The sequence below is a fragment of the Streptomyces sp. AC602_WCS936 genome (assembly GCF_019049125.1).
In the GTDB taxonomy this organism is placed as follows: domain Bacteria; phylum Actinomycetota; class Actinomycetes; order Streptomycetales; family Streptomycetaceae; genus Streptomyces.
In genome coordinates, this window is sequence record NZ_JAGMUF010000054.1 from 167,491 (window position 1) to 222,956 (window position 55,466).

Consider the following 55,466-nt stretch of genomic DNA (forward strand, 5'->3'; position numbering starts at 1 on the left):
ATGCGTTCGGCGACCAGTTCGTAATGGGTGCAGCCCAGGACGACGGTCGTTACGTCGTCGGGCGTCAGGGCGGCCGCTGCGGCGACGGTCGCGTCGATCGCCGTCTCGTCCGCCTGCTCGACGGCGTCGGCGAGCCCCGGGCACGGCACCTCCGTGACCTTCGCCTCCCCGGCGAACTCCTCGATCAGGTTCCGCTGGTAGGCGCTGCCGGTGGTGGCGGGTGTCGCCCAGATCGCCACGGGGCCGCCGCCGGACGCCGCGGGCTTGATCGCCGGGACGGTGCCGATGACCGGCAGGGCGGGCTCGAGGCGGGCGCGCAGCGCGGGCAGCGCGTGCACGGTGGCGGTGTTGCAGCCGACGATGAGGGCGTCCGGGCGGTGCGCGGCGGCCGCCTCGGCGACAGCGAGGGCCCGTCCGGTGAGGTCTTCGGGGGTGCGCGGGCCCCAGGGCATGCCGTCGGGGTCCAGGGAGAGGATGAGATCGGCGTCCGGCCGCAGGCGCCGTACCGCGGCGGTGGCCGCCAGCAGACCGATTCCGGAGTCCATGAGCGCGATCTTCACCCGGCCACCATAGTCGATGCGCCGTCGCGGGCCCGTGCCGTGGGGCAGACTGCGCACGTGAGCGCCGATGTGTGGACTGCCGTCGTGACCGTCGTATCCGCCCTCTCGTTCGCCGCCTGGCTGTGGCTGCTTCTCGCACGGGGTTTCTTCTGGCGTACGGACGTCCGGCTGCCGGCCCAGGAGGAACCGGACGTGTGGCCCTCCGTCTGCGTCGTCGTCCCGGCGCGCGACGAGGCGGCCGTCTTGCCCGCGAGCCTGCCGTCCCTGCTCGCCCAGGACTATCCGGGGCGGGCGGAGGTCTTCCTGGTCGACGACGGCAGCACGGACGGTACGGCGGACCTGGCGTGCGAGCTGGCCCGGCGGCAGGAGGGGCTGCCGCTCACCGTGGCCTCGCCGGGGGAGCCGCCGGCCGGGTGGACCGGCAAGCTGTGGGCGGTGCGGCACGGCATCGGCCTGGCTCGGGCGCGGGAGCCCGAGTACCTGCTGCTGACGGACGCCGACATCGCCCACGCGCCGGACAGCCTGCGCCGGCTGGTGGCGGCGGCCCGCACCGGCGGTTTCGACGTCGTCTCGCAGATGGCCCGACTGCGGGTGGAGAGCGTGTGGGAGCGGCTGGTCGTGCCGGCCTTCGTCTACTTCTTCGCGCAGCTGTACCCGTTCCGGTGGATCGGCGGGAGCGGGGCCGGGAGCGAGAGGACGGACGGGAAGAGGGGGACGCGTACGGCGGCCGCGGCGGGCGGCTGTGTGCTGCTGCGCGCGGACGCCGCCGAGCGGGCCCGGATCCCGGACGCCATCCGGCACGCCGTCATCGACGACGTGGCCCTCGCCCGGGCGGTCAAGGGCGTCGGCGGGCGGGTCTGGCTGGGTCTGGCGGACGGAGTGGACAGCGTCCGTCCCTATCCGCGGCTGCACGACCTGTGGCGGATGGTCTCGCGCAGCGCGTACGCGCAGCTGCGGCACCACCCGTTGGTGCTCGCCGGGACGGTGGCCGGGCTGGCGCTGGTGTACCTGGTGCCGCCGATGGCGGTGGTCGTCGGCGCGGCGACGGGCGGCACGGCGGCGCTCGTCCCGGGCGCCGCCGCGTGGCTCGTGATGGCGGGGACGTACGCGCCGATGCTGCGGTACTACCGGCAGCCGCTGTGGCTCGCCCCGCTGCTGCCGTTCACCGCGTTCCTCTATCTCCTGATGACGGTCGATTCCGCGGTGCAGCACTACCGGGGGCGCGGCGCGGCCTGGAAGGGCCGGACCTACGCCCGTCCGGACGCCGTGGCCGACGAGGGCTGAGCGTCCGGGCGGTGCGGGCCGAACGTCCGCCCGGGGAGCGTCATTTCCGGCCGGGGGTCCAGTTCATGCCCCACCCGTAGGCGTGGTCGACGGTCCGCTGCGGGCTCACTCCGCGCTCCGGCACGAGGTAGCGGGCCTCACGCTGGACGACCAGGTCGTTGCCGTCGGCGGTGATCAGCGCGAGGGCGCACACCGTCGAGGGGACCGTGCACTCGTCGAGCGAGAAGTCGATCGGGGCACCGTACTGCGGCTGGAGGGTCACCGTGGCGTGCAGGTCGGCGAAGGAGCGGGCGCCTTCGTAGATGGTGACGAAGACGAGGACGCGCCGGAAGTACTGCTTGTGGTCGAGGTTGATCGTGAGGTTCTCTCCGGTCGCCACGGCCCCGGTGCGGTCGTCGCCGTCGAGGTGGATGAACGGCGGCCGGTCGAGGGCACCGTAGGCGTTGCCGAGTGCCTGGACGACGCCCTTGCTGCCGTCGGTGAGTTCGTACAGGCAGCACAGGTCGAGGTCGAGGTCGTCGTGCATGGCGACCGGGCGGCCGAGTTTGCGGGCCCATCCGGAGAACTGCTTGCGCACCTCCCAGTTGAGGTTGACGCGCATGGCGCCCGAGGTGCCTCCCTGCTTGGTCAGCGAGACGGAGGGAGCGGCCTTGGTGAGCGTGACCTTGGTCAGGCGGACCGGCTCGGCGGGGGGCGCCGTCGGCGGGGGCGGCGGGGTGGTGGCCGGCCGGGTGGCGGGCGGGGCCGGAGGCGTCTGCGGTGCGGCCGGAGGCGCCACCGGGGCGGCCGAGGAGGCCTGTTGCGGCTCGTCCACCGAGATGCCGTAGTCCGTGGCCAGTCCTTCGAGCCCGCTGTCGTAGCCCTGGCCGACGGCACGGAACTTCCAGGCACCCTGGCGGCGGTAGAACTCGCCGAGCACGAAGGCCGTTTCCACGGTCGCGCCGGGATTGTCGAAGCGGGCGGCCACGGTGTTCCCGGCGGCCTCACGGACCTCGATGTACAGGTCGGGGATCTGCCCGAACGCCCCGCCGTCCGCGGAGGCGGCGAGGATCACCGTCTCGATCGTGGGCTCCACGCGCGCGAGGTCGACGACCAGACTGTCGGTGACCCGGCCGCCGGCGTCCCTCTTCCCCTCGTGGCGGACCGCGCCGGAGGAGTGCGCCGGCTGGTTGTAGAAGACGAAGTCCGCGTCGGAGCGGACCTTCCCGCCCACCAGGAGCAGCGCCGAGGCGTCCGCGTCGGGTACTCCGGGGCCGGTCCGCCAGCCCACTTCGACCCGGAGCGCCGTCGTGGGCACCGGGGTGTTCGAGCCTTTCGACATTGACATGTCCGCCCCCATCGCGTGTCACCGAGCCGGGCCGAGTCCCGGCGGTTCGCCTTTTTTCCGCGCCCAACCTATTCCCCGGCCGCCCGTCCTTCACGAGGGGTACGGGAAGACGTCGGGACAACCGCCGGTAACCCGCCCGGAACTCGCCCTTTACCCCAAGATCGCGCGGCGTGTCGCCCCCTTTTCGCCGAATTCGCTCACATTGGGGATGCCGGGTCACTGCGGACACGGAAAACAACCCTCTTATCGGTCTCCCCAACCAGCACATCGTGGGCTTAACTTATGTGCCATGACCTCCCCCCGCTCCACTTATGGTGGCGGCTACTACTCCGCCTCCTTCCCGGACACCCCGATCTACGACTCGCTCGTGGCCGAGCGGGGCACCCCGCAGATCGCCCCGATCCGGGTCCCCGCCGCGTACGACGCGCCGGGCAGCCACCTGCCCGCGCTCCCGTCGGCCCTGCCCGCCCTCCCGGCCGGCCCTTCCCAGCCCTCCTACGGATACCCGCAGCAGGCGCCGCAGCCCGCCCCGCTGCAGCAGGCGCCCGCCGCGTACATCCCGCACCAGGCGACCGCGCCGCGCGGGTACCCCGGGCCCCAGCAGCCTCAGCCTCCCCGCCCGGCCGCGCCCGGCCCGGCGGGGTACGAGGCGATGCGCCCCGCGGCTCCCCGGCCGGCCCCGGCGCCGTACCAGGACCCGTACAACCAGCAGCAGTACCGCGGCTACTGAGCCGTCCCCGGGACTGTCGGTGCCACCTGGCACGATGGCTCCATGGGGAACGCGCGACTGCAGTCGATTCACGTCCATCCGGTCAAGGCGTCCCGGAGCCTGTCGCTCCGGGAGGCCGTCGTGGAGCCCTGGGGGCTGGCCGGAGACCGCCGCTGGATGATGGTCGACGACGGGGGAAAGGTCGTCACACAACGCGGGCGGCCGCGCATCGCCCTGGCCGCCGCCGAGCCACTGCCCGGCGGCGGCGTCCGGCTGTCCGCGCCCGGCCGGGAACCGCTGACGGTGCCGGTGCCGCGGGCGGGGGTCACCGTGCCGGTGCAGATCTTCCGGGACAAGGTGGAGGCGGTTCCCGCCGAGGACGAGGCGGTACACGCCTGGTGCAGCGACTTCCTGGAAGCGGACGTCCGGCTGGTGTACCTGGACGACCCGGCCACGCGCCGTCCCGTCGACCCGCGGTACGCCCTGCCGGGCGAGACCGTCACCTTCGCCGACGGCTTTCCGCTGCTGCTCACCACGACGGCCTCCCTCGAAGCCCTCAACGCCCTGATCGCGCGGGGCGAGCACGCGGACGAGGGCCCGCTGCCCATGGACCGCTTCCGGCCCAACGTGGTCGTCGCCGGCACCGAGGCCTGGGCCGAGGACGGCTGGTCCCGCGTCACCGTGGGCGACGTGGCCTTCCGGGTCGCCAAACCGTGCGGACGCTGCGTGGTGACGACCACCGACCAGGGCACCGCGGAGCGCGGCAGGGAGCCCCTGCACAGCCTCGGACGGCACCGCCGCGTGGACGGCAAGCTGGTCTTCGGGCAGAACCTGGTCCCGCTCGGCCGGGGCACGATCCGGGTGGGCGACCCGGTGCGGATCTCCGGATGACGTTCCGTTCGTCCGACGACCGGTTCCGGTCACCGGCCGGAGAGGGGGAACCCGGTCCGCGGCCCGCGCGTTGGGCTGTGTGAGAGGTTCGTGAGAGAAACCCGGCGGGGAGCGGGAAGGGGGCGCGGATCATGCGGGCGATCGCAGGGCTCTGGCGCTGGCGGCACAATCCGCTGTGCCGTCCGACGGACCTGGCCGAGGGGTGGGCGGCCCTGGCGGGCCTGCTGCTGATCCTGACCGCGGCTCCCCTGGTCGGGGTCCTGGTGGGCGGTTCGGCGCAGGAGTCCCTGCAGCGGTCGGTGCGCGAACAGCACGAGTCCCGGCACCGGGTGACGGCCACCGTGGTCCGTCCCCTGGAGCGTCCACCGCTGACCGTCGACCCGGAGGGTGTCTCCGGCGGGGATCTGCGCACCCGGGTGCTCGCCGACTGGACCGCGCCGGACGGCTCGCGGCACGAGGCCCCCCTCACGGCGGGCCTCGACGATCCGGCCCCCGGCGACCACTTCGCGATATGGACCGACGGGCAGGGCCGGACAGTGCCCCGCCCGCTGGACGCCGCGACCGCGACGACGCACGCCGCGCTCGCCGGAATCGGCGCCGCACTGGTGGCCGCGGCCCTGGTCGAGGCGGGCCGGCGGATCGCCGTCCGCCGCATGGTCCACCGCCGCCACGCCCGCCTGGAGCACGAGTGGGAGCGGGTCGGTCCGGACTGGGGCAGGACCGGCGCGGACAGCTGACGGGCTTCCGCCTCCGGTCAACTCACCACCTGCGCGCACGCTACGGTGGACCGGCCGAACCGAATCGGCGACGACCCGCGTACGACGAGGTGGGGGCACAGCAACGCCATGGCACAGGGCACGGTCCAGGTGACGCACACCGGCACCTCGCGGTGGCGGCGCCGCACGGGTGAGTACGCATCGCTCGCCGCCGCCCTGGAGGCCGCGGCCGACGGTGACGTCCTCACCGTCGCCCCCGGGACCTACCGGGAGAATCTCGTCGTCCACCGGGCGGTGACCCTGCGCGGGCCCGAGGGCGGGCAGGGTTCGGTCCGGATCGCCCCCGTGGACGGCGTCCCGCTGACCGTGCGCGCCTCGGCGGTGATCCAGGACCTGCACGTGGAGGGCCAGGACGCGGCGGCACCCGCGGTCCTCGTCGAGGACGGTGTGCCGGAGCTGCTGGGGCTGAGGGTGGTCGCGCGTTCCGCCTCGGGGATAGAGGTGCGCGGTGGCGCGCGGCCCACGGTGCGGCGCTGCGTCGTCGACAACCCGGCCGGTGCCGGCGTCGCCGTCCTGGACGGCGGGGGCGGCGTGTTCGAGGAGTGCGAGATCGTCTCCGCGGGGCAGGCGGGTGTCGCGGTGCGCTCCGGCGCGCACCCCCGGCTCGACCGCTGCCGGGTGCACCACGCCTCGGGTTCGGGCCTCACGGTGACGGGCGAGGGCTCCTCGCTGGAGGCCGTGGGCTGCGAGGTCTACGAGGTGCGGGGCAGCGGCGTACAGGTGACGAACCGGGCCACCGCGCACCTGACCGACTGCGACGTGCACCGCACCACCGGCGACGGCGTCACCCTGGACACGGACGCGGTACTCACCCTCGCCGACTGCCGTATCCACGACGTCCCGGAGAACGCGGTCGACCTGCGCTCCCGCTCCGTCCTCACCCTGACCCGCACCAGCGTGCGGCAGTTCGGGCGCAACGGACTGTCGGTGTGGGACCCGGGCACCCGCGTGGACGCCAACCAGTGCGAGATCTTCGACAGCACCGGTGACTACCCGGCGGTCTGGGTGAGCGACGGCGCCACCGCGGTGCTCGACTCCTGCCGGGTGCACGACGTGCCGGACGCGTTGTTCGTCCTGGACCGCGGCTCGCGCGCGGACGTCGTGGACAGCGACCTGTCCCAGGTGCGCAACACGGCCGTGTCGGTGAGCGACGGCGCCACCGCCCAGCTCGACGACTGCCGCATCCGGGACGCCGCGACGGGCGCCTGGTTCCGCGACCACGGCAGCGGCGGCACTCTGAACAACTGCACCCTGGACGGGAATCGCACGGGTGTGATCGTCACCAAGGGCGCCGACCCCACCATCGAGCGCTGCACGGTCGACTCCCCCTCGGAGGCCGGCGTCTACGTGTCGGCCGGGGGCCGCGGGAGTTTCCTGAACTGCCGCGTGACCGGCAGCGCCGGGTACGGCTTCCACGTGATCGACGGCTGCCGCACGACGCTGAGGAAGTGCCGCACGGAGCGGTGCGCGCGGGGCGGGTACGAGTTCGCGGACGGCGGCGCTGAGGCCGGCCGCGATGCCGGTCCGCTCGTCGAGGACTGCACCAGCGACGAGAGCGCCGGCCTGACCGCGCCCGCCGCGCCGGAGCCTGCCGTGCAGACGGTGAGCCAGTCCCCCGGTCTGCTGGGCTCCATCCCCGGGCAGCGCAGCACCGAGCAGGAACCCCTGATCGCCGGTACCGAACCGCGGGAACCGGCGCGGACCTCGAAGGCCGTACTGGGTGAACTGGACGCCCTCGTCGGCCTGGAGAGCGTCAAGCGCGAGGTGCGGGCGCTGACCGACATGATCGAGGTGGGCCGGCGGCGGCAGCAGGCCGGCCTGAAGGCCGCCTCCGTCAAGCGCCACCTGGTGTTCACGGGCTCCCCCGGCACCGGCAAGACGACGGTCGCCCGGCTGTACGGCGAGATCCTCGCCTCCCTCGGGGTGCTGGAGAAGGGGCATCTCGTCGAGGTGTCCCGGGTGGACCTGGTCGGTGAGCACATCGGCTCCACGGCGATCCGCACCCAGGAGGCGTTCCAGCGGGCGCACGGCGGTGTGCTGTTCATCGACGAGGCGTACGCGCTCTCCCCCGAGGACGCCGGCCGGGACTTCGGCAAGGAGGCCATCGACACGCTGGTGAAACTGATGGAGGACCAGCGGGACGCGGTCGTGGTGATCGTCGCCGGATACACGGCGGAGATGGAACGCTTCCTGTCCGTCAACCCGGGTGTCGCCTCCCGCTTCTCACGGACCATCACCTTCGGCGACTACGGCCCGGAGGAGCTGCTGCGGATCGTGGAGCAGCAGGCCGACGAGCACGAGTACCGGCTGGCGCCGGGCACGGCCGAGGCGCTGACCAAGTACTTCACGGCGCTCCCGAAGGGCCCGGCCTTCGGCAACGGCCGTACCGCCCGCCAGACGTTCGAGGCGATGGTGGAGCGGCACGCGAGCCGGGTCGCCCAGCTCGCCGACCCGAGCAAGGACGACCTGACCCTGCTCTACGCCGAGGACCTGCCGGAACCGCGGCCCTAGCAGTCCTCCGTCCCGCCGTCCGCCGCCGGGACGGAGGAGGGGCGGCCGGTGTGGCGGGGTGCCGGTACCTCCGGGCGCAGACGGGCGAGCAGCCGCTGCCGTTCCTCGGCGAAGGCCGGGTCGGCCTGGTAGTCGGAGTGGCCGAGGATCGGCGCGGGCAGCGGGTGGAGTTCCGTGCGGCCGTACGTCAGCGGGTCCTTGAGCGGTGGGCGGTCCACCGAGGGGCCCGAGTCGCCGGGCAGGCGCATCGGGCCGCCGATGGGGTCGGTGCGCCGGTGCAGGTTGCGCCAGCAGTCGACCTCCTCGTGCAGGGAGCCGAGCGCGGCCGGTCCGAAGTGGGCCGGGAACCAGCGGCCGTACAGGCGCTCCAGCGGGGAGCCGTAGGTGAGCAGGGCGACCCGTTTGCGGGCGGGCGGCTCCAGTTGCCAGGCGGCCGAGGCGGCGAGGACGCTGCCCTGCGAATGCCCGGAGATGACCAGCCGCCCGCCGGTGGCCCGGGTCCAGGTCGCCATCCGCCAGGTGAGGTCGGGCACCGCGCGCTCCGCGTAGCAGGGCGGCGCGAAGGGGTGGGCGGCGCGCGGCCAGAAGGTGCCGACGTCCCACAGGATGCCGATGGTGCGCCGCGCGGAGGCGTCCTTGTAGGCGCGCCTGCCCCAGGTGACGAACAGTATGAAGCCGAGGCCGATGAGCCAGGAGCCCAGTGCCTGCGCGGTCTGGACGGCGCCGTGCACGACGGCGTACGTCCCACGCGCGGCGTCGGCGGGCACCTGGTCGGTCACCAGGGCGCCGGCCAGGGCCGCGGCGCCGAGCAGCAGTGTGGTCGCGGAGACGATGGCGACCAGGAGGGGCGCCCGGTCGGTGAGGGTGGCCAGGGCGCGGGTGAGCGCGATGCGCCGGGTGCGCCCCGGGTCCCCGGCCTCGCCGGGGTGGTCGTCCTCGATGTCGGCCCGTTCGGCGCGGGCCAGGCGCCAGGTGTGGCGGGCGAGCGCGGTGCAGAGCAGTAGGACGACGACGAGCAGCGGCGGGATGACGGACGCCTGCCAGGTCAGCAGGACCGGCGGCCCGTCGATGGAGGTGCCGGTGCCGTCCAGCCAGTCGGCGACGCGCTGGGCGACGCCGCCGGACATCACTCCGCCCAGCGCGCAGGCCAGCATCGCGACGGACGGCCCGCCGAGACCGCGGATCGCGGCCCGGGTGTCGGGGCGGCTGCGGTGCAGCAGGTGGGCGACCACGGCGAGGACGATGACCAGCAGGCCCTGGACGAGGGCGATGCCGCCGAAGGTCATGTCCCCGGGCAGCCGCCCGGCGGACGACCACTGCGGGCGTGACCAGCCGCCGTACAGCAGGGCGAGGACGAACAGGACGAGGGCGGCCAGCGGCAGCAGCCGTACGAGTCGCTCGTCGAGTTCCCGGTCGAGGCGCCGCTCGCTGCGGCCCCGGCGGCAGACCACCGCGACCACGACGACCGCCCCGGCGGCCAGTGCCGCCACCAGGAGCCAGCCCAGTGTGTCCAGCGTCGCGGGCCCGCCCGGCCGTCGGTCGAAGCGGGCCGCGGGCGCGCCGACCGCCGCGGCGACGGTCAGGAGGGCGGCGGCGGTGTGCGCGGCGCGCAGCCGGGCCACGAGCCGCCGCCCGTACCAGAACCCGGGCCGGCCGAGGGCGGTACGGGCGGGGTCCTCCCCCGGAACCGACTCGGGACCGGACCCGGGGCCGGACTCGGGACCGGACCCCGGGCCGGACTCGGGACCGGACCCCGGGCCGGACTCGGGACCGGACCCCGGGCCGGACTCGCGGTGCATCGGCTGCTGGGACTCGTAGGCCCGCCAGGTCCGCAGCGACAGGTACCACAGCAGGCCGGTGAGCACCGCGGGCACCGCGGCCGCGAGGGCTAGCCGGCGGCCGGGCGTGCTCCACCAGCCGCCGTCCGACATCACCGGCGACAGGAAGCCCAGCCAGGAGTGCCGCTCGGCACAGGCGCGCGTGCCCGCGCACTGCCAGGCCACGAGGTCGAGCGCGACCTCGCACGCCCCGGCGACCAGCAGCACCGTCAGGGTCAGCCCCGCCAGCCGCACCAGCAGCCCGTAGAGGCGGACCGTCCGGGTCCGGCCGTGTGCGGTGGGCCGCATCCAGTGGGCGAGGTTGACCACCATGAACGGCAGGAGCAGCAGCCACAGGGCGCGGGTGCCGTTGCCGGAGGTGAGGTTGCACCAGACGTACGCCTCGGGCACCGGCCGGCCCCGGTAGTCCTCGGGCCGCGACTCGGCGTCGGCGTCCTCGGTGCGCCGGTAGACGGCCGCGATGTGGTCGCCGGTGACCCGCACGGTCCGCGGGTCGTCCAGCATCTCGGCGGGCGTGGTGCCGCCCACCCCGTGGACCAGGAGTTCCAGGGCGGTGCCGCTCCTCTCGGGAGCGTCCTGCTCGCCCGTCCCGGCCCGCTTCTGCGCCTGGTCCACTGTCCCTGCTCCCCCGGTGACGTGCCGTCGGCTGTGTACGTGCGGGCACAAGGATCTCCGCTCGGCGGGTGTCGTACACCCCTCGGCACGGAATCTCCCCGAACTGTGTGACAGGAGACGCCGGGACGGGACTGTCGTGACATGTGCGCGACGGGCAGGCGGTGGCGCGGCCGGTGCCGGGGCGTGCGAGGATGGGACGTCCGCGCACCGGAGCCGGGCGAGTCCCCGGTCGGAGCGGGTGCGCCGGGCGTGTCGGGCGGTTTTGCGGCGAAAGGACCGGAGCGTACGTGAGTGAGAATCCGAACCTCCTCGCGGAGCAGCGGCGCGCCCTGATCCTGGACGAGGTACGCCGCCGGGGCGGGGTCCGGGTCAACGAGCTGACCCGCAAGCTCGGCGTGTCGGACATGACGGTCCGCCGCGATCTGGACGCGCTGGCCCGGCAGGGCGTGCTGGAGAAGGTGCACGGCGGCGCGGTCCCCGTGGTCGAGGCGAGCACGCACGAGCCGGGGTTCGAGGCCAAGTCGGGTCTGGAGCCGACCGCCAAGGAGGACATCGCGCGGGCGGCGGCGGAACTGGTCGCGCCGGGCGCGGCGATCGCGCTGTCGGGCGGTACGACGACGTACGCGCTGGCGCACCGGCTGGTGGACGTGCCGGATCTGACGGTGGTCACCAACTCGGTGCGGGTGGCGGACGTGTTCCACGTGGCGCAGCGCACCTCGGGGGCGCGGCAGGGCGCGGCCACGGTGGTGCTCACCGGCGGTGTGCGCACTCCGTCCGACTCGCTGGTGGGACCGGTCGCCGACCAGGCGATCGCGACGCTCCACTTCGACGTGCTGTTCCTCGGTGTGCACGGGATATCGGCCGAGGCCGGCCTGTCGACGCCGAACCTCGCGGAGGCGGAGACCAACCGGCGGCTGGTGCAGTCGGCGCGGCGTGTCGTGGTGGTCGCCGACCACACCAAGTGGGGAGTCGTGGGCCTGAGTTCGTTCGCCGCGCTGGAGCAGGTGGACACGCTGGTGACCGACGCCGGTCTGCCCGCGGACGCCCGTGCGGAGATCTCGGAGCATCTGGGGCTCGTGGTGGCGGGCGAGCCGGAGACGGACGCGGCCGGCTGACCCCGGGCGGCGGGCGGGCGGTCACGGACCGTCCGTGGTCTCCCCCGCCCCGCTGACACCCGGCGTGCCCCCGGCTATCGTGGCGCCACCCGTCCGACCGTCCGCATCCGCGGCTTCGCTCAAGGGGGTTGTTGCGTCCATGGCTCACCGTCTGCGTCCGGTGGGAGCCGGCTTCGTCGAGACCGCGCCGGTGCGGCTGGTCTTCGCCCGCGAGATCTCCGCCGCCCCGGACCGGGTCTTCCGCGCGCTCGCCGAGGACGTGCCGGGCTGGACGGCCTGGTTCTCGGCGGTGACGTTCGCCCGGCCCGTCGATGAGGGAGCGGGGCGCGAGATCCGGCTCAGGGGCGGTACGCGATTCCTGGAGACGGTGCTGACGGCCGAGCGGCCCGAGGTGTACGCGTACCGCGTCGACGTCACCAACGCGCCCGGAGCCCGAGCCATGGTCGAGGAGTGGCGGCTGGCGCCGGCCGGGGACGGCACGCGCGTGCAGTGGACGTTCGCGGCGGACGGTACGCCGCTGTTCCGTTTCGTGCTCAACCGTGCGCGTCCCGGGCTCGGACGGGCCTTCCGGGACGCGGTCACCTCGCTGGACAGGCGGCTCGCCCGCTCGTAGGAGGTCCGGCACCGCTCGCCGTCAGGCGGGCCAGGTGCCCGTCCGCAGCAGGGTTTCGATCGTCGTCGTGTACGGCCCGATGTCCAGGCCCTGTTCGGCGAGCCAGGCGTCCGAGTAGTACTTGTCGAGGTACCGGTCCCCCGGGTCGCACAGCAGCGTCACCACGCTGCCCTGCCGTCCCTCGGCCACCATCTCGGCGACGATCTTCAGCGCGCTCCACAGTCCGGTGCCCGTGGAGCCGCCCGCCTTGCGGCCGATGGCCCGCTCCAGGGCCCGGACGGCGGCGACGCTCGCGGCGTCCGGCACCTTCATCATGCGGTCGATCGCGCCGGGCACGAAGCTCGGCTCCATCCGGGGCCGGCCGATGCCCTCGATCCGTGAGCCGCGGTCACAGACGACGCCCGGATCGGCGGTGGTCCAGCCCTCGAAGAAGCAGGAGTTCTCCGGGTCGGCGACGCACACGCGGGTGTCGTACTGCATGTAGTGCACGTAGCGCGCGAGGGTCGCCGAGGTGCCGCCGGTGCCGGCCGTGGCGACGATCCACGCCGGTTCGGGGAACCGCTCCAGGCGCAGCTGGCGGAAGATCGACTCGGCGATGTTGTTGTTGCCGCGCCAGTCCGTGGCGCGTTCGGCGTAGGTGAACTGGTCCATGTAGTGGCCGCCGGTCTCGGCCGCGAGGCGTGCGGACTCCTCGTACATCCGGCGGGAGTCGTCCACGAAGTGGCACTGTCCGCCGTGGAATTCGATCAGGCGGATCTTCTCGGTGCTGGTCGTGCGCGGCATGACGGCGATGAAGGGGACGCCGATCAGCTTCGCGAAGTACGCCTCGGAGACGGCGGTGGAGCCGCTGGACGCCTCGATCACGGGGCGGCCCGGCCGGATCCAGCCATTGCACAGGCCGTACAGGAAGAGCGAGCGGGCGAGCCGGTGCTTGAGGCTGCCGGTGGGGTGGGTCGACTCGTCCTTCAGGTACAGGTCGATGCCCCAGTGCTCCGGCAACGGGAAGAGCAGCAGGTGGGTGTCGGCCGAGCGGTTGTTGTCGGCCTGGACCTTGCGCACGGCTTCCTTCAGCCAGGCCCGGTAGTCGGTGTCGCTGTGGTCGACGTCGAGGGTGGCGCCGGTGCGGGTCTGCTGGGGGGTGCTCACGACGGGGGCTCCTTACGCTCGCGCCGACGGCGCTTCGCGCGGCCGGCGCCTCGATCATAGGCATCTTCAACACGCTTCTCACCTGCATAAACACACCTTTGGGAGCCTCAAAGGCACCGCTGGGGCGCGTCGGGGCGGCCGGACGGGGGCGCATTCGCGCGAGTGCTCCGGTCGCCTTCGGAAAGGGGCGGCGCGTACTGGTGCTCGGCGCGCGGTGCGGGCAGACTGCCAGCGGGCGGGACGGGATTCCCGGCGGTTCCCGCCGCGGGCGCACACTGGAGCACGACACGAGCCGGTACCGGGCCCAGCGAGGAGCACGGTCCGGCGACCGACGGGCACGAGGGGGCGACGGCATGGCGGAGCCGGAGTTCAGGGCCACGGGGGTGCGGATCGGCAAGCGGCTGCGTTCACTCACCCGGGCCGGGACGGTCCGGATCAGCGGTGGCAGGGTGGAGTTGCTGACCAGCTACGGCAGTGAGATCGACAGCGCCCCGGTACAGGCGGTGCGCGCCTCCCGGCCCTGGTTCGCCCCCGAGGACCGCGCCCTCGCCGACCTCAACGGCAAGCGGTATCTGCTCACGCTCGGCGAGCGGGACCCCGCGCCGGGTGAGCCGGGTCCGCCCGCGGCCCGCCGTTTCATCGAGGCGGTGCGCAGGGCGGCCGGGCGACGCGCTTGAGATGTCCGTAAGTTGCGGTGCCTCACCCCTTGCGTCACGCTGGTCTCACGTCACTCTGGGTTTACCGGCGATAACGCTGCGAACCAGCCCGCCGGCCATGACAGCAGGCGGCGGCGCGCCGCGTGCGCCCTGCTGGATCCGAACTCCGTGTTCTTCCGGACCTCTAGTCGGGGAGTCGCAGCCGTGATCAGTCACCCAAGCAGACATTGCACGGTGGAGCTGCAAGCCCTGCCGTCGCGGATCGGCCAGGTCCGCAGAATCGTATCTGCGCAATTGCGCTACTGGCATATGGATTCCCTGATCGACCGGGCCGCGCTCGGCGTGACGGAGTTGTTGACCAACGTCCACCTGCACGCGCGTCCCGACAAGACGTGCACCGTGGAGATAGAGCTGCTCCTCGACCGGCTCACCGTCTCCGTGCGCGACCACGATCCGCGGCTGCCCGTGGTGGACGACGCCGCACCGCTGGCGACGTGCGGGCGCGGGCTGTCCATGGTGGCCGCGATGAGTGAGAGCTGGGGCGCCCGGCCGGACGGTGAGTCCGGCAAGGTCGTCTGGTTCACGCTCCCGACGGCCGTACCCGCCGCGCAGGTCACCGCTCCCCCGGTCACCGCACGCCCGCCCCGGCGTCTGGTCGAGGAGGTGCCGGCCGCCGCGTTCGCGGAGGTCGAGCACGCGGTCGACGTCGGCAGACCCCAACCCGCTCCCGCCCGGTCGGCCGTTGCCGGCTGACCGGGCGGTGACCTTTCGCTGCCGCGGGCCCACGGCTCACCGGGGCCGGGCGGGGCCCGCCGCGTCCGGGGCGCCGGGACGGGCCTCGACACCCCGGACGGCGGTCGCCGTGGTCATGCCGCGCCGCCCTTCCCCGTCCGGCCGAACCGCTCGTCCAATACGGACAGCCGGCGCCAGTACTCGTCCTCGTCGATCTCGCCGGAGGCGAAGCGGTGGCCGAGAACGGTGATCGGCGAGTCGTCCGGGGCGGTGGGCGGCCGGCCGGGTCCGCGACGGCCGCGCCACACGGTGCGGCGCAGCAGCGTGATACCGCCGGCGATCACCACTGCCCAGAACAGGGGGAAGAGCAGGATCCAGGGTCCGGGTCCGCCGTCGGCGAAGTGTGCCAGGGTCTGCATGTCGTCCAACTCCTCGGTCGCGGTGTCCTTCGTGTCGCTTCCGAGCCTCGCCCCGTCGGGGGCCCGTGGCGTCGTACGGCCAGCGGCAGTGCACGTACCGCCCGGGAAGTACTCCGGCCGCCCCCCGTACTCCCCGCCCCGCCACTCCCCCTTCGCCATTTCTGTAACTACTAGTATGTATACTGCTCGCATGAGCACGTCGGAACGACTGATCGAGTCCACCCGCGAGCTGCTGTGGGAACGCGGCTACGTGGGCACCAGTCCCAAGGCGATCCTGGAGCGCTCGGGCGCCGGCCAAGGCAGCATGTACCACCACTTCAAGGGCAAACCCGACCTCGCGCTGGCCGCGATCCGCCGTACCGCCGAGGCGATGCGGGCCACCGCCGAGGCCGTGCTGACCGGCCCCGGCACGCCGTACGAGCGCGTCGAGGCCTATCTGCGGCGCGAACGCGACGTGTTGCGCGGCTGCCCGGTCGGTCGGCTCACGATGGATCCGGACGTGATCGCCGACGACTCCTTGCGCGCGCCCGTCGACGAAACGCTGGACTGGCTGCGGGAGCAGCTCGCCGGGATCGTCGAGGAGGGCAAGGAACTGGGCGAGTTCGCGCCCTCGCTGGACGGGGAGGAGACCGCGGCGGCCGTCGTCGCGACAGTCCAGGGCGGCTACGTTCTCGCCCGCGCGTCCGGCTCTCCCGCCGCTTTCGACGCGGCCGTCCGGGGCCTGCTCGCCCTGCTCACGCCCGCGACCGCCCCTGCCGGCCGGCGGACTTGCACCCCCGCCGCGCTATAGGAGACCTGCCATGCATGCCATGCAGTAAGACCATGACGGCGGCGGCCGAGGCGCACCACGCGACGGGGGCGCCCGTCGCCGTGCACCTGGAACTGGGCACCGGCGGGATGGACGTACTGGAGCTGCTGTGCGGCGAGTCGGGCGTGCCGCCGCACCGGGTGGTCCTCGGCCACCTCAACCGCTGCCCCGACCCCGTGCTGCACCGCCAGTACGCCGAGTGGGGATGCTACCTGGCCTTCGACGGGCCGTCGCGGGCCCACCACGCCACCGACTGGCGGATGCCGCAGGCCGTACGGGGCCTCGCCGAGGCTGGTCACGCCGACCGGATCCTGCTCGGCGGCGACACGACGACGGCCGCGGCCCGGTCGGTCAACGGCGGCCCGGGGATGCCCTGCCTGCTGCGGCGGGCGGCGCCCCGGCTCGCGCTCGCCGTGGGCGAGGAGCTGGTGCGGCGCGTACTCGTCACGAATCCGGCACGGGCGTTCGCGGTGGAGTGGCGCTGATGTCCGGCCACGCGGAACACCTCATCCGACGGGAGAACCCACCATGCCCTTCGTCCGGATCGACGCCCACGACACCGGCACCGACCGCCTCGACGCGCTCGGCCGTGCCGTCCACGACGCCCTGGTCGACACGCTCGGCATCCCGCCCGACGACCGCTTCCAGGTCCTGACCGGTCACGACGGCGCCCGCAGCACTCTGCGCCAGGACGACTACCTCGGCGTCCACCGGGACGAGGGCATCGTGTTCGTCGCGATCACGCTGCGGTCGGGGCGGACGGCAGAGCGGAAGCAGGCGCTGTACCGGCGGATCGCCGAGCTCGCCGAGGCGTACGCCGGGACCGAGCCCCGCAACGTCTTCGTCACCCTGACGGAGAACGCCGACGCCGACTGGTCGCTGGGCCACGGGCTCGCGCAGTACGTGTCATGATCCCGTACCACGGGACAACCGCCTAGGCTCGGGTCCATGTTGAGACTCGGCATCCCTGTCATCGGCGTCACGGACGTGCCGCGTGCCGTGGAGTTCTGGACGGCGGCTCTGGACCTGGTCGTCTCCGAGGAGTGGACGAGCGAGACCTGGCGGACGCTGGATCACGCGGACGGCTCCGGGCGGGCCCTCGGGCTGCTGTACAGCGAGTCTCCGGCCGAGCCGCGTCCCCGGCTCCACCTGGACCTCTTCGTGGACTCGGCCGAGGAGCAGCAGGCGGAGGTGCGGCGGCTGACCGGTCTCGGTGCGCGGGCCGTCGACTGGGACCTGTACCCGCCCGACCCGGACTTCGTCGTCCTCGCCGACCCGGACGGCAACATCTTCTGCGTCGTCGACCTCAGCCACGCGCCGAGTGGTGGTGACCGCCCGACGGCCTGAGAAGGGCGGGCGCCGTCCTCAGGACAGCGCGCCCAGCGGGTCGTCCAGGACCGGCTGCCAGGCCAGTTCGGCGGCGCCGACCAGGCTGTTGTGGTCCAGGCCGCAGGGCAGGATGGGCACGCCGCCGCTCTGGCCCCACAGGCTGCGGTCGGCGACGACGGCGCGCAGCCGTTCGGGGTCGGCGTCGAGGAGCGCGCGGTGGAGTCCGCCCAGGACGATGCGGTCCGGGTTGAGGATGTTCACCAGGCCGGCGAGGCCGAGGCCGAGGCGGTCGATGAGGGTCTCGGTGGCGGTGCGGACGGCCGGGTCGGCGTAGTGGCCGCGGATCAGGTCGTACGACTGCTGGAGCAGGGAGACCTCCGGTCCCGGCTCGCGGCCGGACGCGGTGAGGAAGGCCAGCGGGTCGGTCTCCACGTCCAGGCAGCCCCGGCTGCCGCAGTGGCAGGGGCCGCCGTCGGGGTTGACGGTGAGGTGGCCGACCTCCAGGGCGAGGCCTGAACTGCCGCTGTGCAGGCGGCCGTCGAGGACGAGGGCGCCGCCGACGCCCCGGTGGCCGGTGGCCACGCACAGCAGGTCGCGGGCGCCGCGCCCGGCGCCGTGCCGGTGCTCGGCGAGCGCGGCGAGGTTGACGTCGTTGGCGGCGAAGGCGGGGCCGTCGAGGCCGGCGGCGCGCACCTGTTCGGCGAAGATCCGGCGCACGGGGGCGCCCGCGGGCCAGGCGAGGTGGAGCGGGTTGAGGGCCAGGCCCTCGGGCTCCGCCACGGCGGACGGCACGGCGAGTCCCGCGCCGACGCAGCGCCGGCCGGTCTCCCGCAGGAGTTCCGCGCCCGCCTCGACGACGGAGCCGAGCACCTTCGCCGGGTCGGCGTCCACGACCTCGCAGCCGGGGGCGGTGGCGACGATGCGCCCGCCGAGGCCGACCAGGGCAGCGCGGAACCCGTCGGCGTGGATCTGGGCGGCGAGGGCGACCGGCCCGTCCTCGGCGACCGCGAGACGGTGCGAGGGCCGACCCTGGGAGCCGGCGGCCGCGCCGGGCCGGGCGTCGACCCGAATCAGGCCGAGCGCCTCCAGTTCGGCGGCGACCGCGCCGGCGGTGGCCCGGGTCACGCCGAGTTCCGCGGTGAGGACGGCCCGGGTGGGGGCGCGTCCGGTGTGCACGAGCTCCAACGCGGGTCCGAGCGCGCCGCGCCCCCGGTCCAGCCGCGTCCTCGAGGTGGTCCCTTCCCCCGCCGCCCGGGGGTCCGCCTTGCCGCTCATGAGGGGGAGTCTCCCATGATCCGCGCCTGTCGTGGTCCCTACAGCCCGCTGACCCGGAGCGTGATGTTCAGCCGCCCGGTGAGCCCCAACTCTGGCGGTGCGGTGCCCGGGTGCACGCGCGGCACCCCGTGGTACGCGAGCCGGGACGGCCCGCCGAAGACGAAGAGGTCGCCGCTGCGCAGCTCGACGTCGGTCCAGGGGCGGGTCCGGGTATCCGGGTTGCCGAAGCGGAAGACACAGGTGTCGCCGAGGCTCAGGGAGACCACGGGCGCGCCGGACTCCTCGTCGGCGTCGCGGTGCATGCCCATCCGGGCGTCGGCGTCGTAGAAGTTGATCAGCGCGATGTCGTACGGCGCGTCCGCCACCGCGTCGGCGCCCAGGGCCTCGATGTCCAGCGCCTCGGTGTCCAGCACGTCGGTGATCGCCCGGCGCGCGAGCTCGCCGAGCCGGGCGGGGAAGGGCTTCACGGGTGCGCCGTCGCCGTCGACGACGGTGCGGGCGTACGCGTACGGGTGCCAGTGCCATCCGAGGCAGACCTGCCTCGCGGTCATGGTTCCGCCGCCGGGTGTGCGGACCGTGCGCAGCCCGGCCGGCGGGCGGGCCCACTCGCGGCAGGCGGACAGCAGCTCACGCTGGAGCGCGGGTTCCAGCCAGTCGGGGACGTGCACGGCGCCGGGCGCGATCTCGGCGCGTGCCCTGGGAAACAGCTCGGCCTCCATGCCCTCCATCTTGCCCGACACGGCCTGAGCTGCGGCTCGGCTAGCCTGGACGCACGATGAACGACCGCAGCGACCGTACGACGACCCCGTGGGGCGAGATGACGACCCCATGGGGCGAGCATGTGCTCACCCGCTTCCCCGAGGACCCTCGCGACCGGCTCCGCGCCTGGGACGCCTCCGACGAGTACCTGCTCGGGCACCTCGCGGAGCAGGACGTGCCGCTGTCCGGCACGGTGGTGGTCGTCGGCGACCGCTGGGGCGCGCTGGTGACGGCACTGGCCGCGCACCGGCCGGTGCAGATCACCGACTCCCACCTCGCCCGGGAGGCGACCCGCGTCAACCTGGCGCGGGCGGGCGTCGAACCGGACGGCGTACGGCTGCTCACCACGCGGGACACGCCGCCGGACCGGATCGACGTGCTGCTGGTGCGGGTGCCCAAGAGTCTGGCGCTGCTGGAGGACCAGCTGCTGCGGCTGGCGCCGGCGCTGCACGAGGGCACGGTCGTGGTCGGCACCGGGATGGTGAAGGAGATCCACACCTCGACGCTGCGGCTGTTCGAGCGGATCGTGGGGCCGACCCGTACCTCGCTGGCCGTGAGGAAGGCCCGGCTCATTCTCGCGACGCCGGACCTCTCGCTGAAGCGGCCCGCCAACCCCTGGCCGCTGCGCTACCGGCTCCCCGACGACGTCGGTCCGGTCTCCGGGCGGACCGTCGTCAACCACGCCGGTGTCTTCTGCGCGGACCGGATCGACATCGGCACCCGCTTCTTCCTCGGGCACCTTCCGGACACCGGCGGTCTGCGGCGGGTGGTGGACCTGGGCTGCGGCAACGGCGTGGTCGGTACGGCGGTGGCGCTGGCCGACCCGGACGCCGAGGTGCTGTTCACCGACGAGTCCTTCCAGGCCGTGGCCTCGGCGCGGGCGACGTGCGAGGCGAACGGGGCGGCGGGGCGGGCCGAGTTCCGGGTGGGCGACGGGCTGGCCGGGGTGCCGGACGGCAGTGTCGACCTGGTGCTGAACAACCCGCCCTTCCACTCCCACCAGGCGACGACCGACGCCACCGCCCGGCGGATGTTCACCGGGGCGCGGCGCGTGCTGCGCCCCGGCGGTGAGCTGTGGGTGGTCGGCAACCGGCACCTGGGCTACCACGTCGCGTTGCGGCGGCTGTTCGGCAACAGTGAAGTGGTCGCGAGCGACCCCAAGTTCGTGGTGCTCAGGGCGGTCAGGAAGTAGGACGGCGGGCGGTCAGCAGGTAGGGCGGCGGGCGGTCAGGAAGGAGTGCGGGCGGTCATCCCGTAGTACGGGCGATCACCCTGATGAGCGTCGACACCGTCCGCACCATGGCCTCCCGTCCCGCGGTGAGGTAGCCGCGGGAGTCGGCCGCCTCGGGGCGGGCGGCCAGGTACTCCCGGATCGCGCCGGTCATGGCGAGGTTGAGCGCGGTGCCGACGTTGACCTTGGCGATGCCGCCGGCGACGGCCGTGGCGAGTTCGCCGTCCGGGACCCCCGAGGAGCCGTGCAGGACGAGCGGCACGTCCAGGGCGCCGGACAGGGCCTTGAGCAGGTCGTGGTCGAGGGTGGCGGTGCGCGTCGTCATCGCGTGGGAACTGCCGACGGCCACGGCCAGGGCGTCCACGCCGGAGTCGGCGACGAAGGCCCGCGCCTCGGCGGGGTCGGTGCGGGCGCCGGGTGCGTGGGCGTCGAGCGGCGGTGCGCCGTTCTTGCCGCCGACCTCTCCCAGCTCCGCCTCGATCCACAGTCCCCGGGCGTGCGCCCAGTCTGCGGCGGCCCGGGTCGCCGCGAGATTCTCCGCGTACGGCAGCCGGGAGGCGTCGTACATCACGGAGCTGAACCCGGCGTCCGGGGCCTGGCGCAGCAGGCCGTCGCTCTGGACGTGGTCGAGGTGCAGGGCGACGGGCACGGCGGCGCCCTCGGCGGCGGCCACGGCCGCGCGGGCCAGCGGCAGCAGGCGGCCGTAGCGGTACTTCACGGCGTTCTCGCTGACCTGGAGGACGACGGGCGAGCGCACGGCCTCGGCGCCCGCTATGACGGCCTCGACGTGCTCCAGGGTGATGACGTTGAAGGCGGCGACGGCGGAGCGTGCGGCTGCGGCACGGCCCACCAGGTCGCCGGTCTTGACGAGGGGCACGGTCTCTCTCTTCCGAGCGGGTGTCGGGGCGGACGTCAGGGGGCGAGGATCACCGAGCGGGTGAGGTGGCGGGGTCGGTCCGGGTCGAGGCCGCGGGAGGCGGCGACGGCGACGGCGAGCCGCTGGGCGCGGACCAGTTCGGCGAGCGGGTCGAGGTCACCGGGCACCCACATCGCGCCGGTGTCCCGGACCTGTCCGGCCAGCCCCTCGGGCGCCTCGCCGAACATCCAGGTGGCCGTGCCCGCGGTGCTGATGCTGATGGGGCCGTGTCGGTACTCCATCGCCGGGTATGCCTCGGTCCAGGACAGGGAGGCCTCGCGCATCTTCAGGCCGGCCTCGTTGGCCAGTCCGACGGTCCAGCCCCGGCCGAGGAAGGTGAACTGGGTGCGCTCGACGAGTCCTTCGGGCAGTTCGGCCGCCAGGGCGGTGCGGGCGTCGGTGACGACCGTGTCCGTGTGCAGGCCCAGGTGGGCGCGGAGCAGGGTCAGGGCGGTGGTCGCGAACCGGGTCTGCACGACGGACCGTTCGTCGGCGAAGTCGAGCACGACCACGTCGTCGGCGGCCGTCATGACCGGCGTGGCCGGGTCGGCGGTGAGCGCGACGGTCCGGGTGCGGCCCTTCAACCCGGCGAGCAGTTCCAGTACTTCGGTGGTGGTACCGGAGCGGGTGAGGGCGACGACCCGGTCGTACGCGCGGCCCCGCGGGAACTCGGAGGCGGCGAACGCGTCGGTCTCGCCCCGGCCCGCGTCCTCGCGCAGCGCCGCCACCGACTGGGCCATGAAGTACGAGGTCCCGCAGCCGACGATCGCCACCCGCTCCCCCGCCGCCGGGAGCGCCGCCGCGTGCCGTGCCGCCTCGGCGGCGGCGCGTGTCCAGCACTCGGGCTGGCTGTTGAGCTCGTCTTCGACATACGTCATGCCGCACACTCCCCGATCACCGAGCGGTCTGATTGTTCCTGCAAGATATAGCCATCTTTCGAGCACAATCAAGCAATCTTGAGGAAGTGTGCGGTGCGCTAGGGTCGGCGGGAGATCGAGGAACGGAGGCGCGGATGTCGCGCGACGCCCGCTGGAAGGCGCTGCTGGAACTGCTCGTCGAGCGCGGCCGGCTGGACGTCGAGGAGGCGGCGGCCGAGCTGACGGTCTCGGCCGCGACGATCCGCCGCGACTTCGACCGGCTGGCGGAACAGCAGATGCTGGTGCGCACCCGCGGTGGCGCGGTCGTGCACGGGGTGTCGTACGAACTGCCGCTGCGGTACAAGACGGCCCGCAACGCCTCCGAGAAGCAGCGCGTCGCCCAGGCGGTCGCCGCCCTGGTCGCGCCGGGCGAGGCGGTGGGGCTGACCGGGGGCACGACCACCACCGAGGTGGCGCGCGCGCTGGCCGTGCGCGCGGACCTGGCCTCGGGCACGCCGGCGCTGACCGTGGTCACCAACGCGCTCAACATCGCCAACGAGCTGGCGGTCCGGCCGCAGTTCAAAATCGTGGTGACGGGCGGGGTGGCTCGGGCTCAGTCGTACGAGCTGATCGGGCCGCTCGCGGACGGAGTGCTGGGCCAGGTGACGGTCGACGTGGCGGTACTGGGAGTCGTCGCCTTCGACGTCGCGCACGGCGCCGCGGCCCACGACGAGGCGGAGGCGGCGATCAACCGGCTGCTGTGCGAGCGCGCCGAGCGCGTGGTCGTCGCCGCCGACTCCAGCAAGCTGGGCCGGCGGGCCTTCGCCCGGATCTGCGCGACCGAGTCGGTGGACACGCTGGTCACGGACGGGTCGGCCGATCCGGACCTGGTGCGGCGGTTCGAGGAGAGCGGGGTCCGGGTCGTGCTGGCCTGACGAGGGCGACTGCCGTCCGGCGGGAAGCATGGCCGCCTGAGGGTGCCCGAGGGAGTCGGGCGTCAGTGGCCGTGCCCGTCGGTGTGTTCCGGCGTGGTGGCCGGGGCCGGGTCCTGTGCGGCCGGTGCCGATCCGGCCCGTACGGTGAACGCCGCGGTGTGGACCTCGCCCTGGTGCCGGAAATCCAGGAAGAGACGGTAGGTGCCGGCGGTTGGGGCGGTGGCCGTGAAGGAGATCTCCGGGCCGGGACTGGTGGTGCCGTCGCCGGGTTCGCCGTTCGGGTGGACGTGGAGGTACGCGAGGTCGCCGGAGCGCAGGGCGACCAGGTGGCCATAGGCGCCGAGGTAGGGCTGGAGGTCGGTGACGGGTTCGCCGTCGCGGGAGACCTTCAGCCTCAGTTCGCTCGGACGCCCGGGGCTCAGGGAGCCGGCGAGCTCGACCTGGTAACCGCCGGTCGTGGCCGTGCTGTTCGGGGCCGGCAGGGGCGCGGGCTCGTAGCGGCCAAAAGCGGCGAGGTCGGCGCCGAGCGTGAGGTTCTCCGCGCCCTTCTTCGCCGGGGTGAAGTCGGCGAAGACGCGGTAGCCGCCCGCGCCGGGCAGGTCGACGGGGGTGCTCCAGGTGCCGTCCGCGGCTCGGGTGGGGTGCAGGTGGCGGTAGGTGACCAGGTCGCGTGAGGCCACGATGAGGTGCAGTTCCTTGTCGTGCTCGCGCTGGTACGCGGTGACGGCGTCGCCGCTCGCGTCCCGGACGGTGAAGCGCAGCTCGGTGCGCTCGCCGGCGGTGACGCGCGGGGTGGCCAGGTCGAGGGTGTAACCCTTCTCGGAGATCCGCAGTCCGCCGGCCGGTGCCGTCTCGTGCTCCCCGTGTCCGCCGTTCTCCTCGGGTTCGGGCGAGGGCCGGCTGTGCTCGTCGTGCGGCGCGGGCGGGCTCTCGGCGACGACCGGTTCGACCGTCGTGCCGACGCCGTAGGCGGTGCCGAAGGCGGCGGCCAGTGCGGCGGTGAACGCGGTGACCCTCAGTCCGGTGTTCATGGCGGTCGTCTCCTCGAGGTTCCGGGTCTCCGGCTCACGGGAGACCTCTACATGCACTTCACCATACCCCTAGGGGGTACCGAGTCAAGTGGCGACCGACGCTTGCGTTCAGTACCCCCTGGGGGTATACATGAGATCGGCAGGGATACCCCCGGCCCGTATTCATCCCGCATCGCACGTTCGGAGGAAGACATGACCTCGACCGTCACCACCCCCGCCACCCCGCCCGTCAGCACCACCTACGCCGTCGCCGGCATGAGCTGCGGTCACTGCAAGGCGACGCTCACCCGGGTGATCGGTGAGCTGGACGGTGTCACCGGTGTCGACGTCCAGGTCGACACCGGCCGGGTCACCGTCACCGCGACCGGCCGGCCGGACGACGCCGCGATCGCCGAGGTCGTCGACGAGGCCGGTTACGAGCTGACCGGCCGCGTCTGACCACCCCCGCACTCCCCCGCCGCACCGCCGGGACCCGCAGCACCGGGTCCCGGCCGACGACCCGCATCAGGAGCAGCCATGACCACCAGTACGACCGGCGCACCGACCGAGGTAGAACTCGCCATCGGCGGCATGACCTGCGCCTCGTGCGCCGCCCGGATCGAGAAGAAGCTGAACCGGATGGAGGGGGTCACCGCGACCGTCAACTACGCGACGGAGAAGGCCAAGGTCAGCTACGGCGCTGACGTGTCCGTCCCCGAGCTGATCGCCACGGTCGAGGCGACCGGTTACACGGCCCGCGAGCCCGAGCCGGTGGGCACCGAGTCGGAGTCCGGCCCGGAGAGCGCCGAGGCCGCCGACGAGTTGCGGCCGCTGAGGGAGCGGCTGGTCACCGCCGTGGTGCTGGCCGTCCCCGTCATCGCGATGGCGATGGTGCCGGCGCTTCAGTTCGAGTACTGGCAGTGGTTGTCCCTCACGTTGGCGGCACCGGTCGTGACCTACGCGGCCTGGCCCTTCCACAAGGCCGCCTTCACCAACGCCCGGCACGGCGCGGCCACCATGGACACGCTGATCTCGGTGGGGACGTCGGCGGCGTTCCTGTGGTCGCTGTGGGCGCTGTTCTTCGGCACCGCGGGCACGCCCGGCATGACGCACCCCTTCGAGCTGACCATCGCCCGCAGCGACGGCGCCGGGAACATCTATCTCGAGGCCGCGGCCGGAGTCACGGCCTTCATCCTGGCCGGCCGCTACTTCGAGGCCCGTTCCAAGCGCAAGGCGGGGGCCGCGCTGAAGGCCCTGCTGGAGCTGGGCGCCAAGGACGTGACCGTACTGCGGGGCGGCGCCGAGGAGCAGATCCCGGTCGCCGAGCTGAGGGTCGGGGACCGTTTCCTGGTCCGGCCCGGCGAGAAGATCGCGACCGACGGCACGGTCGTCGAGGGCGCCTCGGCCATCGACGCGTCGATGCTCACCGGTGAGTCGGTGCCGGTGGAGGTCGGCGTCGGTGACGCGGTCACCGGTGCGACCGTGAACGCGGGCGGCCGGCTGGTCGTCGAGGCGACGCGGGTCGGCGCGGACACCCAGTTGGCGCGGATGGCGAAGCTGGTGGAGGACGCGCAGAACGGCAAGGCCGCCGCCCAGCGGCTCGCCGACCGCATCTCCGGCGTCTTCGTGCCCGTCGTCATCGCCCTCGCGCTGGCCACCCTCGGCTTCTGGATCGGCAACGGCTCCGGGCTGACGGCCGCGTTCACCGCCGCCGTCGCGGTCCTGATCATCGCCTGCCCCTGCGCCCTGGGCCTGGCCACGCCGACCGCGCTGATGGTCGGCACCGGGCGCGGCGCCCAGCTCGGCATCCTCATCAAGGGCCCCGAGGTGCTGGAGTCCACCCGCAAGGTCGACACCATCGTCCTCGACAAGACCGGCACCGTCACCACCGGCCGCATGACGCTGCTCGCCGTGCACACCGCCGACGGCACCGACGAGGGCGACGTGCTCCGGCTGGCGGGCGCCCTGGAGCACGCCTCCGAGCACCCGATCGCCCGCGCCGTCGCCGACGGAGCATGGGAGAAGCTGGGCACGCTGCCCGCGCCCGAGGACTTCGCAGGCGTCCCGGGGCTCGGTGTGCAGGGCGTCGTCGACGGCCACGCCGTCCTCGTGGGCCGCGAGAAGCTGCTCGCCGAGTGGGCCATGGAGCTGCCCGCCGATCTGGCCCGCACCAAGGCCGAGGCCGAGGCGGCGGGCCGTACCGCGATCGCCGTCGCCTGGGACGGCGAGGCCAGGGCGGTCCTGGAGGTCGCCGACGCGGTCAAGGACACCAGCGCCCAGGCCATCGGCCGGCTGCGCGCCCTGGGCCTGACCCCGATGCTCCTCACCGGCGACAACCGGGCCGTCGCCGAGTCGGTGGCCGCGGAGGTCGGCATCGCTCCCGAGCACGTCGTGGCCGAGGTCATGCCCGAGGACAAGGTCGACGTCGTCAAGCGCCTCCAGGACGAGGGCCGTTCGGTGGCGATGGTCGGGGACGGCGTCAACGACGCCGCCGCGCTCGCCCAGGCCGACCTGGGGCTGGCCATGGGCACCGGCACCGACGCCGCCATCGAGGCCGGCGACCTCACCCTGGTCCGCGGCGACCTGCGGGCGGCCGCCGACGCGATCCGGCTGGCCCGCAAGACGCTGGGCACCATCAAGTCCAACCTGTTCTGGGCCTTCGCCTACAACGTCGCCGCCCTGCCGCTCGCCGCGGCCGGGCTGCTCAACCCGATGATCGCCGGAGCGGCCATGGCCTTCTCCTCGGTCTTCGTCGTGGGCAACTCGCTGCGGCTACGGGGCTTCAAGGCCGCGAGCTGAACCGCTCCGCGCCGAGCGAGCCGTCGGCCGGCCCCTCACGGGCCGGCCGACGGCTCTCGCGGGCCGGCCGACGGCTCTCGCGGGTACGGGCGGGAACGGGGCGGGGTGTGACCTCCCGCGGGCCCCGCGTACGTCGCCTGGGCCGGACCGCGCACTTCCGTGCAAGGCACCCTGTCACCCGACGGCGGCTCCCTGCCTCCGTCCCGGGCCGGCCGGGCCCGGCCTCGACGTCTGCGCCTCACCCCGCTGCTCCCGACCCTTCACCGGGCCACACACCCAGAGACAGATGCGGCGCCGGAGGAACGACCGCCCGGACCCGCGTCGCCCGCAGTCCGCACCCGCGCTCCCCCGAACGGGGCCCGTCGGCGCGCCGTGCGCGCGGGAACGGGACAGGCTGGTACGCCGACGGACCGGGCGCCCCTCGCCCTCGCCCAGGCCGTCCCCTCGCCCCGCGGAGCAGGAGCCCATGACCGAACCGACCAACGCCGACGGGGACACCAGTGGCCCGCTCGCGCCCGCCCCGGTGCCCGACCGTTCCCGCCGCCGGGCTCTCGACGCCGTACTCGGTGATCTGCGTGCCGTGGACGGCGCGCTGTACGCGGCGGTGGCGGCCACGTCCACCCCCACGCTCGACCATGCGCTGCGCCGGCTGTCCCGCGCGGCCGACCATTCGAAGATCTCACTCGGGATCGCCGCCGCGCTCGCGCCGGCCGGTGCGCGTCCCCGGCGGGCCGCCCTCGTCGGGCTCGCCGCGGTCGCCGTGACGTCGGCCGCCGCGAACCTGCTGGGCAAGCGTCTGGTGCGCAGGGCGCGGCCGGACCGGGAGGCGGCACGGGTGACGGTCGACCGGTACGTGCCGATGCCCGTGTCGGCGTCCTTCCCGTCCGGTCACACGGCTTCCGCGGTCGCGTTCGCCACGGCGGTCGGCGTGGTCCTGCCCGAGGCGGCCGTGCCGCTCGGCGCGCTGGCGGGCGCCGTCGCCTACTCCCGGGTCCACACCGGCGTGCACTATCCCGGCGACGTGGCCGCGGGCGCCGTGCTGGGCATCGCCGGGGCGGCCGCCGCCCTGGCGGCAACGGCGGCCTCCCCGGTGCCGGGCCTGCGGTCGGTCTACTCACCACCGCGAGCACCGTCCCGCGCGGACCGGTGAACGGCTGCGTCAGCCGAAGGCCCGCACGGCCTGGTAGTACGTCCACGCCGTGCTGTTGCAGGCGGCCTTGGTGGCGCCCCCGTAGCGGGCGCAGACTCGCTTGAGGTCCTCGTAGAAGGCGCTGTCGAGGCGGGACTTGTTGGCGCTGAAGGTGCCGGCGTCCTTGTAGTTGCGGTAGCCGAAGTCGTGCCGCGCGCAGGAGCTGCTGAAGGGGAAGCCGAACGGGTTGTCCGGCGACGAGGAGCAGTAGTCGGTGGTCCAGTCGAACCCGTAGGCGGCCCAGGCGGACTGGTTCGCCCGCGCGGCGGCCCAGGCGTTGTAGCTCGACGCGCTGGTCTGCGTCCAGCTCGCGAGCACCCGCGGCTTGTCGGCGGGAGCGGCGTCGGCCGTCGCGGCGGTCGCGAAGACGGTGGTCACGGACAGGGCCGTGGCGGCGAGTCCGGTGGCGAGTCTGCGGTGCATCCCACACCTCCATGAGGCTGCGGCCCGCCCCTCGGGCCGCAGGTTCATGTCAAGATGATGCGCATTTGAACCACCCCTTCACACTTCCGCCGCCCTAATGGGCCCTTAACTCTTCGGCCCGGCAAGGGATCGGGAAGTGAACAACCGCCAGCCCCGTCCCGTCCACCTCTCAACTCCCGCCCATGCGGTGCGCGGTCCCGACGTGAACCAGGCGACCGAGCTCAGGCGGGACAGGCCGACGGCACCGGGAAGGGCGTGGGTGGGCCGGGACCCGGGGCGCTCACCACACCAGTGTGTCCAGGTGAGTGCCGACCCGGTCGCGGTCCCAGGCGCCGTCGGCGACCACGATGCGGTAGCGGTAGGCGAAGGACTCGCCCTCAGGCAGCTCGAACTCCTCGAAGAACGCCCAGGAGAACGCCACGGTCGGGACGGGGTCGGCGCGCACGAACCAGTGCGAGGGGTGGATCGCCCGCTCCTGGTCGAGGTTCTCGGGCGCGTGCGCGAAGACGAGCGTGGAGTGGGCGTCGACGTCGTCGTGCTCGGTGGTGAAGGCGAGCCAGGGGCTCTGGGTACCCATCAGTCCGGCGGCGTCCGCTTCGGTGTCCGGCGCGAAGACGGTGCCGCCGGTGAAGTCGCGGGGGCCGCGCCACTGGAGGCCGGTGTAGCCGGCCAGCTCGCGGCCGGCGGTGGTCGGGGAGCCGAACGCCAGTGCTTCCGCGCGGGTGTTGGTGAGGCGGATCGTCCAGTCCAGGGCCCAGGCGCCGGCCTCCTCGTCGACCGAGTGGAGGGTCAGGCCGCGCTCCTCGCGGGCCCACTCGGCGCCGCCGTTCTCGATCCAGGTGAGGTGTTCGGTGAGCGCGAACCGGTCGTCCTCGACCGTGAGGCCGGCGAAGCCGTCGTGCCGCATCGATCCGATGCGCTCGGGCAGCGGCCGGTAGCCCTCGCCGTGGACGTAGCAGTTGCCGCCCCAGAAGTTCTGGCCCGACAGGTGACTGGCCGTCATCTGCACGCCCTTGTGCCAGCGGTGGTCGCTGGGGCGGTAGCCGGTCACCGTGCGTCCGGCGAGGGTGCGCACCGGGTGGGCGTAGGGCTTGCGGGACTCGAAGGCCTCGGGGTCGGGTCGGTAGACGTAGCGGAGGATCTCGGTGCCGCCGGCGGCGGTGACGGCGATGTGGTCGCCGTGGGTGTGGGTGACGCGGAGGGTGCTCATGCGCGCTCCTTCGGGGCCCAGTCGGGGTGGTCGCCGTGCATGGCCGCGTGGAAGGGGTCGCCGGGCGCGATCTCGCCGGCGAGGACCGGCCGTCCGGTGAACGCCGCCTTGTAGAGGGCGGCGGCGAACTCCAGCGTGGCGCGGGCCTCCGCGCCGCTGCCGGGCGGTCGCTCGCCCCTGTCCCAGGCGTCCAGCACGGCGCCGAGCTGCGCCGTGTGGGAGCTGGGCACGTCCGTCGCCGGGGTGCGCCAGGCGGCGGCGCGTTCGGGGTCGACGTGCCGGGCCGGGGTGTAGGTCCAGTCGTCGTTGCGGTGCCCGTACAGGTGGGTCAGCTCGACCGTGGCGTCGGCGCAGTCGACGCGGACGCGGCTCACCTCGTGCGGGGAGAGCACGCTGTTGACGACGGTGGCGAGGGCGCCGCTCTCGAACCGCACCAGGGCGGTGGAGACGTCCTCGCTCTCGGTGTCGTGGACCAGGCGGGACGCCATGGCCCGCACCTCCGCCCAGGGGCCGAGCAGGTGCAGCAGCAGGTCGTACTGGTGGATGCCGTGGCCCATGGTCGGACCGCCGCCCTCGGTGGACCACCGTCCTCGCCAGGGCGCGGCGTAGTAGGCGGCGTCGCGGTACCAGGTGGTCTGGCAGTGGGCGACCAGCGGGGCGCCCAGCTCGCCGCCCGCGATCAGGCCGCGGGCGTGGGCGGCGCCCGAGCCGTACCGGTGCTGGAAGACGACGGACGCGTACGCCCCCGACGCCTCCTCGGCCGACGCGATGTCGTCGTACTCGGCCGGCGACAGGCACAGCGGCTTCTCGCAGAGCACCCAGGCTCCCGCCTTGAGCGCGGCCACCGCCTGCTCCCGGTGCAGGGACGGCGGCGTGCCGATCAGGACCAGGTCGGGCCGTACGGCGTCCAGCATGTCGTCCACCGACGTGTACCCGGCGACGTCCCCGCCCGCCTCGGCCCGGAAGGCGTCGAGCCGCGTCCGGTCCACGTCGACGGCCGCGACCAGTTCCGTCCGGTCGGCGTGGGCTCTCAGGGCGGGCAGGTGACCGCCGGTGACGATGGCACCGGTGCCGACCACGGCGACGCGGCGGCGGGCGGGACGTGGGGACATGCGGTCCTCCTGGGACGCCGGCGCACGACGGGCCCGTACGCCGCTAGAAAGCGCTTTCACTCGGGCAGACCCTAAGCGGCGGCCGGACGACCGGACAACCCCCCAGCGTTTGCGGGCGCGGCGGACGGCTGGTCGACTGTCGCCTGGGGGCCGGGGCCGGTCGCACCGCGCCGGCGCAGTCTTCAGTCCTCCGGAAGGGAACCAGGCGTGAGCAACCCGAAGTCGTCGTCCGTGGAGCACAGGTCCGACGGCAGCCAGCCCTGGCTGCACCAGAAGGGCCGCACCATCCAGGAGTTCGGCACCGTCAAGCAGTTCCCCGTGGCGCTGACCATGGACACCCGGCTCTACTCCTGCCAGCGGCTGAACAAGGTGCTGGCGGACACCCGGATCCTGCACGACCTGTACAAGAAGTACCACTGGCTGATGCGCGGGGCGACGTTCTACCAACTGCACCTGCTGCTGGACAAGCACGCCGGCGAGCAGCTGGAGCTGATCGACACGGTCGCCGAGCGCGTCCAGACGCTCGGCGGCGTCGCCATCGGCGATCCCCGGCACGTCGCCGAGATCACCACCGTGCCGCGTCCCCCGGACGGCGTCGAGGAGGTGCCGGCGATGCTGTCGCGGCTGCTGGAGGCGCACGAGCTGATCCTGGCCGACTGCCACGACGCGGCCGCGCGCACCCAGGAGATGGGCGACGACGGCACCAACGACCTCCTCGTCTCCGACGTCGTGCGCACCAACGAACTCCAGGCGTGGTTCGTGGCCGAGCACCTGGTGGACACGCCGCTGGTGCACGCCTGAGTTCCCGTCACGTGACGACGGCGGCCCCGCGACGGGCTGCCGTCACCCTCCGTGCACCCGGGCGGGGGCGTCCGTGATGCCCTCGCCCCCCTTCTGTGAAAGCGTCCGGCACATGGCCCACTCGTCCCACGGCGCGCACGCCGAGCCCGCGACGCGCGGGCAGCGGTGGTCCACGTTCCGGCAGTCGCCGTTCTGGCCGGCCACCGTGCTGGTGCTGATCCTCGCGGCGGCCGCGGGACTCTTCGCGGGTTCGTACACCTACTCGATGGCGGACCCGACGCCGCACTCGATCCCCACGGCGGTGGTCGGTTCGTACGAGGAGGCGCGCGGCCAGGCCTTCCTGGACGGCCTGGAGAAGGCACTGAACGCGTCCGTGAAGGTGCACCCCTACGAGAGCACGGCCGAGGCCCGGGAGGCGATGCAGGACCAGGAGGTCTTCGGGATCTTCGAGATCCGCGACGACGGGCGGACCGCCGTGCTCCACCTGTCCAGCGCGTCGGGCGCCTCGGTCGCCCAGGTACTGGCCGACACGGCACCGGCCGTGGGGAAGAGGACCGGCGTCGAGGTCACCGTCCGGGACGTCAACCCCCTCCAGGAGGGCGACCCGCGCGGGCTCGCGATCTTCTACATCTCGCTCGCCGCCGTCATCATCGGCTTCGTCGGCGCGATCCAGCTGAGCGTGCACGCGCGCTCCCTGACCCCGTTCGAACGCATCCTCTTCACGGCGGCCTACGCGCTGCTCGGCGGGTTCGCCATCGCCGCGACGGTGGACTGGCTGCTGAACGCGCTGGACCTGCCGTTCGTCGAGTCGTGGATGATCCTGGCGCTCACCATGTTCGCGTCGGGCATGGTCTTCACGATGTTCAACACCCTGTTCGGACGCTGGGCGATGCTGCCGACCTGGGGCCTGATGGTGCTCCTCGGCAACCCGTCGTCCGGCGGCGCGGTGTCCTGGCCCCTGCTGCCCTCCCCGCTGGGGGCGATCGGGCAGTGGCTGCCGCCCGGCGCCTCGGTCAACGCGCAGCACACGGCGGTGTACTTCCAGGGCCACCAGCACGTGTTCCCGTTCCTGGTGCTCGGCGGCTGGGCGCTGCTGTCCTGCACGGTCTTCTGGATCTGGCGGCACCGGCATCCCGGTGGCCGCGAGAAACAGCCGGCACACGCGGCGGACTCCTGACCCGTCCGTACTCGTCCGTCGGGGGCGTCTGTTCCGATCGGCGCCCTGCTGCGATCATGGAGCGGGAACGCCCGCCTTCGGTTGGAGTGCACATGGCCCTGGACGTCGACGCGATCCGCGCGCAGATACCCGCCCTGAAGTCCGGCTCCGCCCGCTTCGACGCCCCGGGCGGCACCCAGACCCCGCAGCCCGTCATCGACGCCGTCGCCGAGGCGCTGGCCCATCCGCTGGCCAACAGGGGCCGGACGACCGAGGGCGAGCGCAACGCGGACGGCATCGTCGCGGACGCCCGCAGCGCCCTGGCCGACCTGCTGGGCGCCGACCCGCGGGGCGTCGTGTTCGGCCGCAGCGCCACCCAGTTCGCCTACGACCTGTCCCGGACGCTCGCCAGGACGTGGGGGCCGGGCGACGAGGTGGTCGTCACCCGCCTCGACCACGACTCCAACATCCGCCCCTGGGTCCAGGCGGCCGAGGCGGCCGGCGCGAGCGTGCGGTGGGCCGACTTCGACCCGGCCACCGGGGAGCTGCTGCCCGAGCACATCGAGGCGGTGCTCTCCCCCCGCACCCGGCTCGTCGCGGTGACCGCCGCGTCCAACCTGATCGGCACCGTGCCCGACGTGCCCGCCTTCGCCGGCCTCGCGCACGGCGTCGGCGCGCTGCTGCACGTCGACGCGGTGCACTACGCCTCGCACGCCGTGGTGGACCTGACGGCGCTCGGCGCGGACACGCTGGTGTGCTCGCCGTACAAGTTCCTCGGTCCGCACCTGGGAGTGCTGGCGGCCCGGCCGGAGTTCCTGGAGACACTGCGGCCGGACAAGCTGCTGCCGTCCAGCGACGCCGTCCCCGAGCGTTTCGAGCTGGGCACGCTGCCGTACGAGCTGCTGGCGGGGGCCCGCGCCGCGGTGGACTTCCTCGCGGGTCTGGAGCCGGACGCGCGCGGCAGCCGCCGGGACCGTCTGGCGGCTTCCTTCGCCGCCCTGGAGACGCACGAGGAGGCCCTGCGCGAGCGCATCGAGCGGGGACTGGCGGAGCTCGGCGGGATCACCGTGTACTCACGGGCCGCCCGGCGCACCCCGACCCTGCTGTTCACCGTGGCGGGCCTCAGCCCCGCCGAGGTGTACGGGCGGCTCGCCGAACGCGGGATCGACGCGCCCGCCGGCTCCTTCTACGCCCTGGAGGCCTCGCGCCGGCTGGGACTGGGCGACGAGGGTGCCGTACGCGTGGGACTCGCGCCGTACACCGACGCCGGCGACGTGGACCGTCTCCTCACCGCGCTGGGCACCCTCGCCCGCTGACCCGACGGCTCACCCCAGGGGCACCGTCACCTCACCGGTGCCCTCCGCGCTCGCCCCGCCCGCGACCCGCACGGTGAACGGGCGGTCGGTGCCGGACGCGGTGACCCGCAGGACGTCCCCGTCGCGCCGCACGCGGAAGGCCGCGGCCGGGGTGCCCAGCAGGTCGGGCACGGTGACCTCCGCCTCGTAGCCGGGCCCGGCGGGCGGGTGGACCAGCAGGGTCGGGGCGTCCAGCCAGTCCCCGTCGGGGCGGCTGTCGTCGGCGGCCAGCGGCAGCACGGCGCCCTCGCGGACGTACAGCGGCAGGCTGTCGTAGCCGTGCCGTTCGGTGCGCCAGACGGGGCCGGTGACGCGGTCGCCGGTCAGGAGGTGGGTCCAGGTGCCCTCGGGGAGGTAGACCTCGACCTCTCCGTCCTCGGTGAAGACCGGGGCGACCAGGAGGTCGGGGCCGAGCATGTACTGGCGGTCCAGCGGGCGGCAGCCCGGGTCGTGCGGGTACTCCAGGAGCATCGGCCGCATCATGGGCACGCCGGTGCGGTGGGCCTCGGCGGCGACGCCGTACAGGTAGGGCATCAGGCGGTGTTTGAGGTGCGTGAAGCTCCGGGCGACGTCGACCGCCTCCTCGCCGAACTCCCACGGCACCCGGTAGGAGGAGGAGCCGTGCAGGCGGCTGTGCGAGGAGAGCAGGCCGAAGGCCAGCCAGCGCTTGAAGACCGCCTCGTCGGGTGTGCCCTCGAAGCCGCCGATGTCGTGGCTCCAGAAGCCGAAGCCGCTCAGGGACAGGGACAGGCCGCCCCTGAGCGACTCGGCCATCGCCTCGAAGGACGACCAGCAGTCGCCGCCCCAGTGGACGGGGTACTGCTGGCCGCCCGCGGTCGCGGAACGGGCGAAGAGGACGGCCTCGCCCTGCCCGCGTTCCTTTTCGAGGAGTTCGAAGACGGTGCGGTTGAAGAGGTGCGTGTAGTAGTTGTGCATCCGCTCCGGGTCGGAGCCGTCGTGCCAGACGACGTCGGTGGGGACGCGCTCGCCGAAGTCGGTCTTGAAGCAGTCCACGCCCTGGTCGAGCAGCGGCTTGAGCTTCCCGGCGTACCAGTCGCGGGCGGCGGGGCTGGTGAAGTCGACCAGGCCCATGCCGGCCTGCCACAGGTCCCACTGCCAGATGTCGCCGGCCGGCCGGCGCACCAGGTGTCCGAGGGCGGCGGCCTCGTCGAAGAGCGGGGACTTCTGGGCGATGTAGGGGTTGATCCAGGCGCTGATCCTGAGGCCCTTGGCCTTGAGCCGGGCGAGCATGCCGTCCGGGTCGGGGAAGACGTCCGGGTCCCACTGGAAGTCGCACCACTGGTACTCGCGCATCCAGAAGCAGTCGAAGTGGAAGACGGTCAGCGGGATGCCGCGCTCGGCCATGCCGTCGACGAACGACGTCACCGTGTGCTCGTCGTACGACGTGGTGAAGGACGTGGTGAGCCACAGCCCGAAGGACCAGGCGGGCGGCAGGGCGGGGCGGCCGGTGAGGGCGGTGTAGCGGGTGAGGACGTCCTTGGGGGTGGGGCCGGCGACGACATAGTACTCCAGCGTCTGGTCCTCGACGCTGAACTGCACCTGCCCGACGGACTCGGAGCCGACCTCGAAGGAGACGGCTCCGGGGTGGTTGACGAAGACGCCGTAGCCGCGTGAGGAGAGGTAGAACGGGATGTTCTTGTAGGCCTGCTCGCTGCTGGTGCCGCCGTCGGCCTGCCACATGTCGACGACCTGGCCGTTCTTGACGAACGGGGTGAAGCGCTCGCCGAGGCCGTAGACCTGCTCGCCGACGCCGAGGGAGAGCCGGCTCAGCATGTGGTGGGCGCCGTCGCCCGTGGTGGCGAAGGCCGTGCTCTTGGCGTTGGCGCGGGTCAGTTCGCGTCCGTCGGCGTCGTGGAAGGTGAGGCCCCAGGGGCCCTCGCGGTCCAGGCGGAGGGTCAGCGGTCCGCTGGTCAGCTCGGTGACGGTGCCGCCCTGGCGCACCGTGCCGACGCCGTCCGCCGCGGCCGTGAGGGCGAAGTCGGGGCCGGGCCGGCGCTTGCCGGCGTGGTGGGTGACGCGGACGCCGATGACGCCCTCGGCGGGAGAGAAGCATTCGACCGTGAGGAGCGGCGCGTTGAGCGTGTCGCCCCTGCGCGTCACCTTCTTCACGGCGGCATGGGCGGTGAAGCGCTTCGATTGCGGGTGCACGTCGCGTACTTCGGTGGCGTACGAGATCTGCACGCCCTCGCGGATGAGCCAGAAGCCGTCGGTGAACTTCATGATCTTCCTCGGATGGGACGGGAGCTGTCGGATGGGCGAACGGGGACCGTCCCGCAGCGTTTTGATCGTACACAAAACAAATCCGGCCACTGAGGGGCCGTGACGAGGTTCGTCGCCCTGATCAGGCACGATTACCGACAAGAACACTCTCTTCACGCCACGGAACGAAGAGACCGGGGCCACTTTCCTCTAGCGCGGCAGCGCCCTCGTGACGTATTAGTCATCAGACCAAACAAAACGGTCCGGCGACGAAGCCGGACGGTACGACAGCAAGGGCCGCACCATGTCGAAGCGCTTCACTTCGCTCGCCTTGACAGCACACCCTCCTGCCGCCGGGCACCACGGGCGAGGACGCTCACGCCGAGTCGTCGCCCCGGTCGCCGCCGTCTGTGTCCTGGTCGCCGGGGCCGCGCTCACCGGCTGCGGACAGCAGCGGGACCCCGATGTGTACACCGTGCTGAACTCCTCGACCGACGAGTCCTACCACCGCTGGGACGCGGAGGCGATGGCCCGGTGCGGCGAGCGGCTGGGCATCACCGTCGAGCAGCAGAGCGTCCCGGCCTCGCAGGTGATGACGAAGGCGCTGCGCATGGCCTCGTCCAAGTCGCTGCCCGACATCGTGCAGTTCGACGCGTCCGAGATGCCGACCTTCGCCGACGCGGGCGGCCTGACCGACCTGCGATCCCTCGGGCTGAGCACCGAGGACATCCCCGACGGCATCGTCGACTTCGGTTCGTACCAGGGGACGTACTACGGCGCGGCCCGGTCGGTGAACACGCTGGCGCTCTTCTACAACAAGGACGTGCTCGACGAGGCCGGCGTCGAGGTGCCCACCACCTGGGCGGAACTGCGCCAGACCGCGAAGGAGCTCACCCAGGGCAAGCGGTACGGCCTGGCGCTGAGCGCGGGCGGCGCGGAGGACGGCGTCTTCCAGTTCCTGCCGTTCATGTGGTCCAACGGCGGTGACGAGACCGACCTGGACAGTCCGCAGGTCGTGGAGGCGCTGGACTACTGGAAGGGCCTGCTCGGGGACGGCTCGCTGTCGAAGTCGACGGTCAACTGGACGCAGGCGGACGTCAACGACCAGTTCATGGCCGGCAACGCGGCGATGATGATCAACGGCCCGTGGCAGGTGGAGACCCTCAACAGCGACAAGTCCCTGCACTGGGGCATCGCGCCGATCCCGGTGCCGGAAGCCGGCGAGGACTCGGTCGGACCACTGGGCGGTGCCGTGCTCACCGTCCCGAACACCGGTGACGAGGCGCGGGAGAAGACCGCCGGGAAAATCGTCGCGTGTCTGTCCAGCGAGCAGGAGCAGCTGACGTACGCGCTCAACAGCTGGATGGTCCCGGCCAACGCCGAGGCCGCCGCCGACTGGCGCGAGAAGGTGCCGGAGCTGGACTCCCTCGCCGACCAGGTGGCCGTCGCCCGGTCCCGGACGGCGAAGCTCGGCGCCGGCTGGTCGAGCGTGTCGCTCGCCCTGCAGAGCGCCTTCCAGTCCGCCCTGACCGGCCAGTCCAGTGAGACCGCCCTGAAGCGCGCCCAGCAGCGGGCCACGAGCGGGAACTGAGGTACGCGCCCATGACCACGTCCACCGTCACCGCACAGACGCCCGAGAAGGCTTCCGAGCCGGCCGCCGCTCCCGATCCCGCGCGGATCGCGCGTCGTCGCCGGCTCGCCCAGTGGGGGTTCGTCGCCCCCGCCGTCGTCTTCATGCTGCTCTTCTTCGGCTACCCGCTGGTCCGCAACGTCGTGATGAGCTTCCAGCACTACACGCCGAAGACCTTCTTCACCGGTGAGGCGCCCTTCAACGGCGCCGACAACTGGTCCAACGTGTTCCAGGACGCCCTGTTCGGCAAGGCGCTGTGGCACACGCTCGTGTTCACCGCCGGCTCGCTGCTCGGGCAGTTCTGCATCGGCATGGCGCTGGCGGTCTTCTTCAGCCGCCGGTTCCCGCTGAACGGGGTGCTGCGCTCGCTGATCCTGCTGCCCTGGCTGGTGCCCATGGTGGTGTCCGGCATCGTGTGGCGGCGCATCCTCGACCAGGACACCGGCGTCCTCAACTCCTTCCTGGACACCATCGGCATCGGCGGTCACACGCCCTGGCTGACCAGCCCGGGGATGGCCCTGCTCTCGGTCATCCTGGTCAACATCTGGATCGGCATCCCGTTCAACATGGTCATCCTGTACGGCGGTCTCCAGGAGATCCCGAGGGAACTGCACGAGGCGGCCGCGCTGGACGGCGCATCGGCGTGGCGGACGTTCCGGTCGGTCACCCTGCCGGTGCTCAAGCCGGTCATCACGGTGGTGCTCGTGCTCGGCTTCATGTCGACGGTGAAGATCCTCGACCTGATCCTCGCCCTCACCGACGGCGGCCCGGCCGACGCGACCCAGACGCTGGGCACGCTCACCTACCAGAACTCCTTCGTCCAGCTGGACTTCGGCGCGGGCGCCGTGGTCGGCAACGTGCTCATCCTGATCTCCGCCGTGTTCGCGGTGTTCTACCTGCGGGCCAACCGCACCGAGGGGAAGTGACCGACGATGGCCACCCACACGCCCACCGCGTCCCGGCGCCGCTGGGGCTCCACCGTCGCCGGTGTGCTCGTCCTCGCGGTGATGCTGTTCCCGCTGTACTGGATGCTCAACACCGCGCTCCAGCCGGAGTCGGGGCTGCTGAAGGTCGACCCGGTGCCGGGGAGCCTGGACCTGTCCGGTTTCTCGAAGGCCATCAGCGATCAGGGCGGGCACCTGCTGACGTCGCTCGCGGTGTCGCTCGGCGCGGTCGCCATCTGCCTGCTGATCTCGGCGCCGGCGGCGTACGGGCTGGCGCGGTTCGGGCTGCGCGGCTCGCGCACCATCGTGTTCGGCACGCTGATCACCCAGATGGTGCCGGGCATCGTCATCGCCAACGCGCTCTACAACTCGTACGTCGACCTCGGCCTGGTCAACTCCTACTTCGGCCTGATGCTGGCGGACGCCTCGCTGGGCATCCCGTTCTCGATCGTGCTGATGCGCTCGTTCATGGTGTCGATCCCGGGCGAGGTGATCGAGGCCGCGCAGATCGACGGGGCCGGGCCGGTGCGGACGTTCGTGCGGGTGGTGCTGCCGATGAGCCGCAACTCGCTGATCACGTCGGGGCTGTTCGCGTTCCTGTTCTCGTGGAGCGACTTCATGTTCGCGCTCACCCTGAACACGACCGACGAGGTCAAGCCCATCACCCTGGGCATCTACCAGTACATCGGCGCGCACGTCGGCGACTGGGGCTCGGTGATGGCCGCCTCCGTGCTCTCCGCGGTGCCGGCGGCGATCCTGCTCGTCCTCGCCCAGAAGTACATCGCCGCCGGGATCACCGGCGGTTCCGTCAAGTGACTCAAGTGACCTTCCCCGTACAGGAGATGAGCAGCACAGCATGAGCGAGTACCCCGGTTTCCCGCCCGGTTTCGTCTTCGGCGCCGCGACCGCCTCGTACCAGATCGAGGGCGCGGCCCGGGAGGACGGCCGCGGCCCGTCGATCTGGGACACCTACAGCCACACGCCCGGCCTGGTCGTGAACGGTGACACCGGCGACGTGGCCTGCGACCACTACCACCGCTACCGCGAGGACGTGGCGCTGCTGCGCGACCTGGGCGTGGACTCCTACCGCTTCTCGATCGCCTGGCCGCGCATCCTGCCGGACGGCTCGGGCGCGGTGAACCCCAAGGGCCTGGACTTCTACTCCCGCCTGGTCGACGAACTCCTCGCGGCGGGCATCGAACCGGCCGCCACCCTGTACCACTGGGACCTGCCGCAGGCCCTGGAGGACCGGGGCGGCTGGCGGGTGCGGGAGACGGCGGAGCGGTTCGCCGAGTACACGGCCCAGGTCGCCGAGCACCTGGGCGACCGGGTGCCGCGCTGGATCACCCTCAACGAGCCGTGGTGCAGCTCCTTCCTCGGCTACTCCGTCGGCCGGCACGCGCCCGGTGCCAAGGAGGGCCGGGGCGCGCTGGCCGCCGCCCACCACCTGCTGGTCGGACACGGTCTGGCGGTACGGGCACTGCGGGCGGCCGGGGTGCGCGAGGTCGGCATCACGCTCAACCTGGACCGCAACCTGCCGGCCACCGACTCCCCCGCCGACCTGGCGGCCGTGGTCCGCGCCGACACGCAGCACAACCTGGTGTGGACCGAGCCGATCCTCGCGGGCCGCTACCCGGCCACCGAGGTGGAGACCTGGGGCGACCTGATCACCGGCGCGGACTTCCGCCACGACGGCGACCTGGAGCTGATCTCGCAGCCGCTGGACTTCCTCGGCGTCAACTACTACCGGCCGATCGTGGTCGCCGACGCCCCGCATCGCGAGAGCGACCCGGCGCGGCGGGTGGCGACGGACAACCGCTACGAGGAGGTACGGCTGCCCGGCGTCCGCGAGACGGCGATGGGCTGGCCGGTCGTCCCCGACAGCTTCACCGAGCTGCTGGTGCGGCTGAAGAAGCAGTACGGGGGCGCGCTGCCGCCCGTCCACATCACGGAGAACGGCTCGGCCGAGAACGACGCCCCCGCCGCCGACGGCACGGTGCACGACGCCGACCGGGTCGCCTACCTGCGCGACCACCTCACCGCGCTGCGGGCGGCGATCGACGCGGGCGTGGACGTGCGCGGGTACTACGTGTGGTCGCTGCTGGACAACTTCGAGTGGGCGTACGGCTACGACAAGCGCTTCGGCATCGTCCGCGTCAACTACGGGACGAAGGAGCGCACACCGAAGGACAGCTACCGCTGGTACCGGGAGATGATCACCGCGAACCGCCGGGGGTGACGCCGGGGCGTGGGGGCCGCCCTGCCGCGGCCCCCGCCGGCCTCGTCGCCTCCCGTCCGCGCCGTCGGACTGCGTCGGCCCGTCAGCCCGCGTCCCGCTCCGCATACGCCGCCGGGTCGGCCAGCACCTCGCGGACGATCGCGCCGGCCGCGCCCCGGGCCGCGTCGCCGAGGGGCGAGGAGGCCCGCAGCCGCTTCCCGTCCTCCTGCCACAGCCCGGAGACGACACGGCGGGCGAGTTCCCGGTCGACGGCGGGCGCCAGCCAGTCCATCAGTTCGCGGTAGACGCCGCCGAGCATCACCGCGTCGGGGTCGAAGAGGTTCACGGCGCCCGAAACGACGACGCCCAGGTGCCGCCCCGCCCGCTCGATCGCGGACAGGGCGGCCGGCTCACCACGCCGGGCGCGGCGTTCGAGCTCCGCGACGCCCCGCACACCCGTGGCCGCGTCGATGCCGGCCGCCTCGAGCAGGGCGGCCTGTCCGGCGTACTGCTCCAGGCAGCCGTGCGCCCCGCACCGGCACAGGGGCCCGCCGGGATCGACGACCATGTGGCCGATCTCCCCGGCGAAGCCGTGCGCTCCCCGCAGCAGCTCCCCCTTGAGCACCAGGGCGCCGCCGACGCCGATCTCTCCGGTCAGGTGGAGGAAGCTGCGCACGCCCTCGGTGCCGGCGCCGAACCACAGCTCGGCCAGGGCGGCGGCGTTGGCCTCGTTGTCGGAGCTGACCGGCAGCGGGCGGTGGGCCGGGCGCAGGGCGAGGAGCGCCTGCGCGAACAGGCCCTCCACCGCGACGCGCCGCCAGCCCAGGTTGGGGGCCTGGCGGACGGTGCCGCCGGTCACCAGGCCGGGCAGGGCGACGTGCGCGCCGGCCGGGACGAGGCCCTGCTCGGCCGCCGAGCCGATGGCCCGCGCCACCAGCCGGGCGGCGCGCGCCAGCACCTCCGAGGGCTGAACCCCGCGGTTGTCGACGTGCTCGACGAGCCGGACCCGGTCGGTGCCGGCGAGGTCGACGACGCACACGGTGACGTAGTCGATGTTGATCTCGACGCCGAGCCCCGCCGGACCCGACCTGGACACCTTCAGGACGGTACCGGGCCGCCCCGCCTGCCCGCTGCTCGTCTTGCCGCCCTCGGAGACGAAGCCGTACTCCAGCAACTGCTCGACCAGGGACGAGACCGCCGCGCGGGTCAGTCCGACGTGCGCGGCGATCCCCGCCCGGGTCGCCTCCCCCGCGTCGTGCACGGCCCTCAGGACGAGGCTGAGGTTGTGCCGTCTGACCGTGGCCTTGTCAGCCTTCGGCTCCAGGGGGGTGAGGTTGTTCTTCATGGTGGTGTCGAGCGTATGCGACCGACAGGGCTCCGACCTGCGCCGCTGTGGTCGCGGGGCGCCCCTTGCCCGTCCCCGGCCGCGCCTCTAGCCTGACTTTGTGCCGCAAATAAACAAAGCCCGTTCGCACAGCGCCGTGCCGGGCTCCCGCAACGACCTCACCCGTCTCCGTACCGCCCTGACCGCCTTCTTCGCCCTCGACGGCTTCATCTTCGCCGGCTGGGTCGTACGCATCCCCGCCATCAAGGAGCAGACCGGCGCCTCGGCCAGTGCTCTGGGCCTGGCCCTGCTCGGCGTCTCCGCGGGCGCCGTCGTCACCATGACGCTCACCGGACGGCTCTGCCGCCGCTACGGCAGCCACCCCGTCACCGTCGCCTGCGCGGTCCTGCTCTGCCTCAGCATCGCGTTGCCCCCGCTCACCCACTCCGCGCTCGCCCTCGGCCTGGTCCTGCTGGTCTTCGGCAGCGCGTACGGCGGGATCAACGTCGCCTTCAACAGCGCCGCCGTCGACCTGGTGGCCGTACTGCGGCGCCCCATCATGCCCAGCTTCCACGCCGCGTTCAGTCTCGGCGGCATGGTCGGCGCGGGGCTCGGCGGGCTGGTCGCCGGGTCGCTGTCGCCCGTGCGGCACCTGCTCTGCCTCACCGTCATCGGTCTCGTCGTGACCCTGTTCGCGGGCCGTGCCCTGCTGCGCTGCGAACCCGCGGCGCCACCGGAGGGCGCCGACCGGGACCAGGGTGCGCCGCGCCGGCTCGACCGCCGTACCCGCCGCCTGGTCGTCGTCTTCGGCGTGATCGCCCTGTGCACGGCCTACGGCGAGGGCGCCATGGCCGACTGGGGCGCGCTGCACCTGGAGCAGGACCTCGACGCCTCGCCGGGGCTGGCGGCGGCGGGATACTCCTGTTTCGCGCTCGCCATGACGGTCGGCAGGCTGACCGGCACGACCCTGCTGGAGCGCCTGGGTCGGACGGCCACGGTGGTCGCCGGCGGCACCACCGCCGTGGCCGGCATGCTGCTGGGCTCGCTCGCCCCGTCCGTGTGGGCGGCGCTGTTCGGTTTCGCGATCACCGGGCTCGGGCTCGCCAACATCTTCCCGGTCGCGGTCGAACGGGCGGGCGCACTGGGCGGGCCCGCCGGCGTCGCCACCGCGTCCACCCTGGGTTACGGCGGCATGCTGCTCGGGCCACCCGCGATCGGCTTCATGGCCGACTGGTTCTCCCTGCCGACCGCGCTCACCAGCGTGGCGGCGCTCGCGGCGGTGGCGGTCCTCGTCGCGGTCGCGACCCGACGGGCGGCGGCACCGGGGTGAGCCGGGACGTCCCGCGCAGTACTCCCTTCGAGCGCCCTCCATCCGGCACACTCACCGCCATGGAGACCGTTGCGTACGTCGATGTCCTGGCCCGCGAGGGCGCGTTGCTCGCCACGTCCGCCGAGTCGGCGGGCACCGAGGCCAAGGTGCCGACCTGCCCCGGCTGGCAGGTGCGGGACCTGCTGCGGCACACCGGGACGGTGCACCGCTGGGCGGAGTCGATCGTCGCCGAGAGGCATACCGGCCCCCGGCCCGACGGTGGCCTGCCCGACCTCGACGGCAGCGACCTGCTGGCCTGGTTCAGGGAAGGACACAGGCGGTTGGTCGACACCCTCACCGGCGCCGCGCCCGACGTGCGCTGCTGGCACTTCCTGCCCGCGCCGTCCCCGCTGGCCTTCTGGGCGCGGCGGCAGGCGCACGAGACGACCGTGCACCGCATCGACGCCGAGTCGGCCCGGGGCGGCGCGCCGACCCCCGTCGGTACGGACTTCGCGGTGGACGGCATCGACGAGTTGCTGTGCGCCTTCCACGCCCGCCCGAAGAGCGCGGTACGTACCGAGGAGCCCCGCACGCTGCGGGTGCGGGCGACGGACGTGCCCGGCGCGGTGTGGACCGTACGGCTGTCGGCCGAGCCGCCCGTGACCGAGCGGACGGGCGACGGTGACGCCGACTGCGAACTCTCCGGGCCCGCCGCACTGCTCTACCCGGCACTGTGGAACCGCCTGCCGTTCCCCGAGGTGACCGGCGACGCCTCGCTCGCCGCGCTGTGGCGCGAGAAGTCGGGCATCACTTGGAAGTGAGCCGGCCGCGCCGCGGAGCAGGGGCCGGGGCGGCCCGTCTGGGAGACTTGACGCCATGACGACTTACGGGGGACGGCGTACGCAGGGCGAGCGGGACGCGATCACGGTCGAGATCGGCTACGCGCTGTGCAGCGCGGCGTTCGCGGCGGCCGTGCTGTTCGGGGCCGTGGCGGGGCCGGCGTATCTTTTCGGAGTGACCGGCGGTGTCCGCGACGTGCTCGTCGGGGCGGGTGCGGTGCTGGCCGTCGTCGTGTTCTTCGTGCGGGTGGCGAGCGTGCTGCTGCGCTTCGCGCGGGCCGGTCAGCCCAGCCAGCCCGGCCGCACCAAGCCCGACTCGTAGGCCAGCACGACCAGTTGCGCCCGGTCGCGGGCGCCCAGCTTCACCATGGTGCGGCTGACGTGGGTCTTGGCGGTGAGCGGGCTGACGACCAGGCGGCGGGCGATCTCCTCGTTGGACAGGCCGATGCCCACCAGGGCCATCACCTCCCGCTCCCGTTCGGTGAGCCCGGCCAGCTGCCCGGCCGCCGCGGGCTCCTTGGAGCGGGCCGCGAACTCGGCGATCAGCCGGCGCGTCACCCCCGGCGAGAGCAGTGCGTCTCCGGCGACCACCGCCCGCACGGCACGCAGCAGTTCCTCCGGCTCGGTGTCCTTGACCAGGAAGCCGGAGGCACCGGAGCGGATCGCCTCGAAGACGTACTCGTCGAGTTCGAAGGTGGTGAGCATGACCACCTTCACGTCCCGCAGCGCGGCGTCCCCTGTGATCCTGCGGGTCGCCGCCAGGCCGTCCAGCACCGGCATGCGGATGTCCATCAGGACGACATCGGGGCGCCGTTCGCGGATCGCACGCACCGCCTCCTGACCGTCGGCCGCCTCCGCGGCCACCTCGATGTCGGGCTGCGCGTCCAGCAGCGCCCGGAAACCGGCGCGTACCAGTGACTGGTCGTCGGCGAGCAGTACGCGGATCACCGGTCCTCCTCCGTGGGGTGGGCGTTCTCTGCGTTCTTGGCGTTCGTGACGCCCCCGGCGCCCCCGGCGCCGATGGGCAGCGTCGCGAGCACCCGGAAGCCGCCGTCGGGGCGCGGGCCCGCCTCGATGGTGCCACCGAGCGCCGTCGCCCGTTCCCGCATTCCGGCCAGCCCGTTGCCGCTGCCGCCGGCCTCGGCGCCGGTCGCGGGTCCGTCGTCGTCGACGCGCAGCCGCAGCACGCCGCCGTCCCGGGCGAGGCACACGCGTGCATGCCGCGAACCGGAGTGGCGTACGACGTTGGTGAGGGCCTCCTGCACGATGCGGAACGCGGCGAGGTCGGTACCGGGCGGCAGCGTCGGCGGCTCGCCCTCGACCTCGACGGTGAGGCCCGCGCTCGCCGCCTGCTCGACCAGCTCGGGCAGCCGGTCGAGCCCGGGGGCGGGCGTGCGCGGCGCGGCGCCGGAGGTGCGCAGGGTGTCGAGGACCTGGCGCACCTCGCCGAGCGCTTCCTTGCTCTTGGCCTTGATGGTGGTGAGCGCGGTCCGCGCCTGCTCCGGATCGGTGTCGAGGAGCGCGAGTCCGACGCCCGCCTGCACGTTGATGACGGAGATGCTGTGCGCGAGGACGTCGTGCAGCTCGCGGGCGATCCGCAGCCGCTCCTCGTCCGCGCGCCGCCGGGCCGCCTGCGCCCGCTCGGCCCGCTCCTTCGCCCACTGCTCGCGCCGCGTCCGGGCCAGCTCCGACACCGCCACGATCGCCACCACCCAGACGGCGATGACGATCTCCTCGCCCCAGGAGGCGGCGGAGTCCGACGACGGCGGCAGCCAGCGGTACAGCCAGTGCACCAGCAGGACGTGGCCCGCCCACAGGGCCGCCAGGGCCGACCACGCGGCCCTGCGGTGCCCGGAGACGACGGCGCTGAAGCAGGCCAGTGCCACGGCCAGGAGGACCGGACCGTACGGGTATCCGGCGGCCAGGTAGACCAGGGTGGTGGCCGACGCGGCGAACACGACCGCCACCGGGTACCGCTGCCGCCACAGGAGCGCCGCGCCCGTCAGGAACAGGAGCACGCGCGCGAAGGGGTCCAGCGCGGCGCGCTCGCCCTCCTGGGAATGGGCGGCGAAGTTGGACCCGACCAGCACGAACGCCGTGAGCAGTGCCGTGGAGCGCCAGGGCCACCGGTGGCGGTGCTCCTCGTCGTCCCGCCGATGCCACCACGGGGGCCCGTGCCGCCACCACTGCGGCGGCCCGCCCGTGTGCCCGCGCTGTCCGTCCATGCCCGCCACGCTAGACGCCGCACGACGGGAGCGGCGTCACCCGCGCGTGGTGATCACGCGTACTCCCGGGGAAGTACGCCCCGGTCGCTCCCTCAGGTCCCGGCTTCGTCGTCCGCGGGGCGCGCGGCACCTCCGGTGTCCGGTGTGCCCGTACCCGTCGCCGCGTCCGGAGCGCCCGTCGGCTCCGCCGGGCGCGCGGGCCGGCGGTCCATCGCCGCCAGCGCGCGCTGCGCCAGGGGGTGGCTGCGGACCAGCTCGCCCAGGGAGGTCGAACCCTGCGTGATGTCCTTGAACGCCTTCCAGGCCGGACGGAAACCGGTCAGGGCCGCGTGGAACAGCCCCGGGCGGCGCTCGAAGATCGCCAGCATGCGCTTGCCGACGCTCATCTCGACGCCGAGGCCGGCCTTGACGGCGAAGGCGTAGTTCAGGGCCTGCTTGCGCGCGTCCACGGCGTCGTGCGCCTCGGCGATGCGCACCGCCCACTCGCCCGCGAGCCGTCCCGAGCGCAGGGCGAAGGAGATGCCCTCGCGGGTCCAGGGCTCCAGGAGCCCGGCCGCGTCGCCGCAGACCAGGACCCGGCCGCGGGAGAGCGGCGAGTCGTCGGCGCGGCAGCGCGTCAGGTGGCCGGAGGAGATGCTCGGTTCGAAGCCGGCGAGGCCCAGGCGGCCGACGAAGTCCTCCAGGTACCGCTTGGTCGCCGCGCCCTCGCCGCGCGCCGAGATGACGCCGACCGTGAGGGTGTCGCCCTTGGGGAAGACCCAGCCGTAACTGCCGGGCATCGGCCCCCAGTCGATGAGGACCCGTCCCTTCCAGTCCTCGGCGACGGTGTCCGGCACCGGGATCTCCGCCTCCAGGCCCAGGTCGACCTGGTCGAGCTTCACGCCGACGTGCGCGCCTATCCGGCTGGCGCTGCCGTCCGCGCCGACGACGGCTCGCGCCAGCACCGTCTCGCCGCCCTGGAGGACGACGGCGACCGTGCGCCGGTCCGGCACCGCCGACCCGTGCTGCTCCACCCGGGTCACGGTGGCCCCGGTGCGCAGCTCGGCGCCCGCCTTCTGGGCGTGCTCGACGAGCTGCTGGTCGAACTCGGGCCGGTTGATCAGGCCGAACAGCATCTGACGGGAACGCCGGGTCCGGGTGAAGCGGCCGTTGTTCGAGAACGTCACCGCGTGCACGCGGTCCCGGAAGGGCAGCTCGAAGCCGGGCGGGAGGGTGTCGCGCGAGGGACCGATGATGCCGCCGCCGCACGTCTTGTAGCGGGGCAGCTCCGCCTTCTCCAGCAACAGCACGCGCCGCCCCGCGACCGCCGCCGCGTAGGCGGCCGAGGCCCCCGCCGGTCCCGCGCCCACCACGACCACGTCCCAGACCTGACGCGTGTCGTCCGCCGAAGAGTTCTCGCTGCTCACGATGGTCTACTGCTCCCAACAAACCGCATGCCGCACCTGACCCCCGCATCCTACGGCGGGCATCGCCGCAGGCCACTGTGGGAGGATCGGCCCTACCAATCCAAGTACTCCTCGGTACAACGTCGCACCTACAAGGAGCGTGCCCATGTCGTCGAATCCGGTCGCCGAGACCGTCTCCTCGCTGATGCCCAGGGCGAAGGAGGAGCTCACCGCGCTGGTGGCCTTCAAATCGGTGGCGGACTTCGACCAGTTCCCGCGCAGCGAGAGCGTGGGCGCCGCCAACTGGATAGCGGCCGCGCTGCGCGCCGAGGGCTTCCAGGACGTGGACCTGCTGGACACCCCGGACGGCACCCAGTCCGTGTACGGCTACCTGCCCGGGCCCGAGGGCGCCAAGACGGTGCTGCTCTACGCCCACTACGACGTGCAGCCGCCGCTCGACGAGGCCGGCTGGGTGACCCCGCCGTTCGAGCTGACCGAGCGCGACGGCCGCTGGTACGGGCGCGGCGCGGCCGACTGCAAGGGCGGGGTGCTCATGCATCTGCTCGCGCTGCGCGCGCTGAAGGCGAACGGTGGCGTGCCGGTGCACGTCAAGGTGATCGCCGAGGGTTCGGAGGAGCAGGGCACGGGCGGCCTGGAGCGGTACGCCGAGCAGCACCCGGAGCTGCTGGCCGCGGACACCATCGTCATCGGCGACGCGGGCAACTTCCGGGTCGGGCTGCCGACGGTCACCTCGACGCTGCGCGGCATGACGCTGGTGCGCGTGAAGGTCGACACGCTGGAGGGCAACCTGCACTCCGGCCAGTTCGGCGGCGCCGCGCCCGACGCGCTCGCCGCCCTGATCCGCGTACTGGACTCGCTGCGCGCCGAGGACGGCTCGACGACCGTCGACGGCCTGGCGGCGGACAGCGACTGGGAGGGACTGGCCTACGACGAGGAGCAGTTCCGCCGGGACGCCCGGGTGCTGGACGGCGTGGAGCTGATCGGCTCGGGTTCGGTCGCCGACCGGATCTGGGCGCGTCCGGCCGTCACGGTGCTCGGCATCGACTGCCCGCCGGTCGTCGGCGCCACCCCGTCGGTGCAGGCGGGCGCCCGCGCGCTGGTCAGCCTGCGGGTGCCGCCGGGCGTGGACGCCGCCGAGGCCACCAAGCTGCTCCAGGCCCACCTGGAGGCGCGGACGCCGTGGGGCGCGCGGGTCGCCGTCGAGCAGATCGGCCAGGGCCAGCCGTTCCGGGCCGACACCACGAGCCCGGCGTACCAGGCCATGGCGGACGCGATGGCGGTGGCGTACCCGGGTGAGGAGATGCAGTACGCCGGCCAGGGCGGCTCCATTCCGCTGTGCAACACCCTGGCGGCGCTGTACCCGCGGGCGGAGATCCTGCTGATCGGCCTGAGCGAGCCGGAGGCGCAGATCCACGCCGTGAACGAGAGCGTGTCCCCCGAGGAGTTGGAGCGGCTGTCGGTCGCGGAGGCGCTGTTCCTGCGCAACTACGCGGCGGGCTGAGCCCGGTCGTCCTGGTTCTGCCGTCGGCAGAGGGGCCTCGCCACCGGGCGGGGCCCTGCCTACGGTCGTGCCATGGACGTCATCGAACTCCTCCCCCGCCTCCACCTGCTGCGCTTCCCGGTCGGCCAGGCCTACCTGTGGCGCGACGGCGGCGACCTGACGCTGATCGACGCGGGACCGGCCGGGTCCGGGGCGCGCATCGCCGCGCTGGCCGGCACCGCCGGACGCGTACGGCGTGTGGTCCTCACCCACTTCCACGAGGACCACGCGGGCGGGGCGGGCGAGCTGGCCGCGCTCACCGGGGCGGAGGTGGTGGCGCACGCCCTGGAGGCGCCGGTGGTGCGGGGTGAGGTGCCGGGGCCGCCGCCCGTGTTCGAGGAGTGGGAGCGCCCCCTGCACGCCGACGCCGTCCGGCGGCTTCCGCCGGGCGGTTTCGACCGGCCGGCGCGGGTGACCGAGGTGTCCGACGGCGACGTCCTCGACTTCGGTGGCGGGGCACGCGTCGTCCACGCCCCTGGCCACACGGACGGCAGCATCGGGCTGCACCTCCCGCGCCACGGCGTGCTGTTCACGGGGGACGCGGTCGCCGCGTCGCCGGTGGACGGCAGTGTGATGCTCGGTGTGTTCAACACCGACCGGGAACGGGCCGTCGCCTCGTTCGGCAGGCTGGCCGGCCTCGACACGGAGACGGCCTGCTTCGGGCACGGGGATCCGGTGACCGCGGGGGCCGGGGAGTCGCTCCGGGCGTCGGCGCGGGCCTGCCAGGCGGACGGCTGAGGTCAGCCGACCGGGGTGCCCGCCTCCAGGTAGAGGGCCGTTCCGCGTTCCCGGGCCCGCAGGGCCCAGCACAGCCGCTCGTAGCGGACCGGGGGCAGCAGTCCTGCCGCCTCGTCCTCGCTGACGAAGCGCCAGCCGCGCAGTTCGGGGCCGGGCAGCAGCACCCGGCCGGCGTCCGCGGAGTCGAGCCGGCCGCCGTCGAAGAGCAGGCGCAGACCGCCGTAGCCGGGGGGCACGGGCCGTTCCCAGTCGACGACCAGCAGGGCGGGTACGTCGTCGAGGTGGATGCCGGTCTCCTCGGCGACCTCGCGCATCCCGGCCCGGGCGGGCGCCTCGCCGGGTTCGACCACGCCGCCGGGGAACTCCCAGCCGGGCTTGTAGGTGGGGTCGACGAGCAGGACGCGGTCCTGTTCGTCGAAGAGCAGGACGCCGGCGGCGAGGGTCTCGGCGGTGGGTTCGGGCGTCTGCACGATGTCGCAGGCGGGCACGGAACCGGTGCCCACGGCCTCGGCGATCCGGGCGGCGGTCTCGTAGGGGGTGAGGGCGCCGGTGTCGACCGGGTGGGCGTCGGCGGTCAGCCAGGCGGCGAGGGCGGCCCGGTACGGCTCGATGTGGTCGTACGACCACTGCCGCACGCGCATCTCGCCGTCGGGCAGCCCCTCCGGTATCTCGCGGCCCGCTATCCGCTCGCGCAGGATCGTTTCAGCCGGAGCGAGCAGGATGTGCCGGACCGCGATGCGGCGGGCGGCGAGGCCGCCGAAGATCTCGTCCCGGTACTCCTGGCGCAACAGCGTCATGGGGACGACGAGGGTCCCGCCGAGCTCGGCGAGCATCGCGGCCGCCGTGTCGATGACCAGGCGGCGCCAGATCGGCAGGTCCTGGAAGTCGCCGACCTCGGCGAGGCGTTTGGGCGGCAGCAGGTGCGCGAGCGTCCCGCCGATGACCTCGGGGTCGAAGAGTGTGCTGTTCGGGATCAGTTCGATCAGTTCCCGTGCGGTGGTGGTCTTCCCCGCACCGAACGCGCCGTTGATCCAGACGACGGTCACAGGTCCCCCTCTTCTGTTGGCCCCCTGTGGCTTGCCCGCAACACCCTGCCACGGAAACCAGGCCCAGTTGAGGGCGTACGACGACGGCGCCGGCGCCCCCGGGAGGGGCACCGGCGCCGTGTGGTCCGGGCGGTACGGCTCAGCGGCCCAGCTGCCCGAGCGTGTCGTCGTCCACGGACAGGCTCTCGACGGCGACCGTGTCCTCGACGGTGCTGACGGTGTCCTCCACGTCGAGGCCGAGGGGGAGTTCGGCCGGGGCGCCATGGGACGGGCTGACGGCCGCGACGACGAATCCGGTGGCCAGGGACGCGATGGCGAGCATGCTGCGCTTCTTCATGCCTGCTTCAACTGCGCCGGGGCGCGGGGGTCACGGGTGAGGACACGGGAGCCGCGCCCGGCGGCGCCTGCCCGGCCCGAGGGGTTTGCCTCCGGGACCCGGCCCGGACGCCTCGGGCGGGCCCTGGGCCTCGGCACGCAAGCCCGCAAGGGCCCGGGGTGTACGGCCGCCCCGGGCAGTAGGGGTCGGGACCGGACCGCAGGGGGCCGTGACCGAGCCAAGCGCTGCGGAGCCGGCACGCAGAACCCGGGTCGGCCCGGGGCAGGGCGGTCGGCGCGAGGCAGGGCGGTCGGCGCGAGGCAGGACGGTCGGCCCAGGAAGTCCGGCCGGCGCGAACAGTTCGGTCGGCACAAGCAGTTCGGTCGGCCCCATGTCTTACGGCTCGTGACCGGACCCTACGAGCCCGTCACCGACCCACGCGCCGCGCAACCGGCACGCAGGCCCCAGACCGCCCCCGGCAAGCGATCGACGCAAACAGGACGGCCAGCCCAGACTCCACGGCTCACAACCAGACCGTACGGCCCATCACCGGCCCGCGCGCCTCATAGCGGCACGCAGGCCCCGCGACGACCCCGGCGGTGCGGTCGGCCGGTGCGGTACGGCGCCGGGAGCGGGAGGCCGCCCGGGGCAGCCGCCCGGGACGGCACGGCGGCGAGGGCGGCGCCGCGGACTGATCCGTGCGGCCGCCCGGCCCCGGGCTCGGCTCAGACCCGTGCCGGGCTCGCCTCCGCCGTCCTGGTGAGGGCCGCCGCGGCCGCGCCCACCAGGCCCGCGTCCGTCCCCATCTGGGCGGGCACGACCGCCAGGCGCTGCACGAAGGACAGGGTCGCGTAGTCGGTCAGCGCCTTGCGCAGCGGGGCGAAGAGTACGTCGCCCGCCTTGCCCACTCCCCCGCCGACCACCGCGATGTCGATCTCGACGAGGGTCGCGGTGGCGGCGATCCCGGCGGCCAGCGCCTGCGCGGCCCGTTCGAAGGAGGCCACGGCGACGGGGTCGCCCCGGCGCGCGGCGGCGGCCACCGCGGCGGCGGAGGTGTCGCCGTCCGGGCCGGGCCGCCAGCCCGCGTCGAGGGCGCGGCGCGCGATGTTGGGGCCGCTCGCTATGCGCTCCACGCAGCCGCGCGCGCCGCACGGGCAGGGGTCGCCGTCCAGGTCCACGCTGATGTGCCCGATGTGGCCGGCGTTGCCCGTCGGGCCGGGATGCAGCCGTCCGTTCAGGACCAGACCGCCGCCGACCCCCGTGGAGACCACCATGCACAGCGCGTTGTCGTGCCCCCGCGCGGCGCCCTGCCAGTGCTCGGCCGCCGTGATCGCCACCCCGTCGCCGATCAGCTCGACGGGCAGGTCGCCGACGGCTTCCCGGACCCGGCGGACGAGCGGGTAGTCCCGCCAGCCCGGCACGTTGACCGGGCTGACCGTGCCGGCGGAGGCGTCCACCGGGCCGGCGCTGCCGATGCCGACGGCCGTGGCCCGCCCCCACAGCGGCGACGCCGTCAGCTCTCCGAGGACGGCCGCCACGGCCCCCATCACGGTGTCGCCGTCCTCCCGGGCGGGCGTGGCGCGCTGCGCACGCGCCTGGATGCGGCCGTGGCCGTCCACCAGCGCTCCGGCGATCTTGGTGCCGCCGATGTCCAGCGCTGCCACGAGGTCGGTGTGCATCAGAGTCGGATCTCCCCGTTGGACCGAAAAAAGATGAAAGAGCACGAACACGAGAGCGCACAGCAGACCGGTCCCGCGGTGGGGACGGGGGCCGGAGAAGTGCGTTGGACAGTGTCTCTCGCATCTGACAACGTTGTCCAGGCTCTATGCTCGACGCCACATCCTCATACAAACGCATGACCGACACATCCCCCTGAGCACCGTGGACGACTGAACACCGTGGACGACAGGAGCCGACGCTTCCCCGTGGACGACAGGACAGGACACCGCATCGTGCCCGACACGCCCCGCCGCGCAGACCGCATCCCCGGGAACCGTTACGGCAATCGCCCGACCATGAAGGACGTCGCCGCCCGGGCCGGGGTCGGCCTCAAGACCGTCTCCCGCGTGGTCAACGGGGAGCCGGGCGTCACCCCGGAGACCGAGCGGCGGGTCCAGGAGGCCATCGACGCGCTCGGCTTCCGGCGCAACGACAGCGCACGGGTGCTCCGCAAGGGACGTACCGCCAGCATCGGGCTGGTGCTGGAGGACCTGGCCGACCCGTTCTACGGGCCGCTCAGCCGCGCCGTGGAGGAGGTGGCCCGCGCGCACGGCGCCCTGCTGATCAACGGGTCCAGCGCCGAGGACCCTGACCGCGAGCAGGAGCTGGTGCTGGCCCTGTGCGCGCGGCGCGTGGACGGGCTGGTGGTGATCCCGGCCGGGGACGACCACCGGTACCTGGAGCCGGAACTCAAGGCCGGCGTCGCCACGGTGTTCGTGGACCGTCCGCCGGGGCGGATCGACGCGGACGTCGTGCTGTCCGACAACCACGGCGGCGCCCGCGACGGAGTCGCCCACCTCATCGCGCACGGCCACCGGAGGATCGGCTTCATCGGCGACATGCCCCGCATCCACACGGCCGCCGAGCGGCTGCGCGGCTACCGGGCCGCGATGGAGGACGCCGGGATACCGGTCGAGGACTCCTGGATGTCGCTGGGCGTCACCGACCCCGAGCGCGTGCGCCGGGCAGCCGAGGAGATGCTCGCCGGTCCGAGCCCGGTCACCGCGATCTTCACGGGCAACAACCGGGTGACGGTCACCGTGATCCGCGTCCTCGCCGGACACGACCGCCGCGTCGCCCTGGTCGGTTTCGACGACATCGAGCTGGCCGACCTGCTCCAGCCGGGCGTCACCGTGGTCGCCCAGGACGCCGCGGCCCTGGGCCGCACCGCCGCCGAACGGCTCTTCCGGCAGCTGGACGGCACCCTGCTCGGCCCCGACCGCATCGAACTGCCGACCAGGCTGGTCACCCGGGGCTCGGGCGAGCTGCCGCCCGCGGACTGAGCGGCCGTGGCGGACGAGCGCGGGGACGCCGGGCGCGCGGACGTGTCGCCGCCCGGCGGGCCCGCACGGACCGGCCCGGACGGCGCGGACCGGACGCTGCGCGCACTCGGGCTGGACGGGGTGCCCCGCGAGGAGCCGCTGCTCTACCCGGGCGCGTGGCCGCGGGAGTCCGGGGTGCTGGACGGGGACCGGCTGCTGCCGGTGGACCGGGTGGTGTTCGAGGACCGGGTCCCGGTGCTGGCGATCGGCTCCAACGGCAGTCCGGGCCAGCTGCGGCACAAGATGGCGGAGTTCGGGATCGACTCGCCGCTCCCGATGGTGAGGTCACGGGTCACCGGCCTGGACATCGGTG

General features: G+C 73.4%; 52 protein-coding genes and 1 pseudogene (2 of these 53 only partly in view). 32 read left to right on the plus strand and 21 right to left on the minus strand.

All coding sequences use genetic code 11. The features are described 5' to 3' along the window. A protein-coding gene (locus KUM03_RS18070; RefSeq protein WP_217250069.1) for a glutamate racemase crosses the window boundary here: on the minus strand, nt 1-560 show its 5' portion. The gene continues 226 nt to the left of window position 1, outside the view; only the first 560 of its 786 coding nucleotides appear in the window; its start codon is at nt 558-560; its stop codon lies beyond the left edge, outside the window. 39 nt (nt 561-599) lie between these two features. On the opposite strand from KUM03_RS18070, the gene KUM03_RS18075 reads away from it, so the two are divergent. Continuing rightward, complete coding sequence (locus KUM03_RS18075; RefSeq protein ID WP_217250071.1) at nt 600-1,844, plus strand: glycosyltransferase; 1,245 nt, start codon at nt 600-602, stop codon at nt 1,842-1,844. A 40-nt stretch (nt 1,845-1,884) separates the two neighbouring features. Here the strand turns inward: KUM03_RS18075 and KUM03_RS18080 are convergent, their stop codons facing one another. Further along, nucleotides 1,885-3,165, minus strand: coding sequence for a TerD family protein (locus tag KUM03_RS18080; protein WP_217250596.1), 1,281 nt, complete (start codon nt 3,163-3,165; stop codon nt 1,885-1,887). A 295-nt stretch (nt 3,166-3,460) separates the two neighbouring features. Between KUM03_RS18080 and KUM03_RS18085 the strand changes: the two genes are divergently transcribed. From KUM03_RS18085 to KUM03_RS18100, 4 genes are all read left to right on the plus strand, one after another. After that, a complete protein-coding gene (locus KUM03_RS18085) occupies nt 3,461-3,901 on the plus strand; it encodes a DUF6643 family protein (RefSeq protein ID WP_073731146.1) in 441 nt (146 codons plus the stop codon). Nucleotides 3,902-3,943: 42 nt separating this feature from the next. Then, the gene (locus KUM03_RS18090; protein ID WP_217250073.1) at nt 3,944-4,771 is read left to right on the plus strand and encodes an MOSC domain-containing protein; all 828 of its coding nucleotides are present in this window, start codon (nt 3,944-3,946) and stop codon (nt 4,769-4,771) included. A gap of 131 nt (nt 4,772-4,902) precedes the next feature. Then, entirely contained in the window at nt 4,903-5,508 is a 606-nt protein-coding gene (locus KUM03_RS18095) for a hypothetical protein (protein WP_217250075.1), read from the plus strand. A gap of 108 nt (nt 5,509-5,616) precedes the next feature. Next, nucleotides 5,617-8,058, plus strand: a complete 2,442-nt coding sequence (locus tag KUM03_RS18100; protein WP_217250077.1) for a right-handed parallel beta-helix repeat-containing protein — start codon at nt 5,617-5,619, stop codon at nt 8,056-8,058. Here the strand turns inward: KUM03_RS18100 and KUM03_RS18105 are convergent. Next, entirely contained in the window at nt 8,055-10,511 is a 2,457-nt protein-coding gene (locus KUM03_RS18105) for a hypothetical protein (protein ID WP_217250079.1), read from the minus strand. The genes KUM03_RS18100 and KUM03_RS18105 overlap by 4 nt on opposite strands. Before the next feature lie 287 nt (nt 10,512-10,798). Here KUM03_RS18105 and KUM03_RS18110 point away from each other — a divergent pair, with 287 nt between their 5' ends. Next, complete coding sequence (locus KUM03_RS18110) at nt 10,799-11,626, plus strand: DeoR/GlpR family DNA-binding transcription regulator (RefSeq protein ID WP_217250082.1); 828 nt, start codon at nt 10,799-10,801, stop codon at nt 11,624-11,626. Nucleotides 11,627-11,765: 139 nt separating this feature from the next. Further along, complete coding sequence (locus KUM03_RS18115; protein WP_217250084.1) at nt 11,766-12,239, plus strand: SRPBCC family protein; 474 nt, start codon at nt 11,766-11,768, stop codon at nt 12,237-12,239. A gap of 21 nt (nt 12,240-12,260) precedes the next feature. Here KUM03_RS18115 and KUM03_RS18120 read toward each other — a convergent pair whose 3' ends face one another. Then, nucleotides 12,261-13,385, minus strand: a complete 1,125-nt coding sequence (locus KUM03_RS18120; RefSeq protein ID WP_217250086.1) for a PLP-dependent cysteine synthase family protein — start codon at nt 13,383-13,385, stop codon at nt 12,261-12,263. A gap of 353 nt (nt 13,386-13,738) precedes the next feature. On the opposite strand from KUM03_RS18120, the gene KUM03_RS18125 reads away from it, so the two are divergent. Then, nucleotides 13,739-14,062: a hypothetical protein gene (locus KUM03_RS18125; protein WP_073731154.1), complete on the plus strand. Its 324-nt coding sequence runs from the start codon at nt 13,739-13,741 to the stop codon at nt 14,060-14,062. A gap of 183 nt (nt 14,063-14,245) precedes the next feature. Then, nucleotides 14,246-14,794, plus strand: coding sequence for an ATP-binding protein (locus tag KUM03_RS18130; protein WP_217250088.1), 549 nt, complete (start codon nt 14,246-14,248; stop codon nt 14,792-14,794). A 113-nt stretch (nt 14,795-14,907) separates the two neighbouring features. Here the strand turns inward: KUM03_RS18130 and KUM03_RS18135 are convergent, their stop codons facing one another. Continuing rightward, the gene (locus tag KUM03_RS18135; RefSeq protein WP_217250090.1) at nt 14,908-15,192 is read right to left on the minus strand and encodes an SHOCT domain-containing protein; all 285 of its coding nucleotides are present in this window, start codon (nt 15,190-15,192) and stop codon (nt 14,908-14,910) included. A 190-nt stretch (nt 15,193-15,382) separates the two neighbouring features. Between KUM03_RS18135 and KUM03_RS18140 the strand changes: the two genes are divergently transcribed. The 4 genes and pseudogenes from KUM03_RS18140 to KUM03_RS18155 all read left to right on the plus strand — a co-directional run bounded on the left by KUM03_RS18140 (nt 15,383) and on the right by KUM03_RS18155 (nt 17,347). Continuing rightward, on the plus strand, nt 15,383-15,982 hold the full coding sequence (locus KUM03_RS18140) for a TetR/AcrR family transcriptional regulator (protein ID WP_254399488.1): 600 nt from the start codon (nt 15,383-15,385) through the stop codon (nt 15,980-15,982). A gap of 29 nt (nt 15,983-16,011) precedes the next feature. Continuing rightward, nucleotides 16,012-16,485 (plus strand): annotated as a pseudogene (locus tag KUM03_RS18145) (phosphotriesterase); the annotation flags it as partial. Between the two features lie 43 nt (nt 16,486-16,528). Continuing rightward, on the plus strand, nt 16,529-16,912 hold the full coding sequence (locus tag KUM03_RS18150; protein WP_217250093.1) for a tautomerase family protein: 384 nt from the start codon (nt 16,529-16,531) through the stop codon (nt 16,910-16,912). A 36-nt stretch (nt 16,913-16,948) separates the two neighbouring features. After that, nucleotides 16,949-17,347, plus strand: a complete 399-nt coding sequence (locus tag KUM03_RS18155) for a VOC family protein (RefSeq protein WP_217250095.1) — start codon at nt 16,949-16,951, stop codon at nt 17,345-17,347. 18 nt (nt 17,348-17,365) lie between these two features. Here the strand turns inward: KUM03_RS18155 and KUM03_RS18160 are convergent, their stop codons facing one another. Then, entirely contained in the window at nt 17,366-18,604 is a 1,239-nt protein-coding gene (locus tag KUM03_RS18160; RefSeq protein WP_217250098.1) for an ROK family protein, read from the minus strand. 38 nt (nt 18,605-18,642) lie between these two features. Next, entirely contained in the window at nt 18,643-19,323 is a 681-nt protein-coding gene (locus KUM03_RS18165) for an alpha-ketoglutarate-dependent dioxygenase AlkB (RefSeq protein WP_217250597.1), read from the minus strand. A 98-nt stretch (nt 19,324-19,421) separates the two neighbouring features. Between KUM03_RS18165 and KUM03_RS18170 the strand changes: the two genes are divergently transcribed. After that, nucleotides 19,422-20,555, plus strand: coding sequence for a methyltransferase (locus KUM03_RS18170; RefSeq protein ID WP_217250598.1), 1,134 nt, complete (start codon nt 19,422-19,424; stop codon nt 20,553-20,555). Nucleotides 20,556-20,610: 55 nt separating this feature from the next. Here the strand turns inward: KUM03_RS18170 and KUM03_RS18175 are convergent, their stop codons facing one another. Then, nucleotides 20,611-21,471, minus strand: coding sequence for a class II fructose-bisphosphate aldolase (locus tag KUM03_RS18175; protein WP_217250100.1), 861 nt, complete (start codon nt 21,469-21,471; stop codon nt 20,611-20,613). Between the two features lie 35 nt (nt 21,472-21,506). Beyond that, nucleotides 21,507-22,388: an SIS domain-containing protein gene (locus KUM03_RS18180; protein WP_217250101.1), complete on the minus strand. Its 882-nt coding sequence runs from the start codon at nt 22,386-22,388 to the stop codon at nt 21,507-21,509. A 134-nt stretch (nt 22,389-22,522) separates the two neighbouring features. Here KUM03_RS18180 and KUM03_RS18185 point away from each other — a divergent pair, with 134 nt between their 5' ends. Further along, nucleotides 22,523-23,302, plus strand: a complete 780-nt coding sequence (locus KUM03_RS18185) for a DeoR/GlpR family DNA-binding transcription regulator (RefSeq protein ID WP_217250102.1) — start codon at nt 22,523-22,525, stop codon at nt 23,300-23,302. Between the two features lie 62 nt (nt 23,303-23,364). Here the strand turns inward: KUM03_RS18185 and KUM03_RS18190 are convergent, their stop codons facing one another. After that, nucleotides 23,365-24,333, minus strand: coding sequence for a hypothetical protein (locus KUM03_RS18190; protein WP_217250103.1), 969 nt, complete (start codon nt 24,331-24,333; stop codon nt 23,365-23,367). 192 nt (nt 24,334-24,525) lie between these two features. Between KUM03_RS18190 and KUM03_RS18195 the strand changes: the two genes are divergently transcribed. The 3 genes from KUM03_RS18195 to KUM03_RS18205 all read left to right on the plus strand — a co-directional run bounded on the left by KUM03_RS18195 (nt 24,526) and on the right by KUM03_RS18205 (nt 28,261). Further along, nucleotides 24,526-24,771, plus strand: a complete 246-nt coding sequence (locus tag KUM03_RS18195; protein WP_217250104.1) for a heavy-metal-associated domain-containing protein — start codon at nt 24,526-24,528, stop codon at nt 24,769-24,771. A gap of 78 nt (nt 24,772-24,849) precedes the next feature. After that, nucleotides 24,850-27,111 (plus strand): cation-translocating P-type ATPase, encoded by a 2,262-nt coding sequence (locus tag KUM03_RS18200; protein WP_217250105.1) that lies wholly within the window; start codon nt 24,850-24,852, stop codon nt 27,109-27,111. A gap of 466 nt (nt 27,112-27,577) precedes the next feature. Then, on the plus strand, nt 27,578-28,261 hold the full coding sequence (locus KUM03_RS18205) for a phosphatase PAP2 family protein (protein ID WP_217250106.1): 684 nt from the start codon (nt 27,578-27,580) through the stop codon (nt 28,259-28,261). Between the two features lie 9 nt (nt 28,262-28,270). Here KUM03_RS18205 and KUM03_RS18210 read toward each other — a convergent pair whose 3' ends face one another. The 3 genes from KUM03_RS18210 to KUM03_RS18220 form a co-directional block, all read right to left on the minus strand. Next, nucleotides 28,271-28,723, minus strand: coding sequence for a phospholipase (locus tag KUM03_RS18210; protein WP_217250107.1), 453 nt, complete (start codon nt 28,721-28,723; stop codon nt 28,271-28,273). A 280-nt stretch (nt 28,724-29,003) separates the two neighbouring features. Beyond that, nucleotides 29,004-29,933, minus strand: coding sequence for a PmoA family protein (locus KUM03_RS18215; protein WP_217250108.1), 930 nt, complete (start codon nt 29,931-29,933; stop codon nt 29,004-29,006). After that, a complete protein-coding gene (locus KUM03_RS18220; protein WP_217250109.1) occupies nt 29,930-31,045 on the minus strand; it encodes a Gfo/Idh/MocA family protein in 1,116 nt (371 codons plus the stop codon). The genes KUM03_RS18215 and KUM03_RS18220 overlap by 4 nt, the downstream gene beginning before the upstream one ends. A 207-nt stretch (nt 31,046-31,252) precedes the next feature. On the opposite strand from KUM03_RS18220, the gene KUM03_RS18225 reads away from it, so the two are divergent. The 3 genes from KUM03_RS18225 to KUM03_RS18235 all read left to right on the plus strand — a co-directional run bounded on the left by KUM03_RS18225 (nt 31,253) and on the right by KUM03_RS18235 (nt 34,318). Next, nucleotides 31,253-31,846, plus strand: a complete 594-nt coding sequence (locus KUM03_RS18225) for a Dps family protein (protein ID WP_217250110.1) — start codon at nt 31,253-31,255, stop codon at nt 31,844-31,846. Between the two features lie 112 nt (nt 31,847-31,958). After that, on the plus strand, nt 31,959-33,023 hold the full coding sequence (locus KUM03_RS18230) for an ABC transporter permease (protein ID WP_217250111.1): 1,065 nt from the start codon (nt 31,959-31,961) through the stop codon (nt 33,021-33,023). Nucleotides 33,024-33,115: 92 nt separating this feature from the next. Continuing rightward, complete coding sequence (locus KUM03_RS18235; RefSeq protein WP_217250113.1) at nt 33,116-34,318, plus strand: cysteine desulfurase-like protein; 1,203 nt, start codon at nt 33,116-33,118, stop codon at nt 34,316-34,318. Nucleotides 34,319-34,327: 9 nt separating this feature from the next. On the opposite strand, the gene yicI is transcribed toward KUM03_RS18235, so the two are convergent. Next, the gene (yicI, locus tag KUM03_RS18240; RefSeq protein WP_217250115.1) at nt 34,328-36,598 is read right to left on the minus strand and encodes an alpha-xylosidase; all 2,271 of its coding nucleotides are present in this window, start codon (nt 36,596-36,598) and stop codon (nt 34,328-34,330) included. 283 nt (nt 36,599-36,881) lie between these two features. Between yicI and KUM03_RS18245 the strand changes: the two genes are divergently transcribed. Genes KUM03_RS18245 through KUM03_RS18260 form a run of 4 tightly spaced genes read left to right on the plus strand, consistent with a single transcriptional unit; the run spans nt 36,882 to nt 41,390 of the window. Continuing rightward, a complete protein-coding gene (locus KUM03_RS18245; protein WP_217250118.1) occupies nt 36,882-38,168 on the plus strand; it encodes a sugar ABC transporter substrate-binding protein in 1,287 nt (428 codons plus the stop codon). A gap of 11 nt (nt 38,169-38,179) precedes the next feature. After that, a complete protein-coding gene (locus KUM03_RS18250) occupies nt 38,180-39,133 on the plus strand; it encodes a carbohydrate ABC transporter permease (RefSeq protein WP_217250120.1) in 954 nt (317 codons plus the stop codon). Between the two features lie 6 nt (nt 39,134-39,139). Then, complete coding sequence (locus KUM03_RS18255; protein ID WP_073731180.1) at nt 39,140-39,967, plus strand: carbohydrate ABC transporter permease; 828 nt, start codon at nt 39,140-39,142, stop codon at nt 39,965-39,967. Nucleotides 39,968-40,007: 40 nt separating this feature from the next. After that, the gene (locus KUM03_RS18260) at nt 40,008-41,390 is read left to right on the plus strand and encodes a GH1 family beta-glucosidase (RefSeq protein WP_217250121.1); all 1,383 of its coding nucleotides are present in this window, start codon (nt 40,008-40,010) and stop codon (nt 41,388-41,390) included. A gap of 82 nt (nt 41,391-41,472) precedes the next feature. Here KUM03_RS18260 and KUM03_RS18265 read toward each other — a convergent pair whose 3' ends face one another. Then, entirely contained in the window at nt 41,473-42,714 is a 1,242-nt protein-coding gene (locus KUM03_RS18265; RefSeq protein ID WP_217250123.1) for an ROK family protein, read from the minus strand. Between the two features lie 136 nt (nt 42,715-42,850). Here KUM03_RS18265 and KUM03_RS18270 point away from each other — a divergent pair, with 136 nt between their 5' ends. From KUM03_RS18270 to KUM03_RS18280, 3 genes are read left to right on the plus strand one after another with little or no spacing between them, the layout of a single operon-like run. Continuing rightward, on the plus strand, nt 42,851-44,023 hold the full coding sequence (locus KUM03_RS18270) for an MFS transporter (RefSeq protein WP_217250599.1): 1,173 nt from the start codon (nt 42,851-42,853) through the stop codon (nt 44,021-44,023). Between the two features lie 59 nt (nt 44,024-44,082). Continuing rightward, a complete protein-coding gene (locus tag KUM03_RS18275; protein ID WP_217250125.1) occupies nt 44,083-44,823 on the plus strand; it encodes a maleylpyruvate isomerase family mycothiol-dependent enzyme in 741 nt (246 codons plus the stop codon). 55 nt (nt 44,824-44,878) lie between these two features. Then, nucleotides 44,879-45,163, plus strand: coding sequence for a DUF6332 family protein (locus KUM03_RS18280; RefSeq protein ID WP_217250127.1), 285 nt, complete (start codon nt 44,879-44,881; stop codon nt 45,161-45,163). On the opposite strand, the gene KUM03_RS18285 is transcribed toward KUM03_RS18280, so the two are convergent. From KUM03_RS18285 to KUM03_RS18295, 3 genes are all read right to left on the minus strand, one after another. Continuing rightward, entirely contained in the window at nt 45,124-45,789 is a 666-nt protein-coding gene (locus tag KUM03_RS18285; RefSeq protein WP_217250129.1) for a response regulator transcription factor, read from the minus strand. The genes KUM03_RS18280 and KUM03_RS18285 overlap by 40 nt on opposite strands. Then, complete coding sequence (locus tag KUM03_RS18290) at nt 45,786-47,066, minus strand: sensor histidine kinase (RefSeq protein WP_217250131.1); 1,281 nt, start codon at nt 47,064-47,066, stop codon at nt 45,786-45,788. Before KUM03_RS18290 ends, KUM03_RS18285 begins: the two co-directional genes overlap by 4 nt. A gap of 92 nt (nt 47,067-47,158) precedes the next feature. Further along, the gene (locus KUM03_RS18295) at nt 47,159-48,472 is read right to left on the minus strand and encodes a geranylgeranyl reductase family protein (RefSeq protein WP_217250133.1); all 1,314 of its coding nucleotides are present in this window, start codon (nt 48,470-48,472) and stop codon (nt 47,159-47,161) included. A 145-nt stretch (nt 48,473-48,617) separates the two neighbouring features. Here KUM03_RS18295 and KUM03_RS18300 point away from each other — a divergent pair, with 145 nt between their 5' ends. Next, nucleotides 48,618-49,973 carry a dipeptidase gene (locus tag KUM03_RS18300; protein WP_217250135.1) on the plus strand — a complete coding sequence of 452 codons (1,356 nt, stop codon included), beginning with the start codon at nt 48,618-48,620 and terminating at the stop codon, nt 49,971-49,973. Between the two features lie 72 nt (nt 49,974-50,045). Further along, entirely contained in the window at nt 50,046-50,750 is a 705-nt protein-coding gene (locus tag KUM03_RS18305) for an MBL fold metallo-hydrolase (protein ID WP_217250137.1), read from the plus strand. Between the two features lie 2 nt (nt 50,751-50,752). Here KUM03_RS18305 and KUM03_RS18310 read toward each other — a convergent pair whose 3' ends face one another. The 3 genes from KUM03_RS18310 to KUM03_RS18320 form a co-directional block, all read right to left on the minus strand. Continuing rightward, on the minus strand, nt 50,753-51,796 hold the full coding sequence (locus KUM03_RS18310; RefSeq protein ID WP_217250139.1) for an NUDIX hydrolase: 1,044 nt from the start codon (nt 51,794-51,796) through the stop codon (nt 50,753-50,755). Nucleotides 51,797-51,935: 139 nt separating this feature from the next. Beyond that, nucleotides 51,936-52,133 (minus strand): hypothetical protein, encoded by a 198-nt coding sequence (locus tag KUM03_RS18315; RefSeq protein ID WP_217250140.1) that lies wholly within the window; start codon nt 52,131-52,133, stop codon nt 51,936-51,938. A gap of 704 nt (nt 52,134-52,837) precedes the next feature. After that, the gene (locus KUM03_RS18320; protein ID WP_217250142.1) at nt 52,838-53,791 is read right to left on the minus strand and encodes an ROK family protein; all 954 of its coding nucleotides are present in this window, start codon (nt 53,789-53,791) and stop codon (nt 52,838-52,840) included. A gap of 246 nt (nt 53,792-54,037) precedes the next feature. Here KUM03_RS18320 and KUM03_RS18325 point away from each other — a divergent pair, with 246 nt between their 5' ends. After that, nucleotides 54,038-55,114, plus strand: coding sequence for a LacI family DNA-binding transcriptional regulator (locus KUM03_RS18325; protein ID WP_217250144.1), 1,077 nt, complete (start codon nt 54,038-54,040; stop codon nt 55,112-55,114). Between the two features lie 42 nt (nt 55,115-55,156). Next, nucleotides 55,157-55,466 carry the 5' end (the start) of a hypothetical protein gene (locus KUM03_RS18330; RefSeq protein ID WP_217250600.1) on the plus strand. It continues 524 nt past the right edge of the window, so only the first 310 of its 834 coding nucleotides appear in the window; it begins with the start codon at nt 55,157-55,159; the stop codon falls past the right edge of the window.

What these genes read in the sequence shown, in the direction of transcription:
- KUM03_RS18280 (WP_217250127.1), top strand. Translation starts at nt 44,879, where the DNA reads ATGACGACTTACGGGGGACGGCGTACGCAGGGCGAGCGGGACGCGATC.
- KUM03_RS18220 (WP_217250109.1), bottom strand. Translation starts at nt 31,045, where the DNA reads ATGTCCCCACGTCCCGCCCGCCGCCGCGTCGCCGTGGTCGGCACCGGT.
- KUM03_RS18235 (WP_217250113.1), top strand. Translation starts at nt 33,116, where the DNA reads ATGGCCCTGGACGTCGACGCGATCCGCGCGCAGATACCCGCCCTGAAG.
- KUM03_RS18250 (WP_217250120.1), top strand. Translation starts at nt 38,180, where the DNA reads ATGACCACGTCCACCGTCACCGCACAGACGCCCGAGAAGGCTTCCGAG.
- KUM03_RS18125 (WP_073731154.1), top strand. Translation starts at nt 13,739, where the DNA reads ATGGCGGAGCCGGAGTTCAGGGCCACGGGGGTGCGGATCGGCAAGCGG.
- KUM03_RS18320 (WP_217250142.1), bottom strand. Translation starts at nt 53,791, where the DNA reads ATGCACACCGACCTCGTGGCAGCGCTGGACATCGGCGGCACCAAGATC.
- KUM03_RS18210 (WP_217250107.1), bottom strand. Translation starts at nt 28,723, where the DNA reads ATGCACCGCAGACTCGCCACCGGACTCGCCGCCACGGCCCTGTCCGTG.
- KUM03_RS18155 (WP_217250095.1), top strand. Translation starts at nt 16,949, where the DNA reads ATGTTGAGACTCGGCATCCCTGTCATCGGCGTCACGGACGTGCCGCGT.
- KUM03_RS18260 (WP_217250121.1), top strand. Translation starts at nt 40,008, where the DNA reads ATGAGCGAGTACCCCGGTTTCCCGCCCGGTTTCGTCTTCGGCGCCGCG.
- KUM03_RS18215 (WP_217250108.1), bottom strand. Translation starts at nt 29,933, where the DNA reads ATGAGCACCCTCCGCGTCACCCACACCCACGGCGACCACATCGCCGTC.
- KUM03_RS18200 (WP_217250105.1), top strand. Translation starts at nt 24,850, where the DNA reads ATGACCACCAGTACGACCGGCGCACCGACCGAGGTAGAACTCGCCATC.
- KUM03_RS18300 (WP_217250135.1), top strand. Translation starts at nt 48,618, where the DNA reads ATGTCGTCGAATCCGGTCGCCGAGACCGTCTCCTCGCTGATGCCCAGG.
- KUM03_RS18090 (WP_217250073.1), top strand. Translation starts at nt 3,944, where the DNA reads ATGGGGAACGCGCGACTGCAGTCGATTCACGTCCATCCGGTCAAGGCG.
- KUM03_RS18100 (WP_217250077.1), top strand. Translation starts at nt 5,617, where the DNA reads ATGGCACAGGGCACGGTCCAGGTGACGCACACCGGCACCTCGCGGTGG.
- KUM03_RS18205 (WP_217250106.1), top strand. Translation starts at nt 27,578, where the DNA reads ATGACCGAACCGACCAACGCCGACGGGGACACCAGTGGCCCGCTCGCG.
- KUM03_RS18135 (WP_217250090.1), bottom strand. Translation starts at nt 15,192, where the DNA reads ATGCAGACCCTGGCACACTTCGCCGACGGCGGACCCGGACCCTGGATC.
- KUM03_RS18230 (WP_217250111.1), top strand. Translation starts at nt 31,959, where the DNA reads ATGGCCCACTCGTCCCACGGCGCGCACGCCGAGCCCGCGACGCGCGGG.
- KUM03_RS18085 (WP_073731146.1), top strand. Translation starts at nt 3,461, where the DNA reads ATGACCTCCCCCCGCTCCACTTATGGTGGCGGCTACTACTCCGCCTCC.
- KUM03_RS18080 (WP_217250596.1), bottom strand. Translation starts at nt 3,165, where the DNA reads ATGTCGAAAGGCTCGAACACCCCGGTGCCCACGACGGCGCTCCGGGTC.
- KUM03_RS18185 (WP_217250102.1), top strand. Translation starts at nt 22,523, where the DNA reads ATGTCGCGCGACGCCCGCTGGAAGGCGCTGCTGGAACTGCTCGTCGAG.
- KUM03_RS18165 (WP_217250597.1), bottom strand. Translation starts at nt 19,323, where the DNA reads ATGGAGGCCGAGCTGTTTCCCAGGGCACGCGCCGAGATCGCGCCCGGC.
- KUM03_RS18150 (WP_217250093.1), top strand. Translation starts at nt 16,529, where the DNA reads ATGCCCTTCGTCCGGATCGACGCCCACGACACCGGCACCGACCGCCTC.
- KUM03_RS18180 (WP_217250101.1), bottom strand. Translation starts at nt 22,388, where the DNA reads ATGACGTATGTCGAAGACGAGCTCAACAGCCAGCCCGAGTGCTGGACA.
- KUM03_RS18290 (WP_217250131.1), bottom strand. Translation starts at nt 47,066, where the DNA reads ATGGACGGACAGCGCGGGCACACGGGCGGGCCGCCGCAGTGGTGGCGG.
- KUM03_RS18095 (WP_217250075.1), top strand. Translation starts at nt 4,903, where the DNA reads ATGCGGGCGATCGCAGGGCTCTGGCGCTGGCGGCACAATCCGCTGTGC.
- KUM03_RS18190 (WP_217250103.1), bottom strand. Translation starts at nt 24,333, where the DNA reads ATGAACACCGGACTGAGGGTCACCGCGTTCACCGCCGCACTGGCCGCC.
- KUM03_RS18160 (WP_217250098.1), bottom strand. Translation starts at nt 18,604, where the DNA reads ATGAGCGGCAAGGCGGACCCCCGGGCGGCGGGGGAAGGGACCACCTCG.
- KUM03_RS18275 (WP_217250125.1), top strand. Translation starts at nt 44,083, where the DNA reads ATGGAGACCGTTGCGTACGTCGATGTCCTGGCCCGCGAGGGCGCGTTG.
- KUM03_RS18255 (WP_073731180.1), top strand. Translation starts at nt 39,140, where the DNA reads ATGGCCACCCACACGCCCACCGCGTCCCGGCGCCGCTGGGGCTCCACC.
- KUM03_RS18195 (WP_217250104.1), top strand. Translation starts at nt 24,526, where the DNA reads ATGACCTCGACCGTCACCACCCCCGCCACCCCGCCCGTCAGCACCACC.
- KUM03_RS18305 (WP_217250137.1), top strand. Translation starts at nt 50,046, where the DNA reads ATGGACGTCATCGAACTCCTCCCCCGCCTCCACCTGCTGCGCTTCCCG.
- KUM03_RS18245 (WP_217250118.1), top strand. Translation starts at nt 36,882, where the DNA reads ATGTCGAAGCGCTTCACTTCGCTCGCCTTGACAGCACACCCTCCTGCC.
- KUM03_RS18265 (WP_217250123.1), bottom strand. Translation starts at nt 42,714, where the DNA reads ATGAAGAACAACCTCACCCCCCTGGAGCCGAAGGCTGACAAGGCCACG.
- KUM03_RS18115 (WP_217250084.1), top strand. Translation starts at nt 11,766, where the DNA reads ATGGCTCACCGTCTGCGTCCGGTGGGAGCCGGCTTCGTCGAGACCGCG.
- KUM03_RS18170 (WP_217250598.1), top strand. Translation starts at nt 19,422, where the DNA reads ATGACGACCCCATGGGGCGAGCATGTGCTCACCCGCTTCCCCGAGGAC.
- yicI (WP_217250115.1), bottom strand. Translation starts at nt 36,598, where the DNA reads ATGAAGTTCACCGACGGCTTCTGGCTCATCCGCGAGGGCGTGCAGATC.
- KUM03_RS18315 (WP_217250140.1), bottom strand. Translation starts at nt 52,133, where the DNA reads ATGAAGAAGCGCAGCATGCTCGCCATCGCGTCCCTGGCCACCGGATTC.
- KUM03_RS18140 (WP_254399488.1), top strand. Translation starts at nt 15,383, where the DNA reads ATGAGCACGTCGGAACGACTGATCGAGTCCACCCGCGAGCTGCTGTGG.